A 57,469-nucleotide genomic window follows, 5' to 3' on the forward strand; every position below is an offset into this window, starting at 1 on the left:
TGCCGTACTCTTCGGCGGTACGCAGCTGATCGTTAGCGTCGATGGTGACCGAATGATATTTGCCATCAAAGCCGCCTTTAGAGCCATTGACGTTGCTGTTGCCGATCAGCGTATTCACCGCCTCCAGTGTCAGATGATGCGCCGCCAGCGCCTGCGGATTCATCTGCACCCGAATGGCGGGCTGATGACCGCCCGCCAGCGTTACCATTCCGACGCCGGAAATCTGCGACAGTTTCAGCGCCACCCGGGTATTCACCAGGTCCTGCACCTCGGTCAGCGGCAGCGTGCCGGAGCTGGCTGCCAGCGTCACCACCGCGCTATCCGCCGGATTAACCTTTTTGTAGGTCGGCGGATTGGGCAGATCGTCGGGCAGCAGGTTATTTGCCGCGTTGATGGCCGCCTGTACCTCCTGCTCGGCGACATCCAGCGACAGATCCAGGCTGAACTTCAGGGTAATGATCGACGAGCCGCTGGCGCTGGTGGAGCTCATCTGGCTCAGACCCGCCATCTGCCCTAACTGGCGCTCCAGCGGTGAGGTGACCGATGACGCCATCACATCCGGGCTGGCACCCGGATAGAGCGTAGTGACCTGAATAGTCGGATAGTCGACCTGCGGCAGCGCCGAGGTCGACAGGAATTTATAGGCAAAGATGCCCGCAATCAGCACGCCGACCATCAGCAGAATGGTGGCGACCGGACGCAGAATAAACAGGCGAGACGGGTTCATTTTGACACAGCACCGGCAGCAGGCGTCTCATCGGCCAGCGTGACCTTGCTGCCGCTGGTCAGACGATCGATCCCTTCAGTCACCAGCCGATCCCCCGGCGAGACGCCGCTGAGGATCACCTGCTGGTCGTCGCCGAACGCGGGGCCGGTGGTGACCGCTTTGCGCGTGACGGTGTGATCCTGATTGATCACAAAGACAAAGCTGCCGTCGCTGCTCAACTGCAGCGCCTGCGCCGGGATCACCGTCGCGCCTTTGAGCATCCGGGTCTGCAGCCTGATATTTACAAACTGGTTAGCAAACAGCGCTTCATCCTGGTTGGCAAACACCGCTTTCAGCGCCACGGTGCCGGTAGCCGTGTCGATCTGGTTGCTGATGAACTTTACTTCGCCGCTGGCGAGCTGGTGCTGGTTGTCCTGATCGAACAGCGTGGCGGGCAGGCTCTGCCCCTGATGCAGCACGCTGACCAGCGCCGGGAGGTTGCTTTGTGGCACGCTGAAGGTGACGGCGGCGGGCTGCATCTGAGTGATGGTCACCAGACCGGTGCTGCTGGAGCTCTGCACCATGTTGCCGGGATCGACCTGACGCAGACCGACGCGCCCGCTAATCGGGGCGGTAATCCGGGCATATTCAATGCTCAGCCTGGCACTGGCGATCTGTGCCTGATCGGCGGCGACCGCGCCGCGATACTGTCCGACGGTGGCGATCTGACTGTCGAGATCCTGGCGCGCCAGCGCATTCTGTGCCGCCAGTTTGCGGTAGCGCGCGAGCGTCAGCTCGGCGCTTTTCAGCAGCGCCTGGTTTTCGCTGAGTTCACCCTGATACTGGTTAAGCGTTGCCTGAAAGCTGCGCGGGTCGATCTGGGCCAGCAGCTGTCCGGCGCTGACCTTCTGCCCTTCGGTAAAGAAAATCTGCTCAAGCTGGCCATCAACGCGGCTGGTGACCGTCACGCTGGCGCTGGGGATCACCGTGCCCAGCGCATCCAGCCACACGGGCACATCGGCCGTACTGGCAACCCCGCTGTGGATCAGGGTTGCACCTCCCCCCATCGTGCCGTGCGCACCCGGTTTATTCCCGGAACCCGATAAGAGCAGACGCCAGAGAATGCCAGCCACTATCGTGGCCACCAGCAACAAAAGCAGCCACTTAAGCCCGGAAGTACGCGCCGGGCGAGAAAAGTGAGTCATCGTTAAACTCTTCAGCTAAGCAAAAAAGAAATCCCGGAATGTGCGGAATGCGGCATGGAGAAACGGCAGTGAAGCGTGAACTGCCCGATTTCAGGGGAGCTATTATCCGTGAAAGGTGACGCGCCTTTCCATTGGCAAACTGTCAGGGTTTCGTTAAGAACGATGAGGATTAGCAGGCGTTTTTACGCTCTCCCTGGCCGCATGCAGGCAAAAAAAAACCCACGCTTCTGCGTGGGTTGGTGTAATAACAGGGTCTCACCGCCGAAGCGGTGTTGTTTTCACACCCATCAATACCTCTGGGATCGCTATCGTCGCACTGATTTACCCTGCGGTGACAGCGTGAAAACGCAACCGAATTCGGGGAAGTGCAACGAGGTGTGAAAATTAGCCACCCCGCGCTTACACTCTGATTTGTCTAGGATTTATCTGAAGAACCGGTGACCGGCTTGCTGTAGATCGCGTCCGGCGCGATGTTCATGTGCTTCAGCACCGGTCCCATGATATTGCCGAACACCGGTGCAGCCACCGAGCCACCGAAGTGATCGCCCGCCGTCGGATGGTTAATCATCACCACCAGCGCCACTTCAGGATGACTGGCGGGCGCGAGACCGGCGGTGTAGTTGACGTAGCCGCCATCATATTTGCCGCTGGTGCCCATCTTTTCCGCCGTACCGGTTTTGGTTGCCAGCCGGTAGCCCGGCACCGCCGCCTTCACCCCGGTGCCGCCCGGCAGCACGTCGCTTTCCAGCATATGGACCACCTCTTTGACCGTTTCCGGATTCGCGACCTGCTTGCCCAGAACCGGCGGCGTCACGCGAGTGATTGACAGCGGACGGTAGACGCCATAGGAGCCGAGCGTGGCATATTCACGGGCAATCTGCAGCGGCGTGACGCGCAGACCATACCCGAACGAGAAGGTGGCGCGTTCGATATCGGCCCAGCGGGCGCGATGCAGCGGGAAGTAACCCACGCTTTCGCCGGTCAGGCCTAGGCCGGTCGGTTTACCCAGTCCGAACGCATGGTAAGTGTTGACCAGCGCTTCGGCAGGCATCGCCAGCGCCATATGCGAGACGCCGATGTCACTCGACTTCTGCAGGATGCCGGTCATGGTCAGGCGCGGCCAGTGGCCGACGTCGCGGATCAGGTGCCCGTTAACCCGATAAGGCGTGGTGTCGATCACCGAGTCGGGCCGCACCAGATGGCGCTCAAGCGCCTCCATGACCACTAACGGCTTGACGGTCGACCCCGGTTCGTAGCTGTCGTTAATGGCCGAGTTACGCATCTGCGCCGGCGTGGCCCCTTCATAGTTGTTGGGGTTGAACGACGGATAGGAGGCCATCGCCAGAATCTCGCCGGTGTCGATCTTCACCAGCACGGCGGCGCCGGAATCCGCTTTGTTGAGCAGTACGCCGTCGCGCAGTTTGCTGTAGAGGGTGTACTGATCGTATTTGTCGATGCTGAGCTGCACCGTTGGCGGCTGCGTTGGCGGCTGATAGTTAATCATCGAGATAATGTTGCCCGCCGCATCCTGACGATAGACCTCTTTGCCCGGCTCGCCCTGCAGCACCTTATCAAAGCCTTTTTCCAGCCCGTTCAGACCGACGTTATCGGCCCCGACGATGCCGATCAGCGGCGCAGAGGCTTCGCTCATCGGATAGAAGCGGCTGTCATCATAGACTTCGCTGATCCCCTTCAGCTTCAGCTCTTTAATATCTTTGGCGATCCCCAGTTCGATTTTGCGCCCCAGGTAGAGAAAGCGGCGTTTCGGGTTGGCGGTGATCTGCGCGGCCAGCACGTCGGGACGGGTATTCAGCGCCGCGGCAAGATAGGCCCATTTGGCACTGGTAAAATCGGGGTTGCTCTCCAGCACGCGCTGCGGATCGGCGATCACATCGCGCGACGGCACGCTGAGCGCCAGGGCTTCGCCGTTACGATCCAGCAGGGTGCCGCGACTGGTAGGCAGCGTGACGGTTCGCAGCGATCGCTGATCCGCTTCGTGCTCCAGCATCGGCTGATTCAGGAACTGCAGGTCCGCGACGCGCGCCAGCAGCACCACCAGACAGGTCATCACACCCAGGCAGATCAGCCTGAATCGGAAAGGGTTAAAGGGGGCTTTTATCTGGTCTTTTCCCAGTAGTTTTTTAATCCGGGGCATGGCGTTCCGCTGCGCAAAATAAAGAAAAGGGGCTAAGCCAGCAGTTATAAAGAAAGCGCGGTCCGGATAACAGGAAAACTGTGTATCAGTTCGTTATCGGACACCGGTTGGCGGCAAAAAAAAAACCTGCGCATCTGCGCAGGTTGGTGTAATCAAGAAAATCTATTGATGTTCACCCATCAATACCTCTGGGACCCTGACTGTAGCAAGGGCGATTGATCGGCTGCCATCACTCAAACGCAACAGTTACCGGCAAAATGTAACCAGCCATGAGATCTTTACGCTATTCTGCAATCCTGATGTTTTTTGATTTCCACCAGGCAACTCATGGCATTTGGCCCCTGCGTCAGCGACGAGGTGCCGATGTCGAGCGTGAGGACGTTAGGGTTCCCTGCGCGATCGTAAGGCTGCCACGCCTGGCCAAAGCCAGGATCGAACCAGGCCCCGGTGGCGATGATCACCACGCCTGGCGTTACTCCGTCGGTGATCCGCACACCCGCCAGCATCACCCCGCGAGCGTTGCTGACCTCGATCTCATCGCCTTCTGCCAGCCCGCGTGCCGCCGCATCCTGCGGATGCATGTAAAGCGTTTCGTGGCCGGCGGTTTTATTGCCCTGCACCGTATCGGTGGCATCCAGCTGACTGTGCAGCCGGTCGGCAGGCTGAATGGAGATCATGTGCAGCGGATAGTCGCGGCTGACCGGCGATCCCAGCCACTCCTGCGGCTCACGCCACTCCGGATGCCCGGCGAAATCGTCCAGCTGATAATCCGCAATGGTCTGGCTGAACAGCTCGATTTTGCCGCTGGCCGTTTTAATCGGATTCGCCTGCGGATCGGCACGGAAATCCTCCATAAACTGATAAGGCTTGCCGCCTTCGGGAATTTCCACAAATCCGCGCTGCCAGAACTCATCAAATTCCGGAAAATCGATCCCTTTACGCTGATGTGCCGTGGCGCACTGCTGATAGAGATGCGCAATCCACTGCATCTCGTTGCGCCCTTCGGTGAAGGTGTCGCGGTAGCCCAGGCGCTCCGCCAGGTCAGCAAAGATATCGAAGTCGTTACGCGCCTGATGCTGCGGTTTAATCGCCTGATGCATTGCCAGCACAAAGCGGTCGCGTGACGAGCCGCCGATGTCGTTGCGCTCCAGCGTGGTGGTCGCGGGCAGGACGATATCCGCCATCCGGGCGGCAGGTGTCCAGACGATATCCTGCACCACCACCGTATCGGGTCGCTGCCAGCCCGCCACCAGCCGGTTCAGCTGCTGATGATGATGGAAAGGATTGCCGCCCGCCCAGTGCACCATGTGAATGTCGGGATAGTGCAGCGTCTCGCCCTGAAAACGGTAAGGCTGACCGGGATTGAGCAGCATATCGCTGATCCGGGCCACCGGAATCGACAGCCCGGCGGGGTTAGGACCGGTGCTCATCATCGGGGCAGGCCCCTCCTGACGCGGGTTACCGACGCTGTTCATTGAGCCGTGACCAAATGAGAAACCGGCCCCCGGCAGACCCGGCTGACCGAGCATCGACGACAGCGCAATCATCATCCAGTAAGGCTGTTCGCCGCGATGGGCGCGCTGAACCGAATAGGAGCAGGTCATAAAGCTGCGCTTGCCGATCAGCTGCTGCGCCAGCTGCACAATACGATCGGCCGGAATGCCGGTAATGCGGCTGGCCCAGCCGGCGGTTTTCGCCACGCCATCCGTTTCGCCAAGCAGATAGGCACGCAGCTGCGGCCAGCCGGTGCAGTGACTGGCGAGAAACGCCTCATCCACTGCGCCACGCTGGTTGATCTCATACCCCAGCGCCAGCATCAGTGCCACGTCGGTATTAGGGCGAATCGGAATCCACTCGGCGTTCACAAATTCCGGGCAGTCATCACGCATCGGACTGATGTTAATCACCGGCGTGCCTCTGGCCACCAGCTGCTGCAGCGCCGGTTTCAGGCTGTGCTGCCCCGCCCCGCCGGAGGCGACCTGAGCGTTTTTCAGCGCCAGTCCCCCGAACGCGACAAAAATCTCAGCATGTTCGACCACCTGCGGCCATTCGGTCACGCGGCCGGTCAGTGGCATGTAGGTGCCAATCACATAGGGCAGGAAGAATTGCGCGGCTCCCCAGCTGTAGTTGCCCTGCTGATCGACGCCGCCGCCGCCCTGAAAATAGAAGCGGCGCACCAGGGTGCGGGCATGGTTAACGCGACCGGCCGATGACCAGCCGTAGGAACCGTTGAAAATGCCTGAGGCACCGTAGCGCTCACGGACGCGGCGATTCTCTTCCGCCACCAGGTCCAGCGCGGTCTCCCAGTCAACGGCAACAAAGTCTTCACGGCCACGCAGCGTGCGGTCGCTGTTTTCGCGTGACTTCAGCCACGAGCGCCGCACCATCGGCTGACGGATGCGTTTGTCGGAATAGACCAGTTCTGGAATGGTGTGGATCATCGGTGACGGATCGGCATCGGCGAAGAAAGGTTCGCAGCCCGTCAGGCGATCGTTTTCAGTGACGGCGGTAAAGGCGCCCCAGTGCGCCAGGTGTGGCACTTTGGTTTTCATCGTTGTTTTTCACGGTAGCCAGGGGGGAGAGGGAGCATAACATGGGGCGGCCTCTCAGCAGAAGATGTGCCTGCGGGTCCGATTTTGCCCCTTTTTGCGACGACGCTGGCATTCTGTCGGGTTGATGTGTCTGCCCTTTTCCGTAACACTGATGCGATGTGTAAACGTTTTCCCCCCGGACAGGTCAACGCATGGCTACCATAAAGGATGTTGCGCGACTGGCTGGCGTTTCTGTCGCCACAGTCTCCCGTGTAATCAATAATTCTCCCAAAGCCAGCGACAGCTCCCGACAGGCCGTAGGCCAGGCGATGGAGCAGCTTCAGTATCACCCGAATGCCAACGCACGCGCGCTGGCGCAGCAATCGACCGAAACGCTGGGTCTGATTGTGGGCGACGTCTCCGACCCCTTTTTTGGCGCCATGGTGAAAGCCGTGGATGAGGTCGCAGGCGACACCGGGAACTTTCTGCTGATTGGTAACGGTTACCATAATGAGCAAAAAGAGCGGCAGGCAATTGAACAGCTGATGCGCCACCGCTGTGCGGCGCTGGTGGTTCACGCCAAGAAAATTCCCGATGCGGAGCTGGAAGTGCTGATGAAGCAGGTGCCCGGTATGGTGCTGCTGAACCGGCTGATAAAAGGTTTTGAAAAGCGCTGTATTGCGCTCGACGACCGCTACGGTGCCTGGCTGGCGACCCGCCATCTCATCCAGCTTGGCCACCAGAATATCGCTTTTATCTGTTCGACCCACACCATTTCTGATGCCGAAGATCGCCTGCAGGGCTACTACGATGCGCTGAAGGAGCATGGCCTGCCCTGCAGCGATCGGCTGGTCACCTGGGGCGAACCGGATGAGGTGGGCGGTGAGCAGGCGATGACGGAACTGTTAGGGCGCGGCAGGAACTTTACCGCCGTCGCCTGCTACAACGACTCCATGGCGGCAGGCGCGCTGGCGGTGCTGAGCGACAACGGCGTGCGCGTGCCGGAAGAGATGTCGCTGATTGGCTTCGATGATGTGCTGGTGTCGCGCTATGTGCGTCCCCGCCTCACTACCGTGCGCTATCCGATTGTCACCATGGCGCAGCAGGCGGCTCAGCTGGCGCTGGCACTGGCCAACGACCAGCCGCTGCCGGAAGTCACCCATATGTTCAGCCCGACGCTGGTGCGCCGCCATTCGGTAAGCGGCCCCGCCTGACGTCACGGCGGCGGGTCCGGCGCATCCGTGCTCCCCGCCGCTCCCCCGCGCCTGACGATAACCTGCCCTCTCTTTTTATACCCGCCAGCACGATCCACTATGTAGAGCCTTCTTTGTTTCAGGTCAAAACCGCGCGCATTAATTTCCGGAAGTCACTACATGTAGGAAATAGAATTCTCAGAACCCCAATATGTAGTTCATGGAGAGAAAAATGGCGACGGTGGTAATCAAACGTGATGGGTGCCGGACAGGCTTCGATGCGCAGCGTATTGAGCATGCGGTGTTGGCGGCGGCACGGGCCGCAAAGGTCGATGACAGCGCCTGGTGCGCGCAGGTCGCTGAGCGCGTCGCGGCGCAGCTGGCCAATCGTCCGGAAGTGGAGATCGGTGAGATTCAGTGCGCGGTCGAAGAGACGCTGATGGCGGGCCCCTGGCCGCAACTGGCTCGCGCCTATATTGAATACCGTCACGATCGCGATGTGGCCCGCGATCGGCAGAGCCAGTTGCATCACGCCATTCGCGGGCTGGTCGATCAGACCAACGCCGCGCTGCTGAATGAGAATGCCAACAAAGACAGCAAAGTGATCCCGACGCAGCGCGACCTGCTGGCCGGGATCGTGGCGAAGCACTATGCGCAGCAGCAGATCCTGCCGCGCGATGTGGTACTGGCGCACGAGCGCGGCGAGATCCACTACCACGATCTCGACTACTCCCCCTTCTTCCCGATGTTCAACTGCATGCTGATCGATCTCAAAGGCATGCTGACCAACGGTTTCAAAATGGGCAATGCCGAGATCGAGCCGCCCAAATCGATCGCCACCGCCACCGCCGTGACGGCCCAGATCATCGCGCAGGTCGCCAGCCACATTTACGGCGGCACCACCATCAATCGCATCGATGAGGTGCTGGCGCCGTTTGTTAAGCAGAGCTATGCCCGGCATCTGGCGATCGCGGAACAGTGGCAGATCCCGCAGGCAGAAGCGTATGCGCGCCAGCGCACCGACAAAGAGTGCTATGACGCCTTTCAGTCGCTGGAGTATGAGGTGAATACCCTGCACACCGCCAACGGACAGACCCCGTTTGTCACCTTTGGTTTTGGTCTGGGAACGGACTGGGCAGCCCGCCTGATCCAGCAGTCGATTCTGCGCAACCGCCTGGCCGGACTCGGTAAAAACCGTAAAACCGCCGTCTTTCCCAAACTGGTGTTCACCATTCGCGAAGGCGTTAACCGGCGTGCAGGCGACGTTAACTATGACATCAAACAGCTGGCGCTGGAGTGTGCCAGCAAGCGGATGTATCCCGACATCCTCAACTACGATCAGGTGGTGAAAGTCACCGGCTCGTTTAAAACCCCGATGGGCTGCCGCAGTTTTCTTGGCGTCTACGAAGAGAACGGCGAACAGATCCATGAGGGCCGCAACAATATCGGGGTGATCAGCCTCAATCTGCCGCGCATCGCGCTGGAAGCGGGCGGCGATGAAGCGCGCTTCTGGCAACTGCTGGATGCGCGTCTGCTGCTGGCGAAGCGGGCGCTGATGACGCGGGTGGCGCGGCTGGAGAAAACCAAAGCGCGCGTGGCCCCCATCCTCTACATGGAAGGGGCCTGCGGTGTCCGGCTCAACGCCGATGATGAGGTGGGGCCGATTTTCCGCAATGGCCGCGCCTCCCTGTCGCTGGGCTATATCGGCCTGCATGAAACCCTGAATGCCCTCAGCGGTGGCCAGAAGCACCCCTATGATGACGCGGCGCTGCGCGCCAAAGGGGTGGAGATCATCGCCTATCTGCGCGCTGCCACCGATCGCTGGAAAGCGGAGACCCATTACGGCTTCAGCCTCTACAGCACGCCGAGTGAGAATCTCTGTGACCGCTTCTGCCGTCTGGACGCGGCACAGTTTGGTCTGGTGGCAGGCGTGACCGACAAGGGCTACTACACCAACAGCTTCCATCTCGACGTTGAGAAGAAGGTGAATCCCTACGATAAAATCGACTTTGAAGCGCCCTATCCACCGCTGGCGAATGGCGGATTCATCTGTTACGGCGAATACCCGAACGTGCAGCACAACCTCAGGGCGCTGGAGGATGTCTGGGACTACAGCTACGACCGCGTGCCCTACTACGGCACCAACACCCCGATTGATGAGTGCTACGACTGCGGCTTCAACGGTGAGTTTACCTGTACCAGCCGCGGCTTTACCTGTCCGCAGTGCGGCAACCACGATCCGGCGCGCGTCTCCGTCACCCGGCGGGTCTGCGGTTATCTTGGCAGCCCGGATGCGCGGCCCTTTAACGCCGGAAAACAGCAGGAAGTGCAGCGCCGGGTGAAACATCTGGCAGAAGGACCGCTGGGATGATGCATATCCATCGCTACTACGATGTGGATATCGTGAATGGCCCCGGCACCCGCTGCACGCTGTTTGTCGCCGGTTGTGAACATCAGTGTCGCGGCTGCTACAACCAGAGTACCTGGCGAACCGACTCCGGCGTGCCTTTTACGCTGGCGATGGAGGAGCAGCTGCTGGCGGATTTGCAGGACACGCGCATTCCGCGTCAGGGATTGTCGCTGAGCGGCGGCGATCCGCTGCATCCGCACAACGTGCCGCACATTCGCCGTCTGGTGAAGCGGGTGCGCCAGAGCTGTCCCGATAAAGATATCTGGCTCTGGACCGGTTACCGGATGCAGGAGCTGAATGCCGCGCAGCGCGCCGTGCTGCTCTATCTCGACGTGCTGATTGATGGCCGTTTTGTCGAAGAGGAGAAGGATGCCTCGCTGCCCTGGCGCGGCAGCCGCAATCAGATCCTCTGGCAGTTACGCTGAGTGACGCGGGATGTCGCCCGACTCAATGATAGTGACGCTTTCGCCCGCCGGCGTGAACGCCTGCTGATGCAGACAGCGGGCCACGTCACGTGCGCTCACCGCCCGCCAGTGACCCGGCAGCAGAGAAAAGAGCGGCGCCATCAGGCGTTCCCCCGGACGCGTCTGCGCCCGATCGCCCAGCAGTAACGAAGGCCGTACCAGCGTCAGGTGCGGCCAGCCCTGATGGCGCAATGCGTTTTCCATTTCGCCTTTCACGCGACTGTACAGGAAAGGTGAGTGACGGCTGGCACCGTGGGCGCTCACCACCAGCATCTGTTTTGCCCCCAGCCGCAGTCCGCTCAATCCGCTGTCCACCACCAGGGTGTAATCGACGTGAATAAACGCCGCTTTGCTGCCCGCCTGCCGGCGCGTGGTGCCCAGACAGCAGAACACCGTATCCAGCGAAGACTCCAACGGCCCGAGCACATCGGTCAGGTCGGCCTCCACCGGGTTGACGACCTTACGCAGGACAGGCAGCGGACGACGGGTTGGCGCGATGATCTCATCGACGCGCGGATCCTCAATCAGTAAGCGCAGCAGATGCGACCCGACTAAGCCGGTGGCTCCGGTCAGTAATACGCGATTCATCTCAGATTCATCCTTATTTCACTGCTGACAGCTTAAAAGATAGCTGATCTTAACGGTCTGGCTTGCGTTCTCGCCCATAGCGACCAGACTTAAACCCTGATCCGGAAAGCGCGCCTCGCGCTCCACTGCTTTAAGGAGGAAACAAAATGAGCAAGAAAGTTGCGGTTTTGATTACCGATGAATTTGAAGACTCAGAATTTACGTCGCCTGCTGAGGTCTACAAACGCGCCGGGTTTGAGGTAGTGACCATTGAGAACCAGGCCGGAAATGTCGTAAAAGGCAAAAAAGGCGAAGCCGAAGTGACCATCGATCGCAGCATTGACGACGTCAGCCCGGCTGAGTTTGATGCGCTGCTGCTGCCAGGCGGTCACTCGCCGGATTCGCTGCGTGGCGATGACCGCTTTGTCGCGTTCACCAAAGAGTTCGTTGCCAGCGGCAAGCCTATCTTTGCTATCTGCCACGGCCCCCAGCTGCTGATCAGCGCCAACGGCGTGCGTGGTCGCAAGATGACCACCGTAAAAGCCGTTGCCATCGACCTGATCAACGCCGGTGCCGACTTCCATGATAAGGAAGTGGTGGTTGACGGCGATAAGCTGGTGACCAGCCGCACCCCGGCCGATTTACCCGCCTTCAATCGCGAATCTCTGCGTATCCTCGAAGCGCTGTAAATCCGTTGCGCCCTTTTCGCTGAAAAGGGCGTTTCAGCTTTCCCGCAGCCAGCTGATCTTCTTACCAAATCCCAGCGCATTGTCGGTCATCTTCACCTCATCAAGCTGAATCTCCCACAGCGGTGCTGAGACTTTGCGCGACACCGGAAACCGTTTCTGATAGGCGGCTCTGGCGACCTTCTCCGTTTCCTCCTCCAGCCGCACAATCCGGCCACGATACTGCACCCCTTTTATCAGCAGCACGCTTCTGGGCTGGCCATTGACGGTGCCCGCGACCTGCGGGTTCTTCAGCATCAATGCCCCGTGACGGGTGTCAGGCTCAGTCATAATCCAGAACACCATGCGCGCTTCATCGAAGACGTAGTAGCAGTTGGCGCACCAGAGTTGATCGTCGGCGGCAGAGCAGAGAGAAAGCACATGTTGCTTTCGGAGATAGCGAACCAGATGGGCGTGATCGGACAAGGTAAACTCCTGGCGATGCACCGGAGCGTGAAGCGCGCTACACTGCCCGGCACCTTTTTTTGGGAAATGATTGCGAATGAGTCAGCAGTGGCAACTCTACATCGTCCGTACGGCGAAAGGGAGCCTGTACACCGGCATCACCACGGATGTGATGCGCCGGTTTGATCAGCACCAGACCGGACGCGGCGCCCGCGCGTTGCGCGGCAAAGGTCCACTGGCGCTGGTGTTTCACTGTGATGCAGGTGACCGTGCCAGCGCCTCCAGACTGGAGTATCAGGTCAAGCAGCTGACCCGTCAGCAGAAACTCCAGTTAGTGGCGGGTCAGCCGGTCAGTCTGGAGAGCTGGCTGGGTATTACAGCAGGCGATTAAAGGGCTCGGCGAAGTCGATCTCTCCGTCTGCGCCCTCAAACGCCGTCTCTGCCAGGCGATAGACCTGGAACGTCGCCTCGCTGTCCGGCCAGCGGCTCTGCAGGCCGACGCGGGCCGCCGGTTCAAAGCCAAAGCGGCTGAAGAATGCCGGATCGCCCAGCACGACCACCGCGCTGTAACCGAACTCGTTGAGGGTATCCAGTCCTTCATAAATCAGTTTGCTGGCAATGCCCTGCCCGCGCAGCGTCTCATCCACCGCCAGCGGTGCCAGCGCCACCCAGCCACGATCTTCACCTTTAACGCTGACCGGACTGAATGCAGCATAACCCAGCACCTGTCCCTCATCATCAGTGGCGACCACGCCTAAGGTTAACAGGCCATCTTCGCGCAGCGACTGCGTCAGTTCCGCCTCGGCGGGCGACGTGAAACAGCGTCTGAGCAGCGTGTCGATGCCTGCGGCATCCACGCCAATTTCGCTACGGATCAGCATAGGGCACCTGCGCGTGCCTGTCCGGCCTTCGCGTCCTGTTTCATCCCGGCGTCGACAAAGGCCGCCATCTGCTGAATTGCCGTGCGTAACGCGGTGGGCATAGCCTCGGGTTCAATAGCATCCATTACGTTCTTCACCTCAAGTCCCAGTTCAGTGTCCCCTTCAATCACCAGACGGCGTTGAAAGAAGAGCATGTCGGGATCTGCTTTACGTGCTGCCACCAGCAACAAATCATTGGCATTGCCCCGAAACCAGACATCCGCTTCGGACTGTTGCAATACCACCAGCCGGCCGTCCTGCAGCGTGGTAATCCATTGCAGATTGAGATCGGCAATCCCGATACCCAGCAGGCGACCTTCCAGAAAGTCTAACTCACCTTCAGCTAAAGCATGACGAAATTGCCAGTTTAAGAGTTGTTGCAGAAGCCGCTTTTTGACCGGGAATGGGGTAAGCGCTGCGGGTAAGCCTAAGATTTCCGGAGCCTTTTTCACAAAATGGGCATGAATCCGCTTTAACACTTTTGTCCCTCCCTTCAGAAAATTTTACGTATATTGCCATATCCGTTTCGCCACACCTCATCCGGGATCAATAAAAATCGCGCTCCCGGCAGGAAAAAAAAGCCGCGCCGGTGGGGAGGAACGAAAAATTCACTGCCCCAAATCAATACGCCTCCCGGCGCAGATGCCTAGACTCGACGCCCATCTGCATGTTGAGAGGAACACCTATGGAACTGCTCTGCCCGGCAGGCAACCTGCCCGCAGTGCGCACCGCCGTCGAGAATGGCGCGGATGCGGTCTATGTGGGGCTGAAAGATGACACCAACGCCCGCCACTTCGCGGGCCTGAACTTCACCGACAAAAAGCTGGCCGAAGCGGCTCGCTATCTGCATCAGCATCGCCGCAAACTGCATGTGGCAATCAATACCTTCGCCCATCCTGACGGCATGGGACGCTGGCAGCGGGCCATTGATGTGGCGGCGCAGAACGGGGCCGACGCGCTGATCCTCGCCGATATCGCTACCCTGGAGTATGCGGCGACGCACTATCCCCAGGTGGAGCGCCATCTCTCCGTGCAGGCGTCAGCCACCAATCTGGAGGCGATTCGCTTTTATCATCGCCATTTTAACCTGCAGCGTGTGGTGCTGCCGCGGGTGCTCTCTCTGCATCAGGTAAAGCAGCTGGCGCGCAGCACGCCGGTGCCGCTGGAGGTGTTCGCGTTTGGCAGCCTGTGCATTATGGCGGAAGGCCGCTGCTACCTCTCCTCGTGGCTGACCGGTGAGTCGCCTAACAGCGCCGGTGCCTGTTCTCCGGCGAAATTTGTGCGCTGGCAGCAGACGCCGCAGGGCATGGAATCTCGCCTGAACGAAGTGCTGATCGATCGCTACGCGGCGGATGAAAGCGCGGGTTACCCGACCCTGTGCAAAGGACGGTATGAGGTCAGCGGCCAGCGTTATCACGTGCTGGAAGAGCCCACCAGCCTGAACACGCTGGAGCTGCTGCCGGAGCTGCTGCGGGCCGGGGTCGCCTCGGTCAAGATCGAGGGTCGCCAGCGCAGTCCCGCCTATGTTGCTGATGTCGCGCGCGTCTGGCGTCAGGCGATCGACCGCTGTCAGGCCCGGCCGGAACAGTTTGAGGTGGCGCCCCGGTGGATGCAGACGCTGGGCGATCTCTCTGAAGGCACGCAAACCACGCTGGGTGCTTATCACCGTGAATGGCAATAAGGAGTCATGATGCAATATGCCGTCGGGCCGGTGCTCTGGTACTGGCCAACCCCTACGCTGGAGGAGTTTTACCAGCAGGCTGCCCGCAGTAGCGCGGAGATTATTTACCTCGGCGAAGCGGTGTGCAGTAAACGCCGCGCGACGCCTTATGGCCGCTGGATGGAGATGGCCCGTGACGCCGCGGCCAGCGGCAAACAGGTGGTGCTGAGCACCCTGGCGCTGCTGCAGTCCCCCTCTGAACTGAAAGAGCTGCAGCGTTATGTCGAAAACGGCGAGTTCCTGATTGAAGCGAATGATATCGGCACGGTTAACATGGTCGCTGAGCGCCACCTGCCCTTTGTGGCAGGCCCGACGCTGAACGTCTACAACGCTGACACCCTGCAACTGCTGGTCAGGGAGGGGATGACGCGCTGGTGTATGCCGGTCGAGATGTCACGCGACTGGCTGCTGCAGCTGCTGGAACAGTGCGAAACGCGCGGTATCCGGCAGCAGTTTGAGGTGGAGGTGATGGGCTACGGTCATCTGCCGCTGGCGCTCTCGGCGCGCTGCTTTACCGCCCGCTCGGAAAACCGCGCGAAGGACGATTGCGAAACCTGCTGCATCAACTATCCGACAGGCCGCCGCGTCAGCTCGCAGGAGGGGCAGCCGGTGTTCGTGCTCAACGGCATTCAGACCATGAGCGGCTACTGTTACAACCTGGGGAACGATCTGGCGGGGATGCGGGAGTGGGTCGACTGCGTCCGGCTCTCTCCGCAGGACAGCACCACGCTGGCAGAGATAGATCGTTTCCGGGCCAACGAGAATGGTCAGGCTCCGTTAATGGTCGCGAAAGGCTGCGATTGCAATGGTTACTGGCGCAAACTGGCGGGTATGACGCTGGCATCCTGAGTAAAAGCACATACCGGCTATATTCCTGCTGAGGTTAGCAGTTTTAATATAAGGAATGATGCGTAATACTAAATGATGCAGACTTTAATGCCTGCGCCATACAACGGGAGTAGTCATGTCTGATAAAAAACCTCTTCGCCTGTCCGTGCTGGATCTCGCGCCGATCCCTCAGGGTGCGACCGCGCGGGATGCGTTCCACAATTCGCTGGCGCTGGCGCGTCAGGCTGAAAAACTGGGCTACCAACGCTACTGGCTGGCTGAACATCACAACATGACGGGGATTGCCAGTGCTGCGACGTCGGTGCTGATCGGCTATCTGGCGGCCAATACCGAGACGCTGCAGCTGGGATCGGGCGGCATCATGCTGCCTAACCATGCGCCGCTGGTGATTGCCGAGCAGTTTGGCACACTGGCTTCTCTCTATCCCGGCCGTATCGATCTCGGCCTGGGTCGTGCACCCGGCTCTGACCAGCGTACGATGATGGCGCTGCGTCGTCATCAGGCCAGCATGCACGCCGACACCTTTCCTGAAGATGTGGCTGAACTGATTAACTGGTTTGATGCGGAAGCGGATGCACAGCCGCCGGTGCAACCGGTGCCGGGCCTCGGCCTGAAGATCCCGGTCTGGCTGCTCGGCTCCAGCCTCTACAGTGCGCAACTGTCAGCCCGGATGGGTCTGCCGTTTGCCTTCGCCTCACATTTTGCGCCGGATCAGCTGTTCCAGGCGCTGCACGTCTACCGCGAAAACTTCCAGCCCTCGGCGCGACTCGACAAGCCGTATGCCATGGTCTGCATCAACGTGGTCGCCGCTGACAGCGAGCGTGAGGCACGCTTCCTGTTTACCTCGCAGCAGCAGCAGTTTATCAACCTGCGCCGCGGCAAACCGGGCCCGTTACCGGCACCGGTTGAGAACATGGATAACCTCTGGTCACCGTCAGAGCAGTATGGGGTTCAGCAGGCGCTCAGCATGTCGCTGGTCGGCGATGGGGATAAGGTGCGCCACGGGCTGGCGTCACTGATGCGTGAAACCCAGGCGGATGAGATCATGGTCAACGGCCAGATTTTTGACTCCGCGGCGCGCCTGCGCTCCTTCGCCATTGCGATGGAAGCGGCCAGCAGCCTGTAGTCAGTTCTGCGGTGGGGGCACAGTCTCTGCGCTCACCGCCAGCTGACGACTGTCCCTGGCCGGGGATTGCCCGTAAAGGCGGCGATACTCCCGGCTGAACTGTGACGCACTCTGATAACCTACCCGATAGCCTGCCGTCCCGGCATCCAGCTTTTCCACCATCATCAGCCGTCGCGCCTCATTCAGCCGCAGCTGTTTCTGATACTGCATCGGCGTCATTGCCGTGACCGCTTTGAAGTGATGATGCAGCGAAGAGATGCTCATGCCGACACTGCTGGCGAGCTGGTCAATCTTCAGCGGCTGATGAAAATTCTCCCGCAGCCAGCGGGCCGCCTGCGCCACCCGGTTACCCGGCCGCTCAGCCAGCGCCATATTCAGAATGCGCGATCCTTCCGGTCCGGTCAGCAGCCGGTAGAAAATCTCCTGCTCGATCAGCGGGGCGAGCGCCGGGATATCCTCAGGATGGTCAAGCAGCCGCACCAGCCGCGTTACCGCTTCCACCAGCCACGGCGACATCTTGTGCACGGTAATGCCGCGTTCGTTGCGGGCCGTAGCGGGTGACAGCGTCGGAGGAAACTGGTCGAGGTAGCGCATCAGCCGGGATTCATTGATGGCGATGCCAATCCCCAGGTTAGGTTTTTCCGGCGTGGCGACCGTGACGCAGGCGCGCACCGGCATGTCCAGCGTCACCAGCAGCAGATCGCCCGGGCCATAATGCAGCACCTCATCACCGATGTGCAGCGCCTTGCCGCCCTGTGCGACCAGCGCGAAACTGGCCCATTGGGCAAAGTGCGCGGGCTTTGTCGGTGCAGAGCTGCGCCCAAAGAACAGGTAGTCAATGGCACTCGCGTGCCGTCCATCCTCCGGCGCATGCCGCGCAATCAACCGGGCCAGCGCCTGCCACGTATCATTCTCTGTCACCGGGTCATCTCCCTTCATTATCTCAGCCGATATTACCTGAGCCGGTGCGCCATGCCTGTGTCGCAGCGACACTTTTGCAGGATCGGGCAAAAAGCTTGCAGGATTGCGCTACCCGGATGGGTCACCGGCGCGCATAGTCTGTCAACGCAATCATTACGGCGGAGATCAGGATAATGAAGGCACTACAGAATAAAATCGCGCTGGTAACGGGAGCATCAAAAGGCATTGGTGCTGCTATCGCCATCGCCTTTGCGACGGCGGGCGCACGGGTAATCGTCAATTATCAACAGGACGAGGTGGGTGCGGCTGACGTGGTCAGCGACATTCTTGCCCTGGGCAGTGACGCGGTGGCGGTGCAGGCGGATATCTCTGTGCAGCAGGACGTGGAACGGCTGTTTGCAACCACCGTCGCCTGTTTCGGCGCGCCAGATATTGTGGTGAATAACGCGGGCCGCTTTCATCACGGCGCTTTTGAGGCGCTGACCCAGGAGGAGATGCAGCAGCAGATCAACGTTAACCTGCTTGGCACGCTGCTAGTCTGTCAGCAGGCGATTCATCACTTTCCTGCCCACGGCGGCACCCTTATCAACCTCAGCGCCCTGAGCAGCCAGAACAGCACGCCGGGTTCCGTGCTCTGGGCGGCGACCAAGGGCGCGGTGGATACCCTGACACAGGGGCTGGCGCGCGAACTGGGTGCCAGAAACATTCGGGTTAACGCCCTGGCACCGGGAATGATTCTGACAGAGGGATTGCTGGCGGCGAAGAGGATGAGCCCGCAGCTTAAAGCGCAACTGCTGGCCGCCACGCCGCTGGGGCGCTTTGGTCTGCCGGAAGATGTGGCACAGGTGGCGCTGTTTCTGGCCTCGGAGGAGTCCGCCTGGGTCAGCGGCGAGCGCGTCATCATCAGCGGCGGAGCCTGATCGGCATAAAAAAAGGGAAGCCAGTGGCTTCCCTTTTTGTTACGACATGAAGTCGTTATGCGTCACGACGACGTGGTGCGGCTGCGCCATCTTCACGACGTGGACCACGGCCGCCTTCGCGGTTAAAGCTGCGACCGCCTTCACGACCACCGTCACGGCGCTCAGAAGAGAAACGACGACCACCTTCACGGTTGCCAGCGCCTGGGCCATTACGACGATCGCCAGCGGCCGGACGACGGTCACCACGACCTTCGTTTGGCTGAGCATCACCCAGTAACTGCATATTCATCGGCTTGTTCAGAATACGTGTACGGGTGAAGTGCTGCAGCACATCGCCTGGCATGCCTTTCGGCAGCTCGATAGTCGAGTGGTTACCGAACAGCTTGATGTTACCGATGTAACGGCTGCTGATGTCGCCTTCGTTAGCGATCGCGCCAACGATATGACGAACTTCAACACCATCATCGCGACCCACTTCGATGCGGTAGAGCTGCATCTCGCCAACGTCACGACGTTCGCGACGTGGACGGTCGCCATCGCGGCTGTCACGTGGACCACGCGCTTCGCGGCTGTCACGACGGCCATCACGATCGTCACGATCGCGGTATTCACGACGTGGCGGACGTGGCGCTTCCGGTGGCAGAATCAGAGGACGTTCGCCCTGTGCCATCTTCAGCAGTGCCGCGGCCAGCGTTTCCAGATCCAGTTCGTCTTCTGGCTGCATTTTAGTCAGCAGAGCACGGTACTGATCCAGATCGCTGCTTTCCAGCTGCTGCTGAACTTTCGCGGCAAACTTCGCCAGACGACGCTGACCCAGCAGCTCTGCGTTAGGCAGTTCAACTTCCGGAATAGTCAGCTTCATTGTACGTTCGATGTTGCGCAGCAGACGACGCTCGCGGTTCTCAACGAACAGCAGCGCGCGGCCAGCACGACCGGCACGACCGGTACGGCCGATACGGTGAACGTAAGATTCTGCATCCATCGGGATGTCGTAGTTAACAACCAGGCTGATGCGCTCAACGTCCAGGCCACGGGCCGCAACGTCAGTCGCAATCAGGATGTCGAGACGACCATCTTTCAGGCGCTCCAGCGTCTGCTCACGCAGTGCCTGGTTCATGTCACCGTTCAGCGCGGCGCTGTTGTAGCCACTGCGCTCCAGCGCTTCTGCAACTTCCAGGGTCGCGTTTTTGGTACGTACGAAGATAATCGCCGCATCAAAATCTTCCGCTTCCAGGAAGCGAACCAGTGCGTCAGTTTTACGACCGTAAGCGGTCCAGTAGCTCTGGCTGATGTCAGGACGCGTGGTCAGGCTTGACTGAATACGCACTTCCTGTGGATCTTTCATGAAGCGTTTCGTGATACGACGAATCGCTTCTGGCATGGTGGCAGAGAACAGAGCGGTCTGATGACCTTCCGGGATCTGCGCCATGATGGTTTCAACGTCTTCGATGAAGCCCATACGCAGCATTTCGTCCGCTTCGTCCAGCACCAGGCCGCGCAGGTTAGAAAGGTCTAACGTGCCGCGTTTCAGGTGGTCCAGCAGACGGCCAGGCGTACCCACAACAACCTGTGGTCCCTGACGCAGTGCACGCAGCTGCACGTCATAACGCTGGCCGCCGTACAGGGCAACCACGTTCAGGCCACGCATGTGTTTAGAGAATTCGGTGACAGCTTCAGCAACCTGAACCGCCAGTTCGCGGGTCGGTGCCAGCACCAGGATCTGAGGTGCTTTTACAGAAGGGTCAATGTTGTTTAACAGCGGCAGAGAGAACGCCGCAGTTTTACCACTCCCGGTCTGCGCCATACCTAACACGTCACGGCCCGCCAGCAGGTGAGGAATACACTCAGCCTGGATTGGGGAAGGCTTTACGTAGCCCATGCCATTCAGTGATTCAAGGATGTCGGCGTTCAGGCCAAGGTCAGCAAAAGTGGTTTGAATATCAGTCATGTAGTACACGTGCCTCTTAGATTGCGGCGGCCAGTCTACATAACTCGTCGTGAAAACTTTCAGTCATTTTCATCAAAAAGTGTGAACCGGCTCAAATTAGAAGTTTTGACGAACAGAAAAGCCCTCATCCCTGAAGATGATGACTTTACAGGTGTTACGGGCAAATTTAGTTCGTCAGCTATTGCTGGTCAGATTCTGATAAATCGTCTTGTGTCTGGCCGAGTTGCGCCAGTTCCAACAATGCGTATCGGTGTTCAACAAAGTTATTGACGTTGTTGGCCACCGCCAGTTTGAACAACGCTTTCGCGTCGTCCTTCTCCCCCAGACTTAGGTAGTACTTACCTAAATAGAAGTTGGTTTCACTGAGATGTTCAGCGAGCGAGGTGTTATCCGTTGCGTCCGCCTTGAGACTTTCCATCAACGTTTTCTCGTTGATATCTCCAAGGTAGAACTCGACAATATTCCATCCCCATTGGTCTCTGACCGCTTTGTCATGACGCTGTTGAAGCGCGACTTTTGCCTTGTCGGCATCCATCTCACGTTCAGCCAGATAGAGCCACAGACTGCGGAAAGGATCGTTAGGATCGTCTTGATAAAACGCCAGCAGATCATCTTGCGCTAACTTGTATCGACCGCCGTAATAGAGGGCGATACCACGGTTTAAATGCGCATAGTTGTAAGTTGGATCAAGCTCAAGTACAGAATCGAACGCTTCATAGGCGGCATCAAAGTTGCCCGCCTGCGTTAAATATATGCCTAAGTAGTTAAACACTTCGGGCATATCTGGTCTTATAGACAGCGCTTGCGAAAAATCGTTCCGCGCTAATGCCCGCAGACCTAAACTATCATACAACACTCCGCGCTCATATAACAGCTGTGCGCGTTCATCATCGGTGAGAGCGCGACTGGCAAGTATTTGTTCCATGCGCGCCAGTATCACTTCCTGCTGCAGTGTGGGCTGTAACGGCACTGCAAGAACTTCGTTCTTACGCCAATTGGAGTTGCTGCATCCTGCCAGCGTTAAAGCTGTCGCAACAAAACACCAGCGCAGAAAAGGCTTCATTTCCCACTCCCGAATACAAACATTGGGATAACCATCCTGTCATCCGCCTGCTGTGCACAAGGATTCCCGCCCTCGCGATGACACAAACGCCCCTCTCTGCCAGGCAAAGAGGGGCAAATCAGCAACGACTTATTCAGCGGCAGGTGTGGTCACCGCTGCAGCTTCTTCAGCCTGCGGCTTAGATTCTGTCGCTTCTTTGATGCTCAGACGTACGCGGCCCTGGCGATCGACTTCCATCACCTTAACCGGCACTTCCTGACCCATCTGCAGATAGTCAGTCACTTTCTCAACGCGCTTATCGGCGATTTGTGAAATGTGAACCAGACCTTCTTTACCACCGCCGATGGCGACGAAGGCACCGAAGTCAACGATACGGGTCACTTTACCACTGTAAATGCGGCCCACTTCGATCTCTGCGGTAATCTCTTCGATACGACGGATCGCTTCTTTCGCTTTCAGACCATCGGTCGCAGCGATTTTCACGGTGCCGTCATCTTCGATTTCGATCGTTGTGCCGGTTTCTTCGGTCAGTGCACGGATCACTGAGCCGCCTTTACCAATCACATCTTTGATCTTGTCAGAGCTGATCTTGATGGTGTAAATGCGCGGTGCGAATTCAGAAATCTCAGTACGTGGCGTGCTGATAGCCTGTTCCATAACGCCCAGGATGTGCAGACGCGCACCCTTAGCCTGGTTCAGCGCTTCCTGCATGATTTCACGCGTGATGCCTTCGATTTTGATGTCCATCTGCAGCGCGGTGATACCTTCACGGCTACCGGCTACTTTGAAGTCCATGTCGCCCAGGTGATCTTCGTCGCCCAGGATGTCAGACAGAACAACAAACTTCTCATCTTCTTTCACCAGACCCATTGCAATACCTGCAACAGCGGCTTTGATTGGCACACCCGCGTCCATCAGCGCCAGTGAGGCACCGCAGACAGAGGCCATTGAAGAGGAGCCGTTAGATTCGGTGATTTCAGACACCACACGCACGGTGTAAGGGAAATCTTCCGCCTTTGGCATAACCGCTAACACACCGCGTTTCGCCAGACGACCGTGACCAATTTCACGACGCTTCGGCGAACCGACCATGCCGGTTTCACCGACAGAGTACGGAGGGAAGTTGTAGTGGAACAGGAAGCTGTCAGTGCGCTCGCCCATCAGCTCATCCAGGTTCTGCGCATCGCGGGTGGTACCCAGCGTTGCTGTTACCAGCGCCTGCGTCTCACCACGGGTGAACAGGGATGAACCGTGAGTACGTGGCAGCACGCCAGTACGCACGTCCAGACCACGGATCATATCCTTTTCGCGGCCATCGATACGCGGCTCGCCGTTCAGGATACGGGTACGAACAACGTTCTTTTCCAGGCTATGGACGATGTCGCTGATTTCAGCGCTATCCAGCGTCTCATCTTCAGCCAGCAGCGCAGCAATGGTTTCGTCTTTGATGACGCCAACCTGCGTGTAACGCTCCTGCTTGTCGGTGATGCGGTAAGCATCGCTGATGCGCGCTTCTGCCAGTGCAGCAACGCGTGAAATCAGTGGGGTGTTGGCGGCTTCTGGCTGCCAGTCCCAGCGTGGTTTGCCCGCTTCAGCAACCAGCGCGTTGATGTTTTCAATAACCACCTGCTGCTGATCGTGGCCAAAGACCACGGCGCCCAGCATCTGCTCTTCTGACAGGATCTCAGCTTCAGATTCCACCATCAGAACGGCATTCTGCGTACCGGCAACCACCAGGTCCAGACGAGACTGTTTCAGCTCATCCGCTGTCGGGTTCAGAACGTATTGATCGTTGATGTAACCAACACGCGCAGAACCGATTGGGCCATTGAACGGCAGACCCGAGAGTGACAGCGCGGCAGAAGCACCGATCATAGCAACGATATCAGGATGAACCTGTGGGTTTACAGAAACCACGGTCGCAATGACCTGAACTTCGTTAACGAAACCTTCCGGGAACAGCGGACGAATCGGGCGGTCAATCAGACGCGCAATCAGCGTTTCGCCTTCGCTTGGGCGGCCTTCACGACGGAAGAAGCTGCCTGGGATACGACCAGCAGCGTAGGTACGCTCCTGATAGTTCACGGTCAGTGGGAAGAAGTCCTGACCGGGTTTAGTTTTTTTCTGGCCGACGACAGTGACGAACACCGCGGTATCGTCCATGCTCACCATAACAGCAGCAGTTGCCTGGCGCGCCATCATGCCGGTTTCCAGCGTGACGGTATGTTGACCATATTGGAATTTGCGTACGATCGGATTCAGCAAAATCAAAGTCCTTAACTTCGGGGCAAGGCTATCTGTAGCCCGCCATTGATTACCAATCTCCAGCTGCATCCTCGCGACTAATGACAACCCTCGACCGCCCCTGCGGTAAAGCCTCTCATTAGCCGCGCGAAATTCTGCAAACTAAAGATCACACTAAGCAACAATACATCAGTTTGGCCCGGATTGCTGCCGATTGCTCAAAAAAAGGGGCCATAAAGGCCCCCTTTTCATGAAACTCGCACAAATCTGATCGTCTGCTGCACGCCGCGTTAATCGCTGCATGACGCCCTGACGACCCGATTTTTCAGACTTAGCGACGCAGACCGAGGCTTTCGATCAGGCTGCTGTAGCGCGCAACGTCTTTACGCTTCAGGTAGTCCAGCAGCTTACGACGCTGAGATACCATGCGCAGCAGACCGCGACGGCTGTGGTGGTCTTTTTTGTGCTCAGAGAAGTGACCCTGCAGATGGGTGATCTGCGCGGTCAGCAGGGCAACCTGAACTTCAGTTGAACCGCTGTCGTTAGCACCACGGCCATATTTAGCAACGATCTCTGCTTTAGCTTCTACGCTTAGAGACATAATAAACTCCGGTATAAAATGAATGTATGGGTGCCGATCTCTAATTCAGCATCCCGCTTTTAAAGCCGCGCTATTCTACTCTGCGCCCGATAGCAACGCAAATGCCCCATCAGCGAAAAGTGAAGGCACGACTTAATCCTGATACTCCACGACTAAGCGACGGGGTGCCAGACGGCCATCGTCGGCAATTTCAGCCATCCCGATGAACTTACGCGCCTCACCTTCGGACACCCTGACCAGCCCCTGCGCGGGCGCCTGACTGGCCTGAACCGGCTGACCCTGGCGGAAAAATGCAGCCACGGCAGGCGGGATGTTCACTTCCGGGAAATCGGACGCAGGACTGTCCATTGGCAACAGCAGCGGATCGAGCTGCGTTTCCAGAGGAATGCCGGCTTCTGTCGCTTCCGCCAGCAGGCTGTTGAGCTGTTCCAGCGTCACCATCCTTTCATACGGATAACGGGCAACCTGAACGCGACGCAGCATGATGACATGCGCTCCGCATCCCAGCTTCTCACCGAGATCGTCAATGATGCTGCGGATATAGGTGCCTTTCGAGCAGTGAATTTCCAGCTCCAGCTCGTTATCCTGCCAGCGAATAAACTGCAGTTCGTAGACCGTGATTGGACGCGGTTCACGCGCAATCTCAATGCCCTGACGCGCATATTCATACAGGGGACGTCCCTGATGCTTCAGCGCCGAAAACATTGAGGGCACCTGCAGAGTCTCACCGCGGAAGCTCTCCAGCGCGCTGTCGAGGTCGGCCTGACTGAAGGTGACCGGACGTGTCTGAACGAGGTTGCCATCGGCATCTGACGTGTCGGTCCGCTCACCCAGCCGCGCAATCACGCGGTAGCGCTTGTCGGAATCCAGCAGATACTGTGAAAACTTGGTCGCTTCACCCAGGCAGATCGGCAGCATGCCGGTTGCCAGCGGGTCAAGCGCGCCGGTATGGCCTGCGCGGTTAGCGTTAAAGATACGCTTCACCTTCTGCAGGACATCGTTCGACGAGACGCCTTGCGGCTTATCCAGCAGCAACACGCCATGGACGTCGCGGCCGCGACGACGCGGACGACTCATTACGCCTCCTCGTCATCGCCGGTGGCGTCAGAGCCACGGCGCTCGGCATCGTTTTTCACGACGCTTGTGACGAGATTGGACATGCGCATCCCTTCAACCAGGGAGTTGTCGTAGAAGAACGTCAGCTCCGGCACGATACGCAGACGCATCGCTTTACCCAGCAGAATGCGGATGTAGCCTGACGCTTCTTTCAGCGCTTTCAGACCCTGTTTTACCGCGTCCTCATCCTGGTCATTCAGGAAAGTGACGAACACTTTTGCGTAGGCGAGATCGCGTGACACTTCAACGCCTGATACGGTGACCATCATGCCCAGACGCGGATCTTTGATCTCACGCTGCAGGATCATCGCAATCTCTTTTTGCAGCTCTTGTGATACGCGCTGCGGGCGACCAAATTCTTTCGCCATCATTATTTCTCCCAAATAATTCGGGAGGCCAGAGGCCTCCCAAATTGCAACACATCAGCAGTCGATTACTCGATGGTGCGTTTAATTTCGATGATTTCAAACACTTCGATCATATCGCCAACGCGAACGTCGTTGTAGTTCTTCACGCCGATACCGCACTCCATGCCGTTACGCACTTCGTTAACGTCATCTTTAAAGCGACGCAGGGATTCCAGCTCGCCTTCGTAAATCACCACGTTATCACGCAGGACACGGATTGGGTTGTGACGCTTGATGTTACCTTCCGTCACCATACAACCGGCAATCGCGCCAAACTTCGGTGATTTGAACACGTCGCGGACCGCAGCCAGACCGATGATCTGCTGTTTGTACTCTGGTGCCAGCATACCGCTCATCGCCGCTTTTACTTCGTCAATCAGGTTATAGATGACGGAGTAGTAGCGCAGATCCAGGCTTTCTGCGTCAATGACGCGACGCGCAGAGGCATCGGCACGCACGTTGAAGCCCAGGATGATGGCGTTAGAAGCAGCCGCCAGGGTCGCATCGGTCTCGGTGATCCCGCCCACGCCTGAACCGACAATCTTCACCTTCACTTCGTCGGTAGAGAGTTTCTGCAGGGAGTCGGAGATCGCTTCCACAGAACCCTGAACGTCCGCTTTCAGAACGATGTTCAGTTCAGACACTTCGCCTTCGGTCATGTTGGCAAACATGTTCTCAAGCTTAGATTTCTGCTGGCGAGCCAGTTTAACTTCGCGGAATTTGCCCTGACGATAGAGCGCCACTTCGCGTGCTTTCTTCTCGTCACGTACCACGGTCGCTTCATCACCCGCAGCCGGCACGCCGGAGAGGCCCAGAATCTCAACCGGGATAGACGGACCCGCTTCCATGACTTCGCGACCCAGTTCATCGCGCATTGCACGAACACGGCCATATTCGAAGCCACACAGGACGATGTCGCCTTTGTTCAGCGTACCTTCACGAACCAGCACGGTTGCAACCGGACCACGACCTTTGTCGAGGAACGATTCGATAACCACGCCGCTCGCCATACCGGCACGGATAGCCGTCAGCTCCAGGACTTCCGCCTGCAGCAGGATAGCGTTAAGCAGGTCATCAATGCCGGTACCCGCTTTCGCAGAGACATTAACGAACATGTTTTCGCCGCCCCACTCTTCCGGAATGATTCCGTACTGGGTCAGTTCGTTTTTAACGCGATCCGGATCCGCTTCTGGCTTATCGCACTTGTTCACCGCAACCACAACCGGCACTTTGGCCGCTTTGGCGTGCTGGATAGCTTCGATGGTCTGAGGCATCACGCCATCGTCTGCGGCAACGACCAGGATAACGATATCGGTCGCCTGCGCACCACGTGCACGCATCGCGGTAAACGCGGCGTGGCCCGGGGTGTCCAGGAAGGTGATCATACCGTTGTCGGTTTCAACGTGGTAAGCACCGATGTGCTGAGTAATGCCGCCCGCTTCGCCAGAGGCGATTTTGGTCGAGCGGATATAGTCCAGCAGTGAGGTTTTACCGTGGTCAACGTGACCCATGATGGTAACCACCGGCGCGCGAGCTTCCTGCGCGGCATCGGTGTCACGATCGTCCATTACCGCCTCTTCCAGCTCGTTTTCACGACGCAGGGTCACTTTGTGGCCCATCTCTTCTGCGACGAGCTGTGCGGTTTCCTGGTCGATGACCTGATTAATGGTCGCCATCGCGCCCATTTTCATCATCGCTTTAATGACCAGAGAACCTTTCACCGCCATTTTGTTCGCCAGTTCGGCTACGGTGATGGTTTCGCCAATCACAACATCGCGGTTCACGGCCTGAGCGGGTTTGTTGAAGCCCTGCTGCAGTGCGCTTGGTTTACGATGTTTGCCACCTTTACCGCCACGAACCTGTGCACGCGCTTCTTCGCGGTCAGTTTTCGCTTCGGAATGTTTGTTGCCTTTTTTCGCCGGACGCGTTGCTTTCGCCGTGGTACGCGCACGCGCACGGCCAGCTTCTACCTGACGGTCGTTTTCATCTTCCGCCTGACGGGCATGGGTTGAAGTGGTGACGTGATAGTCGCCTTTATCCTCTTCTTCCGGCTTTTCCCACTCGGCTGATTTCTCTTCAGCCAGACGGCGGGCTTCTTCGGCTACGAGGCGGGCCGCCTCTTCGAGCTTACGGCGAGCTTCTTCTTCAGCTTTACGCTTCAGTTCAGCTGCTTCAGCTTCGCGACGGGCTTTGTCAGACTGCGCAGCCCTGGTCACTTCGTCGGTAGGTTGATTTGTCACTTTGTCATTTTCCGCTGCTGCACGTTTGGCCTTCTCAGCGGCTTCGCGCCTGGCTTTATCTTCGGCTTCACGTTGCGCTTTCTGTTCAGCTTCGCGACGGGCTTTCTCTTCAGCCTCGCGTTGCGCCTGCTCTTCCGCTTCACGCTGCGCCTCGGCTTCAGCTTCTGCCTGAGCTTGCTCAGCCTCTGCATCACCCTTCACATAGGTACGCTTTTTGCGGACTTCAATTTGCACCGATTTACTTTTACCCCCGGTGCCTGGAATATTCAAGGTGCTGCGCGTTTTACGCTGCAGCGTCAGCTTAGCTGAACCGACCTGACCGTGTTCACGGTTCAGATGAGATAGTAAGGTTTCTTTCTCTTGCTGGGTCACGGCGTCATTTTCAGACTTAGGGATCCCCGCATCAGCAAATTGCTGTACCAGGCGATCGACCGGAGTCTGAATTTCTGCGGCCAGCGATTTTACGGTTACATCTGTCATGCTGTTCCTTCCTGTTATTACGCGTCATCGCCGAACCAGCAGATATTACGTGCGGCCATAATCAGCGCGCCGGCTTGTTCATCAGACAGGCCTTCAATATCCGTCAGATCGTCAACACCTTGCTCAGCGAGATCTTCCAGCGTGCAAACGCCTTTCGACGCCAGGCGGAACGCCAGCGCACGATCGAGACCTTCAAGGTTCAGCAGGTCCTCAGCAGGATCCTGATTACCAAGGCTCTCTTCTTTCGCCAGTGCCAGGGTGGTTAACGCATTTTTTGCTCGTTCACGCAGGGCTTCAATGGTCTCTTCGTCGAGGCCGTCGACTTCCAGCAGCTCGTTGATAGGCACATAGGCCAGCTCTTCCAGCGAGGAGAAGCCCTCTTCCACCAGTACGGTGGCGAACTCTTCGTCGATGTCGAGATGTTTCGTGAACATATCGATCGCTGCATGTGCTTCAGCCTGATGCTTAGCCTGCAGATCATCGACGGTCATCACGTTCAGCTCCCAGCCACTCAGCTGTGATGCCAGACGCACGTTTTGGCCGTTACGGCCGATCGCCTGAGCCAGATTGCCAGCTTCGACGGCGATATCCATGGTGTGGTTATCTTCATCAACCACGATTGACGCCACATCGGCCGGGGCCATGGCGTTGATAACAAACTGCGCCGGGTTATCGTCCCAGAGCACGATATCGATACGCTCGCCGCCCAGTTCGCTGGAAACAGCCTGAACACGCGCGCCGCGCATGCCCACACAGGCACCCACCGGATCGATACGTTTGTCGTTGGTTTTGACTGCAATTTTCGCACGCGAACCCGGATCGCGGGCAGCGGCTTTAATTTCAATCAGTTCTTCGCCAATTTCTGGCACCTCAATGCGGAACAGTTCGATCAGCATTTCCGGTTTGGAACGCGTTACGAACAGCTGCGCGCCACGCGCTTCCGGGCGAACGGAGTAGAGCACGCCACGGATACGGTCGCCTGGACGGAAGTTTTCACGCGGCAGCATGTCTTCGCGCAGAATGACCGCTTCAGCATTGTTGCCTAAGTCGAGGGAGATATTGTCGCGGTTAACTTTCTTCACCACGCCCGTGATAATTTCGCCTTCCTGCTCACGGAACTGATCAACCACCATGGCGCGCTCAGCTTCGCGCACTTTCTGCACGATGACCTGCTTAGCGGTCTGGGTGGTGATACGGTCAAAGGTGACCGATTCAATCTGATCTTCGACATAATCGCCCAGATTGAATGCTTCATCTTCGAAGCGGGCCGCATCCAGCGTGATCTCGCGCGTCGGCTGAGTCACCTCTTCTACGATTTCCCAGCGGCGGAAAGTATCGAAGTCGCCACTGCGGCGATCAATGCTGACGCGTACCTCAATTTCCTGCTCGTACTTTTTCTTGGTCGCAGTCGCCAGCGCGCTCTCCAGCGCTTCGAAGATTTTCTCACGCGGCAGGGCTTTTTCGTTAGAAACGGCTTCTACAACAGCTAAGATCTCTTTGTTCATCCTGGTTAGCCTCAATCCGGACTTTTAAAAGTGGGGGACCAGGTTCGCTTTCTGAATATTACTCAGCGCGAACACTACATCGTTACCCTCAACATGCACCGTGATCATCTCGCCATCAACTGACTTGATGATTCCCTGCCATTTACGGCGGTTCTGAACGGCCATACGCAGCACCAGAGTCACTTCCTCACCCATAAAGCGGGTGTAGTGTTCTGCGGTAAACAGAGGACGATCGAGTCCCGGTGAAGAGACTTCAAGGTTGTAAGGCACGGTAATGGGATCTTCTACATCCATTACGGCGCTTACCTGGTGGCTGACATCGGCGCAATCATCGACATTGATGCCATCTTCACTATCAATATAGATGCGCAGAATAGATGTGCGACTACGAACGAATTCAATACCAACCAGTTCGTAACCCAGCGCTTCTACCGGAGCCGATACCAACTCTGTCAATTTTTGCTCTAATGTGGACAAGCCCACCCCCAAGACATAAAAAAAGGGCCTATAGCCCAGTATTACGATTCGCTAATAACAAAAAACCCCGAATATTCGGGGCTTTTAGTCACTGGACCCTGTCTGCCGCAATGCGGCCCGGACTCCATCCAAAGAATTTTCTTTCAAAAATCAGCCGTGAATGCGTCCGTCGATGCACACAGTATATTTGAAAAATAACTCAAAGGGAAAGTGGTTGCGGGGGCCGGATTTGAACCGACGACCTTCGGGTTATGAGCCCGACGAGCTACCAGGCTGCTCCACCCCGCGTCCGAAAACGTGGCGAATATTACGCCAGACCTGCATAAAATGCAAGTGATACTACGATTTGGTACCGAGGACGGGACTTGAACCCGTAAGCCCAATCGGGCACTACCACCTCAAGGTAGCGTGTCTACCAATTCCACCACCACGGCACTACACTGACCACAACGATGCGTTGTGTTGACGACCTTACTTAGGAATATCGCTGCCCGGTGTAACCGGTTGAGCTGGCTTTTCAGTCTGTTGAGAAGACTGCGCCGGCGCAGAAAGATTTTCCCACTCGCTTCCTTTCGAGGCTTTATTGCTGTTCAGATTACCCAGAACCAGGCTGATGATGAAGAACAGAGCCGCTAAGATGCCAGTTGTGCGCGTCAGGAAGTTACCTGAACCCGAAGAACCAAACACCGTACCGGATGCGCCTGCACCGAATGAGGCTCCCATATCAGCGCCTTTGCCTTGCTGCAGCATGATCATGCCTACGAGGGCGATCGCTACAATAAGGAAAACAACTAAAAGAGCTTCGTACATATTCAACCTGTTCCTTGCACGATAATCGTACAGTTAAAGCTTCAGCCAGTATTGATGGGGAGTCTCGTCATCACCCATCAGAAGCGGGTGTGAATACTAACCAAAGGCGCATAGCTCTGCAAGTGCAATTTTCACCACCTAAACTGATTGCAGAAAAAAGCGCCATCCCGGTGATTTTACAGGCAGTTCAGCCTGCTGCGAACTGCCTGCAGGCGTTTTAAACCGCCTTGACCTGGTCGGCGATCAGATTAGCCAGCTCTGTTACCTTCGCCTCATCCTCGCCCTCAACCATCACCCGAATCAACGGCTCAGTGCCTGACTTACGCAGTAACACGCGTCCGCGCCCCGCCAGGGCTTTTTCCGCCTCTGCCGTTGCGGCTTTGACCGCCTCGCTTTGCAGCGGATCGTGCTCACCGGCAAAGCGGACGTTAACCAGCACCTGTGGCAGCATCTTCATGCCGCTGCAGAGGTCGTGCAGGCTCATGTGGTTACGCACCATCGCAGTAAGTACTTGCAAACTTGCAACGATACCGTCGCCGGTGGTGGTTTTATCCAGCAGGATAACGTGACCGGAGTTCTCCGCGCCGAGACGCCAGCCCTTCTCCTGCATCTTCTCCAGCACATAGCGGTCGCCCACTTTGGCGCGGGTAAACGGGATGCCGAGCTGCTTCAGTGCCAGCTCCAGGCCCATATTACTCATCAGGGTGCCGACCACGCCACCGCGCAACTGACCCTGACGCAGGGCTTCACGCGCGATGATATAGAGGATCTGATCACCGTCCACTTTGCCACCCAGATGGTCAATCATCATGATGCGATCGCCGTCGCCATCATAGGCCAGGCCGATATCCGCCTTCTCTGCCAGAACACGCTGCTGCAGCAGTTTGAGGTCGGTCGCCCCACACTCTTTGTTGATGTTCATGCCGTCCGGCTGAACACCGATGGCAATCACGGTCGCCCCCAGCTCACGCAGCACATTCGGCGCGATGTGGTAGGTGGCCCCGTTGGCACAGTCGACCACAATTTTCAGGCCATTCAGATTGAGTTCGCTGGGGAAAGTGCCCTTACAGAATTCGATGTAACGTCCCGCGGCATCGACGATGCGGCTGGCACGGCCTAACTGCGCAGACTCCACGCAGGTAATCGGCTTCTCCATCTCCAGCTCAATCGCTTCCTCGACATCATCCGGCAGCTTTGTCCCTTCGGAAGAGAAGAACTTAATGCCGTTGTCATCAAACGGGTTATGCGAGGCAGAGATCACAATGCCCGCCTCGGCGCGGAAGGTGCGGGTCAGGTAGGCAATGGCCGGGGTCGGCATCGGGCCGGTAAAGGCCGCCGTCAGGCCCGCCGCGGCGAGCCCCGCTTCCAGCGCTGATTCCAGCATGTAGCCTGAGATACGCGTATCTTTTCCGATGATGATCTTCTTTGAACCGTGGCGCGCCAGCACTTTCCCGGCGGCCCAGCCCAGCTTCAGGACGAAATCGGGGGTAATAGGGGCTTCACCGACTTTGCCGCGAATGCCATCTGTACCGAAATATTTGCGATTACTCATGTTTATCCTTTTGCTCTTCGGGTCGCTTCGACCACGCGCATTGCTTCAGCCGTCTCTTTCACATCATGCACGCGAATAATCTGCGCGCCCTGCATGGCTGCAATCACCGCGCAACTCAGGCTGCCGGTTAAACGCTGTGACGGGCCGACATTTAACAGCTGGCCAATCATTGATTTACGGGACATTCCCACCAGCAGCGGCAGGCCGAAGTGGTGAAAATCGCCCAGATGGGCCAGCAGTTCATAATTGTGGCTGAGATTCTTACCGAAACCGAAGCCCGGGTCGAGTATCAGCCGTTCTTTTTTGATACCCGCCGCTTCACAGCGCGCAATCTGCTGAGCGAAGTAAGTGTCCACTTCGCTTAAAATATTGTCGTAAGCGGGAGCCTGCTGCATGGTGCGGGGTTCGCCCTGCATATGCATCAGACAGACGGGCAGATCGGTCGCCGCGGCCGCCTCCAGCGCGCCGGGTTCAGAGAGCGAACGCACGTCATTAATGATGTGAGCACCCACTCGCGCGGCTTCGCGGATAACCTCTGCTTTAGAGGTGTCCACGGAAATCCAGACTTCGAACCGCTGGGCAATGGCATCGATGACGGGAATGACACGCTCCAGCTCCTCTTCCACACTCACCTCATCCGCGCCCGGACGGGTGGATTCTCCGCCAACATCAATGATGGTGGCTCCTGCATTGACCATCTCATTGGTATGGGTCAGTGCATCGACCAGCGCGTTATGTTTACCCCCGTCAGAAAAAGAGTCCGGCGTGACATTCAGAATGCCCATCACATGAGGAAAAGATAAATCGAGATGGGAATCACGGGCGAACAACTTCATGGCGGAAACTCCTTACGGGTCACTATCCGGATGTAAAAAACCCCGGACCAGCCGGGGTTTTGTCTGACGAGATAACGTCTTATTTATTGTACTGCTCTGACATGGTGTTGCCTGGGTTTGGCGTACGCGGTTCATCGACCGGACGCGGCGCCTTCGGCGTACCGTTGCTGTCTGAGTTGCTGCCGGGATCTTCCCAGCCCGCTGGCGGACGCACTTCACGGCGCGCCATCAGGTCGTCGATCTGCGGTGCGTCGATGGTTTCATACTTCATCAGCGCGTCTTTCATTGCGTGAAGGATGTCCATGTTCTCACCCAGGATGCGACGGGCACGCTGGTAGTTGCTGTCGATCAGGTGCTTCACTTCCTGGTCGATGATACGGGCCGTTTCATCAGACATGTGTTTTGCTTTGGCAACAGAACGGCCAAGGAACACTTCACCCTCTTCTTCTGCATAGAGCAGCGGACCCAGTTTGTCCGAGAAGCCCCACTGCGTGACCATGTTGCGTGCCAGGTTGGTCGCGACTTTAATGTCGTTCGACGCACCGGTAGAAACATGTTCTGCACCGTAGATGATCTCTTCTGCCAGACGACCGCCGTACAGGGTCGAGATCTGGCTTTCTAGTTTCTGACGGCTGGCGCTGATCGCGTCGCCCTCAGGCAGGAAGAAGGTCACACCCAGCGCACGGCCGCGTGGGATAATCGTCACTTTGTGCACCGGATCGTGCTCTGGCACCAGGCGACCGATGATCGCGTGGCCCGCTTCGTGATAAGCCGTCGACTCTTTCTGCGATTCGGTCATGACCATAGAGCGACGTTCCGCACCCATCATGATCTTGTCTTTGGCTTTTTCGAACTCAACCATCGACACCACACGCTTGTTGGAACGGGCTGCAAACAGTGCGGCTTCGTTGACCAGGTTGGCAAGGTCAGCACCGGAGAAGCCAGGCGTACCACGCGCAATGATGGCGGCATCGATGTCGGTTGCCAGCGGCACACGACGCATATGCACTTTCAGAATCTGCTCACGACCACGGACATCAGGCAGACCCACCACAACCTGGCGGTCAAAACGACCTGGACGCAGCAGCGCCGGGTCCAGTACGTCAGGACGGTTCGTCGCGGCGATAACGATGATACCTTCGTTACCTTCGAAACCATCCATCTCCACCAGCATCTGGTTCAGCGTCTGTTCACGTTCATCATGACCCCCGCCTAAACCGGCACCACGCTGACGACCGACGGCGTCGATCTCATCGATAAAGATGATGCAGGGCGCGGCTTTCTTGGCCTGTTCGAACATGTCGCGCACACGGGATGCACCGACACCGACAAACATTTCCACAAAGTCAGAACCGGAGATGGTAAAGAATGGCACCTTCGCTTCACCGGCAATCGCTTTTGCCAGCAGGGTTTTACCGGTTCCCGGTGGCCCCACCATCAGCACGCCTTTAGGAATTTTACCGCCCAGCTTCTGGAAACGGCTCGGCTCACGCAGGTACTCAACCAGCTCACCCACTTCTTCTTTCGCTTCGTCACAACCGGCTACGTCAGCAAAAGTGGTTTTAATCTGGTCTTCCGTCAGCATGCGGGCTTTGCTTTTGCCGAAGGACATCGCGCCCTTCCCGCCGCCGCCCTGCATCTGACGCATAAAGAAGATCCACACACCGATCAGCAGCAGCATCGGGAACCACGAAATGAAGATGGAAGCCAGCAGGCTCGGCTCTTCCGGCGGTTCGCCAACCACTTTGACGTTTTTGGTCAAGAGGTTATCGAGCAACTTAGGATCGTTGACAGGAATGTAGGTGGTGTATTTATTGCTGTCTTTTTTAATAACGTTAATTTCACGCCCGTTAATACGTGCCTCGCGGACCTGATCCTGGTTCACTTCCGACAGGAAGGTTGAATAATCAACCCGACGGCCATTCGACTCGCTGGGCCCAAAGCTCTGGAATACTGACATCAGCACGACCGCGATGACTAACCAGAGAATCAGGTTTTTCGCCATGTCACTCAAGGGATTAACCTCATATTACAACGGTGTTAACAGATAGCGTAGGGTACTATAGATCCTGCATACATGGAATCGCAGCTCAGCTGCGGACAACTCCAGCAATTTGGTTATAGTTTGCGCCCAGTCGCCACAATGTACACTTCACGTGAACGTGACCGTGAAGCGTCCGGCTTACGAATTTTCACTTTCGTAAACAGGGAGCGAATTTCCCGCAGGTATTCATCGAAGCCATCTCCCTGAAACACTTTCACTACAAAACTTCCGCCGGGTGCCAGGATATCCCGACACATCTCCAGCGCCAGCTCGACCAAATACATCGACCGGGGAATATCTACGGCAGGTGTACCACTCATATTCGGCGCCATATCGGACATGACAACCTGAACTTTCTCTTCACCAACGCGCTCAAGCAGCGCATTGATCACCGATTCTTCACGAAAATCGCCCTGAAGGAAATCGACACCGACTATCGGATCCATTGGCAGGATATCACAGGCAATGATGCGCCCTTTGTTCCCGATTTGCTGTACAACATACTGCGACCAGCCACCGGGTGCAGCACCCAGATCTACCACGGTCATACCGGGTTTGAAAAGCTTGTCACCCTGTTGTATTTCATCAAGTTTAAACCAGGCACGCGAACGCAACCCTTTTTTCTGCGCCTGAAGTACATATTTATCGCTAAAGTGTTCCTGAAGCCAGCGGCTCGAGCTGGCCGAACGCTTTTTACCCGTCATAATATTTCCAGTTAAATCGTCATCGTAGCGATAAACCTGCACGCAGTGGGTTGCGCCGATTTGGTGATATACCCGAGATGGCGGTAGAATGAACCGTTTTCAATCCCTGAGTAAGTAAAAAACTACGATGAATCTAAGTACCAAACAAAAACAGCACCTCAAGGGCCTCGCCCATCCGCTCAAGCCGGTCGTTATGCTGGGTGGCAATGGCCTGACTGAAGGCGTGCTGGCCGAAATCGAGCAGGCTCTGTCGCATCACGAACTGATCAAGGTGAAAATCGCCTCGGAAGATCGTGAAACGAAACAGCTGATCGTTGACGCTATCGTGCGTGAGACCGGTGCCAGCAACGTACAGGTGATCGGCAAAACGCTGGTGCTGTATCGCCCCTCTAAGGAGAGCAAAATTTCTCTGCCACGCTAAGTGGGCAAAGAAAGTGCCATGCTCCCACCTCAGATAAAAGGCCGCATTGCGGCCTTTTTCCTTTCTTTACATTGTGCTTTAACGCTTTTCAAAGCGTAGCAACACTTTAAAGGTATTCCACCTTCAGGATCTCATACTCAACGTCGCCGCCTGGGGTTTTAATGATGGCGACTTCATCCGCCTCTTTGCCCACCAGGCCACGCGCCATTGGCGAATTGACAGAAATCAGATTTTGCTTAAAGTCCGCCTCGTCATCGCCGACGATGCGATAAGTCGCCTCTTCGTCGGTTTCGATATTCAGCACGGTTACCGTTGCGCCAAAGATCACGCGTCCGGTTTTAGGCATCTGCGTTACGTCGATAACCTGCGCATTAGAGAGTTTGGCTTCAATCTCCTGAATGCGGCCTTCACAGAAACCCTGCTCTTCACGCGCAGCGTGATATTCCGCGTTCTCTTTTAAATCGCCATGTTCGCGTGCTTCAGCGATAGAGGCGATAATGCGCGGGCGCTTCACGGTTTTCAGCTCGTTCAGCTCTTCGCGCAATCTTTCAGCGCCTCTCAACGTCATCGGAATCTGATTCATTTAAGCTCCTCGCCATCTTTCCTGTTTAACGGTGTCATCCTGACTGGTGACTGCAGAAAAAAGCGTTCTGCGGCGCATTAGCCCGTTTTTTGCAAATAAAAGAATCCTGACCCGGAGATGCTTCCAGGCCAGAAAAGAGTTTTGCAATTTGATACGTATTTTACCCCAGAGTTCCCTGCGGGTCATCGTTTACTTTGCACCGCCCAGCGACGTAGTATTGACGCCCTCACCTGCCAGTTACCGCGAGATTATGCGATTTTCACGACTTGTTACCGGATTAAGCTGCGCATTTATGCTGCAGGCACACGCAGCGCCAGTTGATGAATACATGCAGTACCTGCCAGACGGCGCCAATCTGGCGCTGATGGTGCAGAAAGTGGGCGCATCAACCCCGATCATCGATTACCACGGCAAACAGATGGCCCTGCCCGCCAGTACCATGAAAGTGGTGACGGCGCTCGCGGCGTTGCTGGAACTGGGCGGCGATTACCGTTTTCAGACCACCTTTGAGACCCGTGGCTCTATCGTGGATGGCACGCTGAACGGCGATTTAGTCGCCCGTTTCGCCGGCGATCCCACCTTAAGCCGCCAGGATCTGCGCAATATGGTGGCGGCAATAAAGAAGCAGGGCATTAACCATATCAAAGGCAACCTGGTGATTGATACCTCCGTGTTTGCCAGTCACGACATGGCACCGGGCTGGCCGTGGAACGATATGACCCAGTGCTTCAGCGCCCCGCCAGGGGCCGCCATTGTGGATAAGAACTGCTTCTCGGTGTCGCTCTACAGCGCCAGTTCGCCGGGCGAAAACGCGTTTGTCCGCATCGCCTCCTACTATCCGGCACACATGTACAGTCAGGTTCGCACCCTGGGCCGCAACAGCGGCGAAGGACAATATTGCGAACTGGATGTGGTTCCGGGTGAACTGAACCGTTATACCCTGACCGGCTGTATGCGTCAGCGTGCAGAGCCGCTGCCGCTGGCCTTTGCCGTGCAGGATGGCGCGGCCTGGGCGGGCGAGATCCTCAAGGCGGAACTGCGCGCGTCAGAGATCGACTACAGTGGCCATCTGGTTCGTCAGACACAGGTCACCGAACCGGGCACCGTGCTCGCCTCCACCCAGTCTGCGCCGCTGCATACCCTGCTGCACACCATGCTGAAGAAGTCAGACAATATGATTGCTGATACGGTGTTCCGCACCATCGGCCACCACTACTTCAATGTGCCTGGCACGTTCCGCGCCGGTCAGGACGCCGTGCGCCGCATACTGAAAGCCAAAGCCAACATCGATATGGGCAACAGCATTCAGGTGGATGGTTCCGGTCTGTCACGCCATGACCTGATCTCGCCGCAGACCATGATGCAGGTTTTGCAATTCATTGCGAAGAATGACAATACGCTGGATTACATTTCGATGCTGCCGCTGGCGGGTTATGACGGCACGCTGCAGTATCGCGGCGGGCTGCATGAAGCGGGACTGGATGGCAAAGTCTCGGCGAAAACCGGTTCCCTGCAGGGGGTCTATAACCTGGCGGGCTTTATCACCACCTCCAGCGGTGCGCGGGTTGCCTTTGTCCAGTTCCTCTCCGGCTATGCGGTTCCGCCAGAGGATCAGCGTACCCGCCGTATTCCGCTGGTCCGTTTTGAGAGCCGGCTCTACCGCGATATCAATCAGAACAACTGATCCGCGCGTAACAAAAAACGCAGCGGGTCATCGACCTGCTGCGTTTTAATCATCTTCTCCGGACGGCGTTGCGACAGCCTCTCCCCCGTTCAGTCACGGCGGCCAGCCTTCTCCCGACCCGGTTATTACTGCATCAATCAGAAGCGGGTGTTCACACTCATGTACCAGGTGCGGCCCGACTCATTGAAGGTGTTGGCCCCTGCCCCGTAGAGGTAAGCGCCGGTTCGTGTATTACCCGTGGTCTGTGCATTGCCCTCACGGAAGTGACGCTTGTCGAACAGGTTATCGACGCCTGCGGTGACGCTGACAGAGGCGTTAATGTCATAGGTGCCACTCATGCCGACCACCGAATAGGGGCTGACCTGATCGGTTGCACTGCCGGTGACGGCGTTACCTTTATAGTCATACTTCTTCGGGACCTGCTTGCCATACCAGGTCAGGGTGGTCTGCAGGGAGAGATCCGCCATCGCCTGCCAGCTGAGCGTAGAGTTGAGCGTATATTCCGGAATCACTGACAGGCGGTCCCCGGTCTCTTTGTTCTTACTCTGCAGCATGTAAGTGAAGTTGTTGTTCCACGTCACGCTGTCGGAGAAGGGAACGTTGATCGTGCCTTCCACGCCTTCGACCAGGGCTTTCGGCACGTTTTCCCATTTGTAGATGTCCGTTTTGCCGTTAGAGGCGGTGCCGGTCGGCACCCTGCCCGCGTCGATCTTGTTGCGGTAGTCGTTACGGAACCAGGTCAGTCCGGCCTGATAGCCGTCACGCTTCCACTCCAGCCCAATCTCCTTGTTGATGCTGTTTTCTGCTTTCAGATCATCATTCCCCATCAGGTAGCAGGCTCCGGTACTGGCGGCGCAGCCCTGGCCGTTGCTGTAGAGCAGATAGTTGGGGTTGGTCTGATAGAGGCTCGGCGCTTTATAAGCACGGGCGATACCCATTTTCAGGGTCAGCTCATCGCCCAGCCCCTGAGACAGGTTGAGCGACGGACTCCAGTTATCGCCCACGATCGAGTGATGATCAAAACGCACTCCCGGCGTCAGCATGGTGCTGTCGGTCAGCTCAATGTTGTCTTCGGCAAACAGCGAGAAAATCTCCGCCTGAGAATAGGGAGAGCGGCCGGTGGTGGCGATCCCCGGAATGGAACCGTAGCTGGCAGCCTGCGTGGTTGACGACGGATCTTTCATCCGCTGCTGATTCCACTCGGTGCCAAAGGTCGCCGTCTGATTCACCAGCCACTCAAACGGCACGCTGATCTCACTGTGCAGCAGCAGATCATCCAGCTGGATGGTGTTGAAATGGCTGTCGGAGAAGATGCCCTCCGTCCCGCCCGCCAGCCCCTCGTTCAGCCGGGAGTTGCGGGTATTCTCATACTGCGCATACGTATTGGTACTGACGCCATTGTCCCAGGCACCGGTCCACCTGACAGAGACATTCTGCCGATAGAGCCGGTTAGTCTCATCGCCATATTTACTTTTCACCAGATCACTGGTGTTGGTGTTCTGCGTATCCCCGGCGTAGAGGTTGCCCTGACGGCTGAAACCGGCTCCCACTTCCAGCGCCTGCATCGGCGCAAAGGCCCAGCGCAGCAGACCATGAATGTCTTTGTTGACTGCGCCTTCCCGGCCCGCCGGATACGATCCGGCATAGCTTCCGGTACGGGCGGCGGCGTGCCCTTCATTGATGTCATACGCATCTGCCTGCGTTTTTGCCAGCCCGCCATAGAGGCGGAAGCTGACATCATCCCCCAGCGGCCCCTCAAGGCTGAAGTTAGTGCGTCGGGAGGCCCCCTCATCCTTATGCTCCGGCACGTTGTAGTAGGCGCTCCACGAGCCGTGCCACTGATGATCCATCTCTTTTCGGGTAATGATGTTCACCACGCCGCCCGCCACCCCGTTACCGTAACGGGCCGCTGCCGGGCCGCGGATCACCTCGATGTGATCGATGATCTCTGGCGGCACCCAGTTGCTGTCGCCGCGCGTGTCACGCTCGCCACGCCAGCCCAGCCGGACGGCATTACGGCTGGTCACCGGCAGACCATCAATCAGGATCAGGGTATTTTCCGGGCCCATGCCGCGGATATCGATCTGACGATTGTTGCCGCGCTGACCGCTGGTGGAGTTACCGGTCAGATTGACGCCCGGCATGGTACGGATGATTTCGGCGACATCGCGCGCCGGCGGGTGCTTTTTGATTTCGTCGGCGGTAATGGTCGAGACACCCGGCGCCTGCAGCGTCTGCTCGGCGGCGGTCACCATCATGGTGCTGTCGTTAAGGCTGTCTGACGCGGTGTTGTTAAGCGCCGGATCGCTGCTGCTGGCCGCCACGGCACCGGCAGAGATGAGAGAGGCGGTGAAACCCAGTTCAATCATAATGGCCAGTGAAAGCCGCGATAACTTTTTCATTTTTCTGTTCCTGGACGACCAGCAGGGATGCCACTGCCAGCGCGCCGGTAAAAAGGTAATGTCCCTGATCCCCTTCCTGCCCGGCTGATTTCAGCACCGCGAGACACCCCGCTGAAAGCCGGTGCGGCAGAGAAAATGCACACACGCCCTGACGAGCGGAAACACCCTATTGCAAATGCAAATAATTATCAATACTATTATTTATATCATTTATGGCACAGATTTCGTCTGTTCGAACGATGGCGCGTATGACCTGGTTAAACGAAGAAACCGGCAGTGAACGCTGGTGGCAACAGCAGCAGCAGCGGGGAATTCCGCTGATTGAACCGGATGACGCGGGCACCTGTCAGGTCACCTTTTTCTGGCGCGATCCGCAGGGCGACACACAGAGCTCGGATACCCGCCGCGTCTGGATCAATATTACCGGCGTGACCGATCATCATCATGCCGCCGCCCCTGTTTCACTCTCTCCGTTGGCCCACACCGATGTCTGGTGGTGGCAAACCACCCTGCCCGCTGACTGGCGTGGCAGCTACTTTCTGATCCCGGATGCGCAGGCTGAGCCGTTTACCGGCCAGAGCGATGCGCAGGCGTTACGGCAGTGGTGGAAGCAGAAATTTCCGCAGGCGCAAAACGACCCGCTCAATCCGCTGCGTGGCTGGGCGGGCGGACGCGGTATGTCACACTCGCCGCTGCACCTGCCTCATGCGCCTGACCAGCAGGTCTGGCGGGCGGTCGATGAAGGCCGCGCCGCCGCGATACCGCTGCAACACTTTCAGTGGCGCAGCAAACGGCTGGGAAACCAGCGTCAGATCTGGATCTGTGTGACCGGCGAGGCCGATGCTGGCGCGCGTCCGCTGGCACTGCTGCTGGATGGACAGTTCTGGGCGCACAGCATGCCGGTTGCCGGTCCGCTTCAGCAGCTCACCGCGGCAGGCGAACTGCCCCCGGCGGTCTATGTCATGATCGACATTATCGATCGTGAACACCGCACGCGCGAGCTGACCTGCAACCCTGACTTCTGGCTGGCCGTTCAGCATGAGCTGCTGCCACAGGTTGCGCACCAGACGCCCTGCCGTATTGACAGCGACCGCACGCTGGTGATCGGCCAGAGTTTTGGCGGCCTCGCTGCCGCTTACGCCACGCTGACCTGGCCCGACACCTTTGCCGGTGCCGTCAGCCTTTCCGGCTCTTTCTGGTGGCCCGGGCGCGACGATCCCAGCGGCTGGCTGCCGCAGCAGTTACAGCAGGGCCTGCTGCAGGCACCGCCACGGCGCTTTTATCTGGAAGCGGGTCGGCGCGAGCGGCTGATTCTGGCCGCAAATCAGCAGTTCCAGCGCGATCTGACCGATGCCGGACATCAGGTCAGCTATCACCCGGTGGAAGGCGGTCACGATGCACTCTGCTGGCGCGGCGGGCTGCTGACCGGCCTGAAAACCCTGTGGCCATCATCCTCATTGGCTTAACGTCCGCCGCCTGCCCGCCACTGCAGGGTGCCACGGGCAGAATCGGGGCGTCAGCGCGCTCCGCGATGGTGGTCAGGAGACTGATATGCAACAACCTCACCCTTTTGACGACCCGCAGCAGGCGTGTCTGGTACTGAAGAACGATCGGCAGCAATACAGCTTATGGCCCACCTTTTGTGCGATCCCGGCCGGGTGGCAGCCGGTATGGGGCCCCGCGCCACAGGCACACTGCCTGACGTGGCTGAATGAACACTGGCACGATATCCGCCCCGTCACCGCAGAAGCCAGCCGGAGCGATCATGTCTGAACTCTCCATGACACCACAGAAAACGCTGCCGCTGGTGGCTGCCCAGCCCGGTATCTGGATCGCTGACCAGCTCTCGCCCTATAGCAATGCCTACGCCGTGGCACATTTTGTGGAACTGCGGGGCGCACTGGACAGCGCGCTGCTCTCCCGCGCTATCGTGGCGGGCATGCAGGAGGCGGACACCCTGAACATGGCCTTTGGCGAGCGGGACGGCGAACCGCTGCAGTGGCCTGTCGCGCAGCATTTCCGCTTACCCGAGGTGATCGATCTGCGCGCCGCCGCCGATCCGCACGCCGCCGCGCGGGCGCGGATGCAGGAAGATTTGTCGGGCGATCTGCGGGTGCTGAGCGGTGCGCCACTCTGCCATCACAGCCTGCTGCGACTGGGTGAGGAGCAGTGGTACTGGTATCAGCGCTACCATCATCTGGTGGTGGATGGTTTCAGCTTTACCGCCCTGACCCGCCGTATCGCCGATCTCTACAGCGCCTGGCAGCGCGGCGACACGCCGCCGCCGACGCCGTTTGTGCCGTTCAGCGAGGTGGTTGAGGAGTATCAGCGCTATCAGCAATCGGCAGCCTGGCAGCGCGACCGCCAGTTCTGGCTGGAGAAAGGCGCAGCGTTACCTGCCCCCGCCTCCCTCTCCCCGCTGCCGCTGGCCGGTCAGCACGCCAGCACGGATCTGCGGCGTCACAGCATCACGGTGGATCGAAGCGCCTTTCAGAAGCTGCTTGAGCACACCGGGCAGCAGAACCTCAGCGCGGCAGATACGGCCGTGGCGCTGGTGGCGCTGTGGCTGGCGCGTCTGACCGGTCAGAACGATTTTGCCGCCGGTTTCATCTTTATGCGCCGCATCGGCTCGGCGGCGCTCTGCGCCACCGGTCCGGTGATCAACGTGCTGCCTCTGGCAGTGCATTACGATCCGGCCCAGCCGCTGGCAGCTCTGGCGGCCCGGCTGGCGGGTGAAGTCAGAAAAATGCGTCGTCATCAGCGCTATGACGCAGAGCAGGTGCAGCGCGATCTGGGTCGTCACGGCGACAGCGATCCGCTTTACGGGCCGGTGATTAACCTGAAGATGTTCGACTACCAGCTCGATTTCGCCGGTACAGCGGGCATCACCCATCAGCTGGCGTCCGGCCCGGTTCGCGATCTGGAGATGGCTATTTATCTGAACGATCAGGGCGATCTGACGCTGGCGCTGCTGGCAAACGTGCAGCGCTACAGTGACGCCCTGGTGCAGCAGCATGCCCGCCGTTTTGATCGGCTGCTCTCCCAGCTTGCCAGCCAGCCCGCGCGTGCCTGTGGCGAGCTGGATATGCTGATGCCGGACGAGCACCGGCAGCTGGCGGCGATCAATCAGACCGCCGTGACGCTTCCCCCGGCCACGCTGAGCAGCCTGCTGCTGCTGCAGGCTGAACGAACGCCGCAGGCACCGGCGCTGACCGATGCGTCGCATCAGCTCAGCTATCAGCAGATGCAGCAGCAGGTCGCCGCGCTGGGACAGCAGCTGATCGCCCGGGGTGTGGCGCGGGGAGATATTGTCGCCGTGGCGCTGCCGCGCTCCGTGTTTTTATCGCTGGCGCTGCAGGCGATCGTCAGCGTGGGGGCCACCTGGCTGCCACTCGACACCGGGTATCCCGACGACCGATTAAAGATGATGCTGGCAGACGCCACGCCAAAAGCGCTGATCACCCGCCGTGAACTGGCTGACCGGCTGGCGGCGCTCTCGCCGGTCACACCGCTGTTTTACGACACGCTGTTACCCCCCGCTGAGGCGATGCCGTCGCAGGCGCCCTCCCCGCAGGATGGCGCGTACCTCATCTACACCTCCGGCTCAACCGGGCGGCCAAAGGGCGTGCTGGTCAGTCACGCCGCGATCGTCAACCGCCTGTTATGGATGCAGGATCGCTATCCGCTGGGTCAGGAGGATGTGGTGTTACAGAAGACGCCGGACAGCTTTGATGTCTCCGTCTGGGAGTTCTTCTGGCCCCTGATCGCCGGTGCGCAGCTGGTGATGGCGCCGCCCGATGCGCACCGCGACCCGGAGGCGCTGAGGCAGCTGTTTGCCCGCTACCGCGTGACCACCACCCACTTTGTTCCATCGATGCTGGCCGCCTTTGTCGCTGCGCTGCAGGAGGAGGCGGCGGCAGCCTGCTGCGCCACCCTGCGTCGGGTCTTCTGCAGCGGTGAAGCACTGCCCGCCGCGCTGTCGCGTCAGTGGCAGACGCTGACCGGGGTGCCGCTGCATAACCTCTATGGCCCGACCGAAGCGGCGGTGGATGTCAGCTACTATCCGGCCTCCGGCGCAGAGCTGGCCGCCGTGCAAGGCGCCAGCGTACCGATTGGCTTCCCGGTCTGGAACACCGGCCTGCGGATCCTGGATGCCCGTCTGCAGCCGGTGCCGCCGGGCATTGCCGGCGATCTCTGGCTGACCGGCGTCCAGCTGGCGCACGGCTATCTGGATCGTCCCGACCTCACGGCCAGCCGCTTTGTGGCCGATCCCTGGGGTGACGGCACCCGGATGTACCGCACCGGCGACGTGGCACGCTGGCTGCCGGATGGCGCAGTGGAATATCTGGGCCGCAGTGACGATCAGCTTAAAATTCGCGGACAGCGCATTGAGCTGAATGAGATCGATCTGGCGATGGCCGCCCTGCCGGGCATCGAGCAGGCGGTGACGCACGCGGCCGTGCTGGGCGGCGGCGGCGATCAGCAGGGTGATGCCCGACAGCTGGTCGGTTATGTCGTTGCCGATGAGACGATTGACGCGGACGCCCTGCGCCAGCGGCTGGCCACCCGGCTGCCCGCGCACATGGTGCCGGTGGCGATTGTTCAGCTGGCGAGCCTGCCGCTCAGCAGCAACGGCAAGCTCGATCGTAAAGCCCTGCCGCTGCCACAGACTCAGGCCAGGATCGCCGGGCGCGCGCCCTGCCCCGGACTGGAAAGCACGCTGGCTCAGGCGTTTGCTTCGCTGCTGGAGCGTGAGTCAGTCAGCGCACAGGATGACTTTTTCTTGCTGGGAGGGCATTCGCTGCTGGCGATGCGTCTGGCGGCGCAGCTGCGCCGGACGCTGGATCAGCCGGTGTCGGTGGGGCAGATTATGGTGGCCTCCACGGTGGAACAGCTGGCGGCTCTGCTCAGCGGCCCCTCTGCCGGGGCGGCCCGCGCCGGGTTTGAGACGGTATTGCCGCTGCGGCGCAGCACGGGCCCGACGCTGTTCTGTTTCCATCCCGCCTCCGGTTTTGCCTGGCAGTTCAGCGCATTAACGCGTTATCTGGACCCGCGCTGGTCGCTGCTGGGCATTCAGTCACCCGACCTCACCAGCCCGCTCAGCCAGGCGCAGCATCTCGATGCGGTGTGTGATGCTCATCTGGCGACGGTGCGACAGCAGCAGCCTCAGGGGCCTTACTATTTCCTGGGCTACTCGCTGGGCGGCACGCTGGCACAGGGGATTGCCGCGCGGCTGGAAGCGGAAGGCGAAACCGTTGCCTTCCTCGGGCTGCTCGACACCTGGCCGCCGGAAACGCAAAACTGGGATGCACGGCGCGGCGAGAACGTGCTGGATCCGGCGGTGCTGGAGGAGGTTAACCGCGAGCGCGAGCAGTTTATCGCGACGCAGCGTCAGCAGGCGGGTGAAGGTATGGAGACGCTGTTCACCACCATTGAGAGCAATTACGCCCGTTCCGTGCGGCTGCTGGCCACGGCGCGCAGTGCCCGTTTCAGCGGACAGGCGACGCTGTTTCTGGCGCAACAGACGCAGCAGCCCGGTCAGGATGCACGTCGCGCCTGGGCACCTTACCTCGGCGGGCTGACGATCTGGCCGCTGGACTGTGCCCATGTAGAGATCGTCTCACCCCGCATGTTTGAACAGATAGGTCCCCGCCTGCAGCAGATACTGGCGTCGCTGAATCCGTAGCCGCCTTCTCCTGCGGAGAGGGTGCCGGTCAGCCTCTTCCGCACGGCACAATCATCGGGGTGCCGGCGACCGGATCGCGGATGATGACGCAGTGCAGGCCGTAGATCGCTTCAATCAGCGCTGGCGTCACAATCTCCGCCGGTTTCCCTTCAGCGATGATTTTTCCGTCACGCATCGCAATCAGGTGGCTGGCGTAACGGCACGCCTGATTAAGATCGTGCAGCACCACCACCAGCGTGCGGCCATGCTGCTGATTGAGATCCTGCATCAGCTCCAGCAGCTCAATCTGATGCGTAATATCCAGCCAGGTGGTGGGTTCATCGAGTAGCAGTAAGGGGGTTTCCTGCGCCAGCACCATCGCGATCCAGACCCGCTGCCGCTGACCGCCGGAGAGCGTATCTACCGGCTGGGCGGCCAGATCGGCCACCCCGGTGGCCTGCATCGCCTGCTGCACCGCCGCCTCATCTTCCTGTCGCCAGCGTCCGAACAGCGTCTGGTGCGGATAACGTCCGCGTGCCACCAGTTCACTGACGCTGATCCCCGCAGGCGCACTGGAACTTTGCGGCAGCAGCCCCAGCCGCCGCGCCACCTCTTTGGTGGCATACCGCGCGATCGTCTGACCATCCAGCAGCACCTCGCCCTGCAGCGGCGTCACCAGCCGGCTCAGGGTGCGCAGCAGCGTCGATTTTCCGCAGGCGTTAGGCCCGATGATGACGGTCAGTTCACCGTCGGGGATCGCGACCGAGAGATGCTCCGCCACGATCTTTTTGTCGTAACCCAGCGTCAGCGCCTTACCCTGCAAACGTGTTTTCTCTCTCACTGGCGTCGCGCCTCCCGTATCAGCAGAGCAATCAGATAGAGTCCGCCCAGGCTGACGGTAATGACACCGACCGGCAGCTGATAAGGCAGGAAAAGGTGCTGTGCGGCGTAGTCTGCGGCGATTAACAGCAGCGCACCGCACAGCGCAGCCAGCGGCAGTGCGCCTTTGACTCCCCCGCAAAGACGCCGTGCAATCTGCGGCGCCAGCAGCGCAATAAAAGAGAGAGGCCCGGCCAGCGCGGTTGAGGCCGCAGTCAGGATCACGCCTGTCAGCATCAGCATGACGCGGCTGCGTTCCACCGGAACCCCTAAGGCGCAGGCGGTGTCATCACCCATCTCCAGCAGACGCATGCGCCGGGCCAGCATTCCCGTCGCCAGCAGCGCCAGCAGCAGCACAACCGTCACGGGAAGCGTCTTCGCCCAGGTGATGCCGTTAAGTGAACCGGCGCTCCAGAGCCCGGCGCTCAGTGCCGCCTCCAGGGAGGCGCTGATAATCAGCCAGCTGTTGAGCGCCATCAGCAGCGCCCGCACGCTGATGCCCACGATAATCAGACGAAAGGTCTCCACGCCGTTGCGCCAGCTGAACAGCCAGACCACCGCCGCCGTAAGCAGCCCGCCCGCCAGTGCCGCCAGCGTCAGGCCCGCCATGTTTTGCTGAAACAGCACCAGCGCGACCAGCACGCCGCTGTATGCCCCGGTGTTGAAACCGAGAATATCGGGGCTGCCCAGCGGGTTACGCAGCAGTGACTGAAAAATCGCGCCACTGACGCCCAGCGCGGCCCCCAGCAGCAGCGCCATCATGACGCGCGGCAGCCGCCACTCCAGCACAATCAGCTGAACATTGCGCGCCGCCTCCCCGCTGAAGAGCGTCCACAACTGCTGCAGAGAGAGGGAGGGGGTGCCGTGTGTCAGCCCCATAAACGCCAGGATGCCGCAGGCCACCAGCAGTAAAAGCGCATTGATTATGATGCGTTTCATCACAGCCCTCTTCCCGGCCGGCGGCGAACCAGCACAATCAGCATCGGCGCACCGAGAATGGCGGTCACAATCGACACGCGCAGCTCGCCCGGCACCAGCAGCCGTCCCAGGATGTCGGCGGCCAGCAGCAGGCAGGGGGTCATCACAAGGGTTCCCGGCAGCAGCCAGCGATGGTCGTTGCCCAGCAGCCAGCGTGCCAGGTGTGGCGTCATTAAGCCAACAAAGGCGATGGGGCCGTCGGCGGCCGTCGCCGCGCCGCTCAGCAGCGCAATCGCCAGCAGGCCCGTCAGCTGCGTTCGCACCACGCGGGTGCCTAGTGCGGTCGCCATATCACCGCCCATGCTCAGGCTGTTCAGTGAACGTGCCAGCAACAGTGCCAGCACGCTGCCGACAGCGACGGCCGGCAAGGTGGCGCGCAGAATCGCGAAACTGCGGATATCCAGCGAGCCGCTATGCCAGAAACGCAGGTGATCGTAGATATCAGGGTTGAGCAGCGACAGCCCGGACGTTAATCCCTCCAGCACCGCACCCAGCGCTACCCCCGCCAGGGTCAGGCGCACCGGACTGACCCGACCGCCGCCCACGGCGCCGGTCAGCGCCACCAGCAGAGAGGCCAGCAGTGCACCGGCAAAGGCGAAGCCCAGCCAGTCAGCCGGGGAGTCTGCGCCGGTCAGGACGATCCCCAGTACGACCGCAAAACCCGCACCGGCGTTAACCCCCAGAATGCCGGGATCGGCCAGAGGATTTCGCGTCAGGCTCTGCATCAGCGCACCCGCCAGTCCCAGGCTGCATCCGGCCAGCACACCCGCCAGGGTGCGCGGCAGCCGGGCGTCACGCACGATGACACAATCGACGCGGGTGCAGTCGGTGAACAGGGCCTGAGTGACCTCATGGAGGGGAATGGGTTTGGCGCCCAGCATCAGACTGAGCGCGAAAAGTAGCAACAGCAGCATCCCTGAACCTGCTATTGCGCGACATTGACGCATAACGTTTAAGCCTTCATCAGAAGAGTCACAGAGAAACCCATGCGATTAAGCGACCGATAAGCCTCATCATTTCTGCAGGTTATCCCGTCTCTCAGACGCCACGACCGTTAACAAACAACGTCTCCAGCCGCGTCAGCAGATTGCTGGCGCTGTAGTAGTCGAGGCGGAAGCTATCCAGCCCCAGTGCATAGACCGCCCTGCTTTTTACTGCCGGGGTCTGCGCCAGGAAAGGGTTGCTCATCACCTGTGCAGTGGTGTTATCGTCGGCGGCAAACAGCAGGTAAGTCTGACCATTCAGGCCCGCCGCCAGATTTTCACCTGACAGCTGAAGAATATCTTTGCGCGTTCCCATACTGTGACCGGCGTGAAGGCTGGCGGGCGGCGTCGCCAGCGTGAAGCCCAGCTGCTGCAGTAACCGGGCCTGCGCTGACGCTGCCGTCCACAGGTTCACGGCCCGCCCGTCGCCGTTCCAGACCATCGCGGAAACCGGCTGCGGCGGCAGCGTCAGCTTCGCCTTCAGCGCCTTTTCGCGTGCCTCAAAAGCGTTTATCCGTGCGGCCGCTTCCGCCTCATGCCCCGTCGCCTTGCCCAGCAGCGTCACCAGTTGCTGCCAGCTTTTATCGTCATAATTGACCACCAGCACCGGCGCAATTGCCGCAAGCTGATCGACCAGTCTGATGGCTGAATCATTGCCGGTGGCGCTGACCACAATCAGATCCGGCGCTTCGGCAGCAATCGCTTCTGCCCGGGGTTCGCCAATGTAGAGACGCTTCACGCCGCGCTGTTTCGCCACCGCGCCCCACTGCCGGAAATAGCCCTGCTCATCCGCCAGGCGACTGCCAGGGGCGGTGGCCCCGCTGGCGACCACCGGCGCATTAATGGCCAGCAGCGACCCGGTCAGGGTCACGCTGGTTGAGACGATTCGGGTCGGTGCCTGCGTCAGGGTAAGATCGCCACTGGCCCCGGTAATGGTGCGCGGCCAGCCCGTCCCGGCCACCGCGCTGACACTGAGCAGGCTGCTCAGAAAAAACAGCACGATCGCTCTGCTAACCCTCTGTTTATTCATACGTTCTTTTCCACACTCGTTCAGATAAGGCCGGCGGCTGTTTATGCTGATCTGACCCGGAGCAGCAGCCGAAGCGCCGCATATGGATTGACAGATCCGGCCAATCCACGTAGCTTAACGCCTAATAATACAAATGATAATCATTATTAGTTATCTTATCATTTCCGGGTGAAAAGTATGGCCGAATCACGCGCATTTGAACATCCCCTGTTGCACGATTTTGCGGCACTCTGCCAGGGTTTCCTGTTTACCTCGCCCTGGCAAAGCCTCACCACACAGGGCTGCTTTACAACGCTGACCACGCCAGTCAGACAGGGTGAACAGCTGACAGGGGATTTTCAGCAGCAGCTTCAGCACCACTTTACCTCGGCCAGAAAGCAGGGCATTGCGCACCCCATCGTGGCAGGTGCCATCCCCTTTGACGTGGCGCAGCCCGCCGCGCTGTTTATCCCGGAGTCCTGGCAGCGCTTTAACCGTGACGATCTGATCGCCCGGGCCTCACTGGCAGACGCCGATCTGCCCATGATTCGTCGCCGTACGGCGTTGCCGGATCAGGCGCGCTTTACCGAGATGGTGGCGCAGGCAGTTGCCGCCACGCGCCGGGGCGACCTGGAGAAAGTGGTGCTGTCGCGGCTGATGGAGATCGTGGCTGAACAGCCGGTTGATACGGCTGCTCTGATGCAGCGCATCGTGGTGCAGAATCCCGGCAGCTATCACTTTCATCTGCCCCTGCCCGGCGGCGGCGCGCTGGTGGGAGCCAGCCCGGAACTACTGATTCGAAAACAGGGTCGCCTGTTCAGCTCCTGTCCCCTGGCCGGCTCGGCCGCACGCAGCCGCGATCCGCAACGCGATCGGGCCTCCGGCGACAGCCTGATGCAGTCGGCGAAGGATCGTCATGAACATCAGCTGGTGACAGATGCGATGCGCGCCACCCTGCAGCCGCGCAGCCGTTTGCTGTCGGTGCCTGAAACACCCTCTCTGCTGACCACGGCCACCCTCTGGCATCTCGCCACGCAGATCCGTGGCGAAGTGCTGGACGAGCGCGAAAATGCACTCTCCCTCGCCTGCCTGCTGCATCCGACGCCGGCGCTCAGCGGCTTTCCGCATCAGCGTGCCCAGGCCCTGATCCAGCGCCTTGAGCCGTTTGAGCGTCAGCTGTTTGGCGGCATCGTCGGCTGGTGTGACGATCATGGCAATGGTGAATGGGTCGTCACCATTCGCTGCGGCACGGTGAAGGGATCTCGGGTACGGCTGTTTGCCGGTGCGGGCATCGTGACGGACTCACAACCTGAAGCAGAGTGGCGTGAAACCGGCGTCAAACTCGACACCCTGCTTCGCGCTTTTGGATTGCAATAAAGGAACCTGCATGACGATCTCCTACAGCCGCTGGCCGGACGACCTGGCCGCCCGTTACCGTGAAAAAGGCTACTGGCTCGACCTGCCGATGACCGACATACTGGATCGCCACCGCGACAACGATAGCGTGGCGGTGATTGAGGACGACAGGCGGTTGACCTACCGCCAACTGGCGGCACTGAGTGACAACCTGGCGGCAGCGTTACAGCGGCGTGGCCTGAAACGGGGTGATACGGCGCTGGTGCAGCTGGGCAACGTGGCAGAATTTTACCTGACACTGTTTGCCCTGTTTAAACTCGGTGTTGCGCCGGTGAATGCCCTGTTCAGCCATCAGCGCACCGAACTGACCGCCTACGCCAGCCAGATTTCGCCCCGCCTGGTGATTGCCGACCGCACGCATCCGCTGTTTGCCGATGACGCTTTTATTGCGCAGCTCCGCCACGATCACCCTTCACTGCAGCAGGTGATCCTGCGCCATGCCTCACCGCCGGAACAGAGCCTTGAAGCGCTGCTGGCCGAACCGGCCGGTGCATTTATGGCCACGCCGACCGCAGGCGACGAGGTAGCCTTTTTCCAGCTCTCTGGCGGCAGTACCGGCACGCCAAAACTGATTCCGCGCACCCATAACGACTACTACTACAGCATCCGTGAAAGTGACGCGATCTGTGGCGTCACCGCCGACACCCGCTATCTCATCGCCCTGCCCGCCGCCCACAACTTCCCGCTGAGTTCGCCGGGCGCGCTGGGCGTCTTTTACGCGGGGGGACAGGTTATTTTAGCCGCCGATCCCAGTGCGACAGCCTGCTTTCCCCTGATTGAAAAACATCAGGTGACCGATACCGGCCTGGTTCCGCCTGCCGCCAGCCTCTGGCTGCTGGCACTTCAGGAATCGGACAGCAAGGCGGCACTGGCTTCTCTGCAGCGCATGCAGGTGGGGGGCGCTAAGCTGGGCGAAACGCTGGCTGCACGCATACAGCATGAGATCGGCTGCACCCTGCAGCAGGTCTTTGGCATGGCCGAAGGACTGGTGAACTACACCCGGCTGGATGATGATCCGCAGACCATCCTCACCACACAGGGACGCCCGATCTCCCCGGATGATGAGGTCTGGGTTGCCGACGAGCAGGGTCATCCTCTGCCCGTGGGGGCCACCGGTCGTCTGATGACGCGCGGCCCCTACACCTTTCGCGGCTACTACAACAGTCCGGAACACAACGCCGCCAGTTTCGACGAACGGGGCTTTTACTGTTCCGGTGACCTGGTTGAGATCACCCCTGACGGCAACCTTATCGTGCAGGGTCGGGAGAAAGATCAGATCAACCGGGGTGGCGAGAAGATCGCCGCGGAAGAGATCGAAAACCTGCTGCAGCAACACGCCGATGTGATCCACGCGGCACTGGTCTCCATGAGCGATCCGCTGCTGGGTGAAAAAAGCTGCGCGTTTATCGTCACCCGTCAGCCGGTAAAACCGGCGGCGCTGCGGCGCCACCTGCGTGAACTGGGTGTCGCAGAATTTAAGCTCCCTGACCGCATTACCTGCGTAGATGCCCTGCCACTGACCCCGGTCGGCAAGGTCGATAAAAAACGTCTGCGCCAGCATCTTGCCGATCAACACGCGTAAGCCCGATCTGTCCGGAGAATTTTTATGACTATTCCACAACTGACCTCCTATCCACTGCCCGCCGCCACCGAGTTGCCGAATAACCGGGTTAAATGGGCGCTGGAGCCGGGCCGGGCCGCCCTGCTCATCCACGATATGCAGCGCTATTTTCTCAGCTTCTGGGGAGAGAACAGCCCGCTGATTGAGCAGGTCGTCGGCAATATTGCCCGCCTGCGTCGCTACTGCAAAGCGCAGGGCATTCCGGTGTTTTACACCGCCCAGCCGACGGCGCAGAGCGATGCGGATCGCGCCCTGCTCAACGATATGTGGGGACCGGGCCTGAATAAACATCCCGACCAGCAGAGGATCGTGGCGGCGCTGGCCCCCGACGAGGACGACCAGGTGCTGACCAAGTGGCGCTACAGCGCCTTTCATCGTTCCCCGCTGGAGGCGATCCTGAAGGAGATGGGCCGCGATCAGCTGATTATAACGGGCGTCTATGCCCATATCGGCTGCCTGACCACCGCCACGGATGCCTTTATGCGTGATATTCAGCCGTTTATGGTGGCCGATGCGCTGGCTGATTTCAGCCGCGAGGAGCATATGATGGCGCTGACTTACACCGCCGGCCGCAGCGGAAAAGTGGTGATGACGGCTGATATGATGCCGGTCCCTCTCAGCAAAGCGGATCTGCGCGCGCTCGTCCTGCCGCTGCTGGAGGATGATGAGGTGCCGGAAGATGATGAAAACCTGATCGATTATGGTCTGGATTCGGTGCGCGTCATGGCGCTGGCGGCACGCTGGCGTCAGGTTCACCGGGATATCGACTTTGTTACGCTGGCGAAAAATCCGAGCATCGATGGCTGGTGGGCGCTGCTGTCGCGGGAGCTCACTCAATGAGCCACACCTTCGACTTCAGCGGTCGCGTTGTCTGGGTAACCGGAGCCGGTCAGGGCATTGGTTATCAGAGTGCGCTGGCCTTTCATCGGGCAGGCGCGCAGGTGGAAGCCTTTGACCTGCAGTTTGCGCGGCAGGATTATCCGTTTCGCTGTCATCGCCTGGATGTGGCCGATCCGGATCAGGTAGAAACGATCTGTCAGCGCGTGCTGGCAACGCAACCGCGCATTGATGTGCTGGTCAACGCGGCGGGCATTTTGCGCGTCGGCGCCACCGATACGCTCTCCTTCGCTGACTGGCAGGCGTGCCTGAACGTCAACGCGGGCGGCGCCTTTAACCTGTTTCAGCAGACGCTGCCGCGCTTTCGCCAGCAGCGCGCCGGGGCCATCGTCACCGTGGCGTCTAACGCGGCGCACGCGCCGCGAATCGGCATGTCGGCCTACGGCGCATCGAAAGCGGCACTGCGCAGCCTCTGTCTGACCGTGGGGCTGGAAATGGCCCCTTTTGGCGTTCGCTGTAATATCGTTTCACCCGGCTCCACCGACACCGCCATGCAGCGCAGCCTGTGGCAGACCCCCGGCGGCGAGCAGGAAATGATCGCCGGTTTTCCGGATCAGTTTAAGCTGGGGATCCCGCTGGGCAAGATCGCGCAGCCGCAGGAAATTGCGGCCACCGTGCTGTTTCTCGCATCAGACCTGGCCAGCCATGTGACCCTGCAGGATATCGTGGTCGACGGCGGCGCAACTCTGGGAGCCTGAAAATGTCTGCGATCTGGAAACGATCCTTCGATCTTCCCGCCCTGAATGCACTGGGCGAGCAGTCGCTGGTCGCCCATCTCGGGATCGTCTTTACCGTGATAGGCGAGGATTACCTGGAAGCGACGATGCCGGTGGATGCGCGCACGCACCAGCCATTTGGCCTGCTGCATGGCGGGGCTTCCGTGGTGCTGGCGGAGTCGATGGGCTCTATGGCCGGGTATATGGCGGTGGAAGAAGGCAGCAGCGTGGTGGGTGTCGAAGTCAATGCCAGCCATCTGCGTGCGGTGTCAGCCGGGACAGTGCGGGGGATCTGTCGCCCCCTGCATCTGGGCAGACGCAGTCAGAGCTGGCAGATCGAGATCCGTAACGGCCGGGATCAGTTGTGCTGCAGTGCGCGACTCAGCGTGGCAGTGATGAGCAGCTGAAAAAAAAAGCCCCCCTTTCGGTCGGAAAGAGGGGCTTTGCCGGTCAGCCTGTGGCCGCGTCGTGGTTAGCGCTGATAGATAATTTCGACGCCTTCGTCGTCTTCATCATCCCAGTCGTCATCCCACTCTTCATCTTCCACTTCTGTCGCATTTTCAAGGGTTTCTTTGTGGTAATCGTCCCACATGAACTCCACTTTCTCCGGCTGCTTCTCTTCGAGCTCGGCTTCTTTCGGGTTGGCGTTGATGAAGCTCATCACATCCCAGCAGAGTTCGTTGACGCCGGTACGGCTGGCGGCAGAGATCAGGTAATACTTATCTTCCCAGCCCAGCGCCTCAGCGACCGCTTTGGCACGTGCCTGCGCTTCTTCTTCACCAATCAGGTCCACTTTGTTGAAGACCAGCCAGCGCGGTTTGTTGAACAGCTTCTCGCTGTACTTTTCCAGTTCGCCAAGAATGATGCGGGCGTTTTCAACCGGATCGCTTTCATCGATCGGATCGATGTCGATCAGGTGCAGCAACACGCGGCAGCGCTCCAGGTGCTTCAGGAAGCGGATCCCGAGACCGGCACCCTCAGCGGCGCCTTCAATCAGGCCCGGAATATCGGCCACGACAAAGCTCTGCTCGCTGTCCATACGTACCACGCCCAGGCTTGGCACCAGGGTGGTAAACGGATAGTCCGCCACTTTTGGCTTGGCGGCCGACACGGCGCGAATAAAGGTGGATTTACCGGCATTCGGTAAGCCCAGCATGCCGACGTCCGCCAGCAGCATCAGCTCAAGCTGCAGGTCGCGCTTCTCACCCGGGGTTCCCATGGTTTTCTGGCGCGGGCTGCGGTTCACTGACGATTTAAAACGGGTGTTGCCCAGGCCATGCCAGCCGCCTTTACCGACCATCAGTTTCTGGCCGTGACGCGTCATGTCGCCTAAGGTCTCGCCGGTTCCCTGGTCGATAACCCGGGTGCCGA

At 59.0% G+C, this 57,469-nt stretch carries 50 protein-coding genes and 2 tRNA genes (2 of these 52 only partly in view); 19 read left to right on the forward strand and 33 right to left on the reverse strand.

Annotation, left to right across the window (positions count from 1 at the left end; translation table 11 throughout):
• The 4 genes from FJW00_RS05200 to FJW00_RS05215 form a co-directional block, all read right to left on the reverse strand.
• Window positions 1-727, reverse strand: the start of a protein-coding gene (locus FJW00_RS05200) for an efflux RND transporter permease subunit (protein WP_140923216.1). The gene continues 2,474 nt to the left of window position 1, outside the view; the window shows 727 of its 3,201 coding nt (coding positions 1-727); the start codon lies at window positions 725-727; the stop codon falls past the left edge of the window.
• Window positions 724-1,911 carry an efflux RND transporter periplasmic adaptor subunit gene (locus FJW00_RS05205; protein ID WP_140923217.1) on the reverse strand — a complete coding sequence of 396 codons (1,188 nt, stop codon included), beginning with the start codon at window positions 1,909-1,911 and terminating at the stop codon, window positions 724-726. Before FJW00_RS05205 ends, FJW00_RS05200 begins: the two co-directional genes overlap by 4 nt.
• A gap of 415 nt (window positions 1,912-2,326) precedes the next feature.
• The gene (locus FJW00_RS05210; protein WP_140923218.1) at window positions 2,327-4,066 is read right to left on the reverse strand and encodes a penicillin-binding transpeptidase domain-containing protein; all 1,740 of its coding nucleotides are present in this window, start codon (window positions 4,064-4,066) and stop codon (window positions 2,327-2,329) included.
• A 278-nt stretch (window positions 4,067-4,344) separates the two neighbouring features.
• Window positions 4,345-6,618: a molybdopterin guanine dinucleotide-containing S/N-oxide reductase gene (locus FJW00_RS05215; protein WP_140923219.1), complete on the reverse strand. Its 2,274-nt coding sequence runs from the start codon at window positions 6,616-6,618 to the stop codon at window positions 4,345-4,347.
• Window positions 6,619-6,809: 191 nt separating this feature from the next.
• Here FJW00_RS05215 and galR point away from each other — a divergent pair, with 191 nt between their 5' ends.
• The 3 genes from galR (at window position 6,810) to nrdG (ending at window position 10,625) form a co-directional block, all read left to right on the forward strand.
• Window positions 6,810-7,811 (forward strand): HTH-type transcriptional regulator GalR, encoded by a 1,002-nt coding sequence (galR, locus tag FJW00_RS05220; RefSeq protein ID WP_009092386.1) that lies wholly within the window; start codon window positions 6,810-6,812, stop codon window positions 7,809-7,811.
• Between the two features lie 211 nt (window positions 7,812-8,022).
• Entirely contained in the window at window positions 8,023-10,161 is a 2,139-nt protein-coding gene (nrdD, locus tag FJW00_RS05225; RefSeq protein ID WP_140923220.1) for an anaerobic ribonucleoside-triphosphate reductase, read from the forward strand.
• Window positions 10,158-10,625: an anaerobic ribonucleoside-triphosphate reductase-activating protein gene (gene nrdG / locus FJW00_RS05230; RefSeq protein WP_140923221.1), complete on the forward strand. Its 468-nt coding sequence runs from the start codon at window positions 10,158-10,160 to the stop codon at window positions 10,623-10,625. Before nrdD ends, nrdG begins: the two co-directional genes overlap by 4 nt.
• Here nrdG and FJW00_RS05235 read toward each other — a convergent pair.
• Entirely contained in the window at window positions 10,617-11,252 is a 636-nt protein-coding gene (locus FJW00_RS05235) for an NAD-dependent epimerase/dehydratase family protein (protein WP_140923222.1), read from the reverse strand. The genes nrdG and FJW00_RS05235 overlap by 9 nt on opposite strands.
• 146 nt (window positions 11,253-11,398) lie before the next feature.
• Between FJW00_RS05235 and FJW00_RS05240 the strand changes: the two genes are divergently transcribed.
• On the forward strand, window positions 11,399-11,920 hold the full coding sequence (locus tag FJW00_RS05240; protein ID WP_009092391.1) for a type 1 glutamine amidotransferase domain-containing protein: 522 nt from the start codon (window positions 11,399-11,401) through the stop codon (window positions 11,918-11,920).
• A gap of 33 nt (window positions 11,921-11,953) precedes the next feature.
• Here the strand turns inward: FJW00_RS05240 and FJW00_RS05245 are convergent, their stop codons facing one another.
• Window positions 11,954-12,382 (reverse strand): YhbP family protein, encoded by a 429-nt coding sequence (locus FJW00_RS05245; protein ID WP_046101095.1) that lies wholly within the window; start codon window positions 12,380-12,382, stop codon window positions 11,954-11,956.
• A 76-nt stretch (window positions 12,383-12,458) separates the two neighbouring features.
• On the opposite strand from FJW00_RS05245, the gene FJW00_RS05250 reads away from it, so the two are divergent.
• Window positions 12,459-12,752: a GIY-YIG nuclease family protein gene (locus FJW00_RS05250; protein WP_009092393.1), complete on the forward strand. Its 294-nt coding sequence runs from the start codon at window positions 12,459-12,461 to the stop codon at window positions 12,750-12,752.
• Here FJW00_RS05250 and FJW00_RS05255 read toward each other — a convergent pair.
• A complete protein-coding gene (locus tag FJW00_RS05255; RefSeq protein ID WP_140923223.1) occupies window positions 12,736-13,242 on the reverse strand; it encodes a GNAT family N-acetyltransferase in 507 nt (168 codons plus the stop codon). The genes FJW00_RS05250 and FJW00_RS05255 overlap by 17 nt on opposite strands.
• Window positions 13,236-13,760 (reverse strand): ubiquinone anaerobic biosynthesis accessory factor UbiT, encoded by a 525-nt coding sequence (ubiT, locus tag FJW00_RS05260; protein WP_009092395.1) that lies wholly within the window; start codon window positions 13,758-13,760, stop codon window positions 13,236-13,238. The genes FJW00_RS05255 and ubiT overlap by 7 nt, the downstream gene beginning before the upstream one ends.
• A 206-nt stretch (window positions 13,761-13,966) precedes the next feature.
• On the opposite strand from ubiT, the gene ubiU reads away from it, so the two are divergent.
• The 3 genes from ubiU to FJW00_RS05275 all read left to right on the forward strand — a co-directional run bounded on the left by ubiU (window position 13,967) and on the right by FJW00_RS05275 (window position 16,976).
• Complete coding sequence (ubiU, locus tag FJW00_RS05265; RefSeq protein ID WP_046101094.1) at window positions 13,967-14,962, forward strand: ubiquinone anaerobic biosynthesis protein UbiU; 996 nt, start codon at window positions 13,967-13,969, stop codon at window positions 14,960-14,962.
• A gap of 9 nt (window positions 14,963-14,971) precedes the next feature.
• The gene (locus FJW00_RS05270) at window positions 14,972-15,850 is read left to right on the forward strand and encodes a U32 family peptidase (protein WP_140923224.1); all 879 of its coding nucleotides are present in this window, start codon (window positions 14,972-14,974) and stop codon (window positions 15,848-15,850) included.
• A gap of 115 nt (window positions 15,851-15,965) precedes the next feature.
• Window positions 15,966-16,976: a luciferase-like monooxygenase gene (locus FJW00_RS05275; RefSeq protein ID WP_046101092.1), complete on the forward strand. Its 1,011-nt coding sequence runs from the start codon at window positions 15,966-15,968 to the stop codon at window positions 16,974-16,976.
• On the opposite strand, the gene FJW00_RS05280 is transcribed toward FJW00_RS05275, so the two are convergent.
• Window positions 16,977-17,897 carry an AraC family transcriptional regulator gene (locus FJW00_RS05280; protein ID WP_181405351.1) on the reverse strand — a complete coding sequence of 307 codons (921 nt, stop codon included), beginning with the start codon at window positions 17,895-17,897 and terminating at the stop codon, window positions 16,977-16,979.
• Between the two features lie 173 nt (window positions 17,898-18,070).
• On the opposite strand from FJW00_RS05280, the gene FJW00_RS05285 reads away from it, so the two are divergent.
• Window positions 18,071-18,817 (forward strand): SDR family NAD(P)-dependent oxidoreductase, encoded by a 747-nt coding sequence (locus FJW00_RS05285; protein WP_111207625.1) that lies wholly within the window; start codon window positions 18,071-18,073, stop codon window positions 18,815-18,817.
• 55 nt (window positions 18,818-18,872) lie between these two features.
• Here the strand turns inward: FJW00_RS05285 and FJW00_RS05290 are convergent, their stop codons facing one another.
• The 17 genes from FJW00_RS05290 to rlmE form a co-directional block, all read right to left on the reverse strand.
• Window positions 18,873-20,765, reverse strand: a complete 1,893-nt coding sequence (locus FJW00_RS05290; RefSeq protein ID WP_140923226.1) for a DEAD/DEAH family ATP-dependent RNA helicase — start codon at window positions 20,763-20,765, stop codon at window positions 18,873-18,875.
• Window positions 20,766-20,781: 16 nt separating this feature from the next.
• A complete protein-coding gene (yrbN, locus tag FJW00_RS22715; protein WP_098053093.1) occupies window positions 20,782-20,838 on the reverse strand; it encodes a protein YrbN in 57 nt (18 codons plus the stop codon).
• A 105-nt stretch (window positions 20,839-20,943) separates the two neighbouring features.
• Window positions 20,944-21,828 (reverse strand): lipoprotein NlpI, encoded by an 885-nt coding sequence (gene nlpI, locus FJW00_RS05300; protein WP_140923227.1) that lies wholly within the window; start codon window positions 21,826-21,828, stop codon window positions 20,944-20,946.
• Window positions 21,829-21,957: 129 nt separating this feature from the next.
• Window positions 21,958-24,093 (reverse strand): polyribonucleotide nucleotidyltransferase, encoded by a 2,136-nt coding sequence (gene pnp, locus FJW00_RS05305; protein WP_058957631.1) that lies wholly within the window; start codon window positions 24,091-24,093, stop codon window positions 21,958-21,960.
• Window positions 24,094-24,403: 310 nt separating this feature from the next.
• Window positions 24,404-24,673: a 30S ribosomal protein S15 gene (gene rpsO / locus FJW00_RS05310; RefSeq protein ID WP_003851063.1), complete on the reverse strand. Its 270-nt coding sequence runs from the start codon at window positions 24,671-24,673 to the stop codon at window positions 24,404-24,406.
• 132 nt (window positions 24,674-24,805) lie between these two features.
• Window positions 24,806-25,750 carry a tRNA pseudouridine(55) synthase TruB gene (gene truB / locus FJW00_RS05315; RefSeq protein ID WP_009092406.1) on the reverse strand — a complete coding sequence of 315 codons (945 nt, stop codon included), beginning with the start codon at window positions 25,748-25,750 and terminating at the stop codon, window positions 24,806-24,808.
• The gene (gene rbfA / locus FJW00_RS05320) at window positions 25,750-26,157 is read right to left on the reverse strand and encodes a 30S ribosome-binding factor RbfA (RefSeq protein WP_009092407.1); all 408 of its coding nucleotides are present in this window, start codon (window positions 26,155-26,157) and stop codon (window positions 25,750-25,752) included. The genes truB and rbfA overlap by 1 nt, the downstream gene beginning before the upstream one ends.
• 65 nt (window positions 26,158-26,222) lie before the next feature.
• On the reverse strand, window positions 26,223-28,916 hold the full coding sequence (gene infB, locus FJW00_RS05325) for a translation initiation factor IF-2 (RefSeq protein ID WP_009092409.1): 2,694 nt from the start codon (window positions 28,914-28,916) through the stop codon (window positions 26,223-26,225).
• A gap of 17 nt (window positions 28,917-28,933) precedes the next feature.
• The gene (gene nusA / locus FJW00_RS05330; RefSeq protein ID WP_009092410.1) at window positions 28,934-30,421 is read right to left on the reverse strand and encodes a transcription termination factor NusA; all 1,488 of its coding nucleotides are present in this window, start codon (window positions 30,419-30,421) and stop codon (window positions 28,934-28,936) included.
• 24 nt (window positions 30,422-30,445) lie between these two features.
• Window positions 30,446-30,898 (reverse strand): ribosome maturation factor RimP, encoded by a 453-nt coding sequence (gene rimP, locus FJW00_RS05335; protein ID WP_009092411.1) that lies wholly within the window; start codon window positions 30,896-30,898, stop codon window positions 30,446-30,448.
• A 211-nt stretch (window positions 30,899-31,109) separates the two neighbouring features.
• Window positions 31,110-31,186: transfer RNA gene (locus FJW00_RS05340), tRNA-Met, on the reverse strand.
• Window positions 31,187-31,245: 59 nt separating this feature from the next.
• Window positions 31,246-31,332: transfer RNA gene (locus tag FJW00_RS05345), tRNA-Leu, on the reverse strand.
• A 37-nt stretch (window positions 31,333-31,369) separates the two neighbouring features.
• Complete coding sequence (gene secG / locus FJW00_RS05350; RefSeq protein WP_009092412.1) at window positions 31,370-31,708, reverse strand: preprotein translocase subunit SecG; 339 nt, start codon at window positions 31,706-31,708, stop codon at window positions 31,370-31,372.
• A gap of 217 nt (window positions 31,709-31,925) precedes the next feature.
• Complete coding sequence (gene glmM / locus FJW00_RS05355) at window positions 31,926-33,260, reverse strand: phosphoglucosamine mutase (RefSeq protein ID WP_140923228.1); 1,335 nt, start codon at window positions 33,258-33,260, stop codon at window positions 31,926-31,928.
• A gap of 2 nt (window positions 33,261-33,262) precedes the next feature.
• A complete protein-coding gene (folP, locus tag FJW00_RS05360) occupies window positions 33,263-34,096 on the reverse strand; it encodes a dihydropteroate synthase (protein ID WP_009092417.1) in 834 nt (277 codons plus the stop codon).
• Between the two features lie 79 nt (window positions 34,097-34,175).
• Window positions 34,176-36,101, reverse strand: coding sequence for an ATP-dependent zinc metalloprotease FtsH (gene ftsH / locus FJW00_RS05365; protein WP_009092418.1), 1,926 nt, complete (start codon window positions 36,099-36,101; stop codon window positions 34,176-34,178).
• A gap of 113 nt (window positions 36,102-36,214) precedes the next feature.
• A complete protein-coding gene (rlmE, locus tag FJW00_RS05370) occupies window positions 36,215-36,844 on the reverse strand; it encodes a 23S rRNA (uridine(2552)-2'-O)-methyltransferase RlmE (RefSeq protein WP_009092419.1) in 630 nt (209 codons plus the stop codon).
• 127 nt (window positions 36,845-36,971) lie between these two features.
• Here rlmE and yhbY point away from each other — a divergent pair, with 127 nt between their 5' ends.
• Window positions 36,972-37,265: a ribosome assembly RNA-binding protein YhbY gene (gene yhbY, locus FJW00_RS05375; protein WP_009092420.1), complete on the forward strand. Its 294-nt coding sequence runs from the start codon at window positions 36,972-36,974 to the stop codon at window positions 37,263-37,265.
• A gap of 106 nt (window positions 37,266-37,371) precedes the next feature.
• On the opposite strand, the gene greA is transcribed toward yhbY, so the two are convergent.
• Entirely contained in the window at window positions 37,372-37,848 is a 477-nt protein-coding gene (greA, locus tag FJW00_RS05380) for a transcription elongation factor GreA (RefSeq protein WP_140923229.1), read from the reverse strand.
• Between the two features lie 250 nt (window positions 37,849-38,098).
• Here greA and dacB point away from each other — a divergent pair, with 250 nt between their 5' ends.
• The gene (gene dacB, locus FJW00_RS05385; RefSeq protein ID WP_009092423.1) at window positions 38,099-39,532 is read left to right on the forward strand and encodes a serine-type D-Ala-D-Ala carboxypeptidase; all 1,434 of its coding nucleotides are present in this window, start codon (window positions 38,099-38,101) and stop codon (window positions 39,530-39,532) included.
• A 137-nt stretch (window positions 39,533-39,669) separates the two neighbouring features.
• Here dacB and FJW00_RS05390 read toward each other — a convergent pair whose 3' ends face one another.
• Window positions 39,670-41,934: a TonB-dependent siderophore receptor gene (locus FJW00_RS05390; RefSeq protein WP_140923230.1), complete on the reverse strand. Its 2,265-nt coding sequence runs from the start codon at window positions 41,932-41,934 to the stop codon at window positions 39,670-39,672.
• Window positions 41,935-42,173: 239 nt separating this feature from the next.
• Here FJW00_RS05390 and fes point away from each other — a divergent pair, with 239 nt between their 5' ends.
• The 3 genes from fes to FJW00_RS05405 all read left to right on the forward strand — a co-directional run bounded on the left by fes (window position 42,174) and on the right by FJW00_RS05405 (window position 47,620).
• Window positions 42,174-43,400 (forward strand): enterochelin esterase, encoded by a 1,227-nt coding sequence (gene fes, locus FJW00_RS05395; protein WP_140923231.1) that lies wholly within the window; start codon window positions 42,174-42,176, stop codon window positions 43,398-43,400.
• An 85-nt stretch (window positions 43,401-43,485) separates the two neighbouring features.
• Window positions 43,486-43,707: an MbtH family protein gene (locus FJW00_RS05400; RefSeq protein WP_009092432.1), complete on the forward strand. Its 222-nt coding sequence runs from the start codon at window positions 43,486-43,488 to the stop codon at window positions 43,705-43,707.
• Window positions 43,700-47,620 (forward strand): enterobactin synthase subunit F, encoded by a 3,921-nt coding sequence (locus FJW00_RS05405; protein WP_140923232.1) that lies wholly within the window; start codon window positions 43,700-43,702, stop codon window positions 47,618-47,620. The genes FJW00_RS05400 and FJW00_RS05405 overlap by 8 nt, the downstream gene beginning before the upstream one ends.
• Window positions 47,621-47,648: 28 nt before the next feature.
• Here FJW00_RS05405 and FJW00_RS05410 read toward each other — a convergent pair whose 3' ends face one another.
• The 4 genes from FJW00_RS05410 to fepB all read right to left on the reverse strand — a co-directional run bounded on the left by FJW00_RS05410 (window position 47,649) and on the right by fepB (window position 51,469).
• Window positions 47,649-48,440 carry an ATP-binding cassette domain-containing protein gene (locus FJW00_RS05410; RefSeq protein WP_140923233.1) on the reverse strand — a complete coding sequence of 264 codons (792 nt, stop codon included), beginning with the start codon at window positions 48,438-48,440 and terminating at the stop codon, window positions 47,649-47,651.
• Window positions 48,437-49,417 carry an iron-enterobactin ABC transporter permease gene (gene fepG / locus FJW00_RS05415; RefSeq protein WP_181405352.1) on the reverse strand — a complete coding sequence of 327 codons (981 nt, stop codon included), beginning with the start codon at window positions 49,415-49,417 and terminating at the stop codon, window positions 48,437-48,439. The genes FJW00_RS05410 and fepG overlap by 4 nt, the downstream gene beginning before the upstream one ends.
• A complete protein-coding gene (gene fepD / locus FJW00_RS05420; protein ID WP_140923235.1) occupies window positions 49,417-50,403 on the reverse strand; it encodes a Fe(3+)-siderophore ABC transporter permease in 987 nt (328 codons plus the stop codon). The genes fepG and fepD overlap by 1 nt, the downstream gene beginning before the upstream one ends.
• A gap of 91 nt (window positions 50,404-50,494) precedes the next feature.
• Window positions 50,495-51,469, reverse strand: coding sequence for a Fe2+-enterobactin ABC transporter substrate-binding protein (gene fepB, locus FJW00_RS05425; RefSeq protein ID WP_140923236.1), 975 nt, complete (start codon window positions 51,467-51,469; stop codon window positions 50,495-50,497).
• A gap of 177 nt (window positions 51,470-51,646) precedes the next feature.
• Between fepB and FJW00_RS05430 the strand changes: the two genes are divergently transcribed.
• The 5 genes from FJW00_RS05430 to FJW00_RS05450 are packed head-to-tail and all read left to right on the forward strand — an operon-like array spanning window position 51,647 to window position 56,505.
• Window positions 51,647-52,825: an isochorismate synthase gene (locus tag FJW00_RS05430; protein ID WP_140923237.1), complete on the forward strand. Its 1,179-nt coding sequence runs from the start codon at window positions 51,647-51,649 to the stop codon at window positions 52,823-52,825.
• Between the two features lie 10 nt (window positions 52,826-52,835).
• Window positions 52,836-54,446, forward strand: a complete 1,611-nt coding sequence (locus FJW00_RS05435; RefSeq protein ID WP_140923238.1) for a (2,3-dihydroxybenzoyl)adenylate synthase — start codon at window positions 52,836-52,838, stop codon at window positions 54,444-54,446.
• 24 nt (window positions 54,447-54,470) lie between these two features.
• Window positions 54,471-55,325: an isochorismatase family protein gene (locus tag FJW00_RS05440; protein ID WP_046101079.1), complete on the forward strand. Its 855-nt coding sequence runs from the start codon at window positions 54,471-54,473 to the stop codon at window positions 55,323-55,325.
• On the forward strand, window positions 55,322-56,080 hold the full coding sequence (dhbA, locus tag FJW00_RS05445; protein ID WP_140028756.1) for a 2,3-dihydro-2,3-dihydroxybenzoate dehydrogenase: 759 nt from the start codon (window positions 55,322-55,324) through the stop codon (window positions 56,078-56,080). The genes FJW00_RS05440 and dhbA overlap by 4 nt, the downstream gene beginning before the upstream one ends.
• Window positions 56,081-56,082: 2 nt before the next feature.
• Entirely contained in the window at window positions 56,083-56,505 is a 423-nt protein-coding gene (locus tag FJW00_RS05450; RefSeq protein ID WP_046101077.1) for a hotdog fold thioesterase, read from the forward strand.
• A gap of 65 nt (window positions 56,506-56,570) precedes the next feature.
• Here the strand turns inward: FJW00_RS05450 and cgtA are convergent, their stop codons facing one another.
• Window positions 56,571-57,469, reverse strand: partial view of an Obg family GTPase CgtA gene (gene cgtA, locus FJW00_RS05455; RefSeq protein WP_009092447.1) — the 3' portion only. The gene runs 274 nt beyond the window's last position; only the last 899 of its 1,173 coding nucleotides appear in the window; its start codon lies beyond the right edge, outside the window — the gene reads right to left on this strand; it ends in the stop codon at window positions 56,571-56,573.

Origin of the sequence: Pantoea anthophila, assembly GCF_006494375.1 — a bacterium.
Lineage (GTDB): Bacteria > Pseudomonadota > Gammaproteobacteria > Enterobacterales > Enterobacteriaceae > Pantoea > Pantoea anthophila.

What these genes read in the sequence shown, in the direction of transcription:
- greA (WP_140923229.1), bottom strand. Translation starts at nt 37,848, where the DNA reads ATGAATCAGATTCCGATGACGTTGAGAGGCGCTGAAAGATTGCGCGAA.
- infB (WP_009092409.1), bottom strand. Translation starts at nt 28,916, where the DNA reads ATGACAGATGTAACCGTAAAATCGCTGGCCGCAGAAATTCAGACTCCG.
- FJW00_RS05215 (WP_140923219.1), bottom strand. Translation starts at nt 6,618, where the DNA reads ATGAAAACCAAAGTGCCACACCTGGCGCACTGGGGCGCCTTTACCGCC.
- FJW00_RS05275 (WP_046101092.1), top strand. Translation starts at nt 15,966, where the DNA reads ATGTCTGATAAAAAACCTCTTCGCCTGTCCGTGCTGGATCTCGCGCCG.
- FJW00_RS05210 (WP_140923218.1), bottom strand. Translation starts at nt 4,066, where the DNA reads ATGCCCCGGATTAAAAAACTACTGGGAAAAGACCAGATAAAAGCCCCC.
- ubiU (WP_046101094.1), top strand. Translation starts at nt 13,967, where the DNA reads ATGGAACTGCTCTGCCCGGCAGGCAACCTGCCCGCAGTGCGCACCGCC.
- FJW00_RS05240 (WP_009092391.1), top strand. Translation starts at nt 11,399, where the DNA reads ATGAGCAAGAAAGTTGCGGTTTTGATTACCGATGAATTTGAAGACTCA.
- secG (WP_009092412.1), bottom strand. Translation starts at nt 31,708, where the DNA reads ATGTACGAAGCTCTTTTAGTTGTTTTCCTTATTGTAGCGATCGCCCTC.
- FJW00_RS05205 (WP_140923217.1), bottom strand. Translation starts at nt 1,911, where the DNA reads ATGACTCACTTTTCTCGCCCGGCGCGTACTTCCGGGCTTAAGTGGCTG.
- FJW00_RS05440 (WP_046101079.1), top strand. Translation starts at nt 54,471, where the DNA reads ATGACTATTCCACAACTGACCTCCTATCCACTGCCCGCCGCCACCGAG.
- FJW00_RS05400 (WP_009092432.1), top strand. Translation starts at nt 43,486, where the DNA reads ATGCAACAACCTCACCCTTTTGACGACCCGCAGCAGGCGTGTCTGGTA.
- dhbA (WP_140028756.1), top strand. Translation starts at nt 55,322, where the DNA reads ATGAGCCACACCTTCGACTTCAGCGGTCGCGTTGTCTGGGTAACCGGA.
- nrdG (WP_140923221.1), top strand. Translation starts at nt 10,158, where the DNA reads ATGATGCATATCCATCGCTACTACGATGTGGATATCGTGAATGGCCCC.
- fepB (WP_140923236.1), bottom strand. Translation starts at nt 51,469, where the DNA reads ATGAATAAACAGAGGGTTAGCAGAGCGATCGTGCTGTTTTTTCTGAGC.
- FJW00_RS05285 (WP_111207625.1), top strand. Translation starts at nt 18,071, where the DNA reads ATGAAGGCACTACAGAATAAAATCGCGCTGGTAACGGGAGCATCAAAA.
- rbfA (WP_009092407.1), bottom strand. Translation starts at nt 26,157, where the DNA reads ATGGCGAAAGAATTTGGTCGCCCGCAGCGCGTATCACAAGAGCTGCAA.
- nlpI (WP_140923227.1), bottom strand. Translation starts at nt 21,828, where the DNA reads ATGAAGCCTTTTCTGCGCTGGTGTTTTGTTGCGACAGCTTTAACGCTG.
- FJW00_RS05390 (WP_140923230.1), bottom strand. Translation starts at nt 41,934, where the DNA reads ATGAAAAAGTTATCGCGGCTTTCACTGGCCATTATGATTGAACTGGGT.
- dacB (WP_009092423.1), top strand. Translation starts at nt 38,099, where the DNA reads ATGCGATTTTCACGACTTGTTACCGGATTAAGCTGCGCATTTATGCTG.
- nusA (WP_009092410.1), bottom strand. Translation starts at nt 30,421, where the DNA reads ATGAACAAAGAGATCTTAGCTGTTGTAGAAGCCGTTTCTAACGAAAAA.
- rpsO (WP_003851063.1), bottom strand. Translation starts at nt 24,673, where the DNA reads ATGTCTCTAAGCGTAGAAGCTAAAGCAGAGATCGTTGCTAAATATGGC.
- folP (WP_009092417.1), bottom strand. Translation starts at nt 34,096, where the DNA reads ATGAAGTTGTTCGCCCGTGATTCCCATCTCGATTTATCTTTTCCTCAT.
- FJW00_RS05430 (WP_140923237.1), top strand. Translation starts at nt 51,647, where the DNA reads ATGGCCGAATCACGCGCATTTGAACATCCCCTGTTGCACGATTTTGCG.
- FJW00_RS05270 (WP_140923224.1), top strand. Translation starts at nt 14,972, where the DNA reads ATGCAATATGCCGTCGGGCCGGTGCTCTGGTACTGGCCAACCCCTACG.
- FJW00_RS05435 (WP_140923238.1), top strand. Translation starts at nt 52,836, where the DNA reads ATGACGATCTCCTACAGCCGCTGGCCGGACGACCTGGCCGCCCGTTAC.
- truB (WP_009092406.1), bottom strand. Translation starts at nt 25,750, where the DNA reads ATGAGTCGTCCGCGTCGTCGCGGCCGCGACGTCCATGGCGTGTTGCTG.
- FJW00_RS05450 (WP_046101077.1), top strand. Translation starts at nt 56,083, where the DNA reads ATGTCTGCGATCTGGAAACGATCCTTCGATCTTCCCGCCCTGAATGCA.
- FJW00_RS05235 (WP_140923222.1), bottom strand. Translation starts at nt 11,252, where the DNA reads ATGAATCGCGTATTACTGACCGGAGCCACCGGCTTAGTCGGGTCGCAT.
- nrdD (WP_140923220.1), top strand. Translation starts at nt 8,023, where the DNA reads ATGGCGACGGTGGTAATCAAACGTGATGGGTGCCGGACAGGCTTCGAT.
- FJW00_RS05290 (WP_140923226.1), bottom strand. Translation starts at nt 20,765, where the DNA reads ATGACTGATATTCAAACCACTTTTGCTGACCTTGGCCTGAACGCCGAC.
- FJW00_RS05250 (WP_009092393.1), top strand. Translation starts at nt 12,459, where the DNA reads ATGAGTCAGCAGTGGCAACTCTACATCGTCCGTACGGCGAAAGGGAGC.
- galR (WP_009092386.1), top strand. Translation starts at nt 6,810, where the DNA reads ATGGCTACCATAAAGGATGTTGCGCGACTGGCTGGCGTTTCTGTCGCC.
- FJW00_RS05255 (WP_140923223.1), bottom strand. Translation starts at nt 13,242, where the DNA reads ATGCTGATCCGTAGCGAAATTGGCGTGGATGCCGCAGGCATCGACACG.
- fepG (WP_181405352.1), bottom strand. Translation starts at nt 49,417, where the DNA reads ATGAAACGCATCATAATCAATGCGCTTTTACTGCTGGTGGCCTGCGGC.
- ftsH (WP_009092418.1), bottom strand. Translation starts at nt 36,101, where the DNA reads ATGGCGAAAAACCTGATTCTCTGGTTAGTCATCGCGGTCGTGCTGATG.
- yhbY (WP_009092420.1), top strand. Translation starts at nt 36,972, where the DNA reads ATGAATCTAAGTACCAAACAAAAACAGCACCTCAAGGGCCTCGCCCAT.
- fes (WP_140923231.1), top strand. Translation starts at nt 42,174, where the DNA reads ATGGCGCGTATGACCTGGTTAAACGAAGAAACCGGCAGTGAACGCTGG.
- fepD (WP_140923235.1), bottom strand. Translation starts at nt 50,403, where the DNA reads ATGCGTCAATGTCGCGCAATAGCAGGTTCAGGGATGCTGCTGTTGCTA.
- glmM (WP_140923228.1), bottom strand. Translation starts at nt 33,260, where the DNA reads ATGAGTAATCGCAAATATTTCGGTACAGATGGCATTCGCGGCAAAGTC.
- rlmE (WP_009092419.1), bottom strand. Translation starts at nt 36,844, where the DNA reads ATGACGGGTAAAAAGCGTTCGGCCAGCTCGAGCCGCTGGCTTCAGGAA.
- FJW00_RS05405 (WP_140923232.1), top strand. Translation starts at nt 43,700, where the DNA reads ATGTCTGAACTCTCCATGACACCACAGAAAACGCTGCCGCTGGTGGCT.